The 57,671-nt window shown below is 51.8% G+C and carries 45 protein-coding genes and 1 riboswitch (1 of these 46 cut by a window edge); of the genes, 24 read left to right on the top strand and 21 right to left on the bottom strand.

The genetic code is table 11. The annotated features are described in order from the left end of the window. The 5 genes from hslU to priA form a co-directional block, all read right to left on the bottom strand. A protein-coding gene (gene hslU, locus WES_RS01000) for an HslU--HslV peptidase ATPase subunit (protein ID WP_001293348.1) crosses the window boundary here: on the bottom strand, nucleotides 1-758 show its 5' portion. Its footprint begins 574 nt before the window's first position; the window shows 758 of its 1,332 coding nt (coding positions 1-758); its start codon is at nucleotides 756-758; the stop codon falls past the left edge of the window. 9 nt (nucleotides 759-767) lie between these two features. Beyond that, nucleotides 768-1,298: an ATP-dependent protease subunit HslV gene (gene hslV, locus WES_RS01005; RefSeq protein WP_000208242.1), complete on the bottom strand. Its 531-nt coding sequence runs from the start codon at nucleotides 1,296-1,298 to the stop codon at nucleotides 768-770. Between the two features lie 92 nt (nucleotides 1,299-1,390). Beyond that, the gene (ftsN, locus tag WES_RS01010; RefSeq protein WP_000068842.1) at nucleotides 1,391-2,350 is read right to left on the bottom strand and encodes a cell division protein FtsN; all 960 of its coding nucleotides are present in this window, start codon (nucleotides 2,348-2,350) and stop codon (nucleotides 1,391-1,393) included. A 91-nt stretch (nucleotides 2,351-2,441) separates the two neighbouring features. Then, nucleotides 2,442-3,467 carry a DNA-binding transcriptional regulator CytR gene (gene cytR, locus WES_RS01015; RefSeq protein ID WP_000644887.1) on the bottom strand — a complete coding sequence of 342 codons (1,026 nt, stop codon included), beginning with the start codon at nucleotides 3,465-3,467 and terminating at the stop codon, nucleotides 2,442-2,444. 155 nt (nucleotides 3,468-3,622) lie between these two features. Continuing rightward, entirely contained in the window at nucleotides 3,623-5,821 is a 2,199-nt protein-coding gene (priA, locus tag WES_RS01020; protein ID WP_016158824.1) for a primosomal protein N', read from the bottom strand. A 203-nt stretch (nucleotides 5,822-6,024) separates the two neighbouring features. Between priA and rpmE the strand changes: the two genes are divergently transcribed. Then, nucleotides 6,025-6,237 (top strand): 50S ribosomal protein L31, encoded by a 213-nt coding sequence (gene rpmE, locus WES_RS01025; protein ID WP_000710770.1) that lies wholly within the window; start codon nucleotides 6,025-6,027, stop codon nucleotides 6,235-6,237. Nucleotides 6,238-6,307: 70 nt separating this feature from the next. Here the strand turns inward: rpmE and pgtA are convergent, their stop codons facing one another. The 4 genes from pgtA to WES_RS01045 all read right to left on the bottom strand — a co-directional run bounded on the left by pgtA (nucleotide 6,308) and on the right by WES_RS01045 (nucleotide 11,197). Continuing rightward, nucleotides 6,308-7,588, bottom strand: a complete 1,281-nt coding sequence (gene pgtA, locus WES_RS01030) for a two-component system response regulator PgtA (protein ID WP_000132857.1) — start codon at nucleotides 7,586-7,588, stop codon at nucleotides 6,308-6,310. A gap of 2 nt (nucleotides 7,589-7,590) precedes the next feature. Then, entirely contained in the window at nucleotides 7,591-9,558 is a 1,968-nt protein-coding gene (locus WES_RS01035) for an ATP-binding protein (protein WP_016158823.1), read from the bottom strand. Beyond that, nucleotides 9,555-10,787, bottom strand: coding sequence for an ABC transporter substrate-binding protein (locus WES_RS01040; protein ID WP_016158822.1), 1,233 nt, complete (start codon nucleotides 10,785-10,787; stop codon nucleotides 9,555-9,557). Before WES_RS01040 ends, WES_RS01035 begins: the two co-directional genes overlap by 4 nt. Nucleotides 10,788-10,942: 155 nt before the next feature. After that, nucleotides 10,943-11,197: a hypothetical protein gene (locus WES_RS01045; protein ID WP_235613310.1), complete on the bottom strand. Its 255-nt coding sequence runs from the start codon at nucleotides 11,195-11,197 to the stop codon at nucleotides 10,943-10,945. A gap of 373 nt (nucleotides 11,198-11,570) precedes the next feature. Here WES_RS01045 and pgtP point away from each other — a divergent pair, with 373 nt between their 5' ends. Then, on the top strand, nucleotides 11,571-12,956 hold the full coding sequence (gene pgtP, locus WES_RS01050) for a phosphoglycerate transporter PgtP (protein WP_000949934.1): 1,386 nt from the start codon (nucleotides 11,571-11,573) through the stop codon (nucleotides 12,954-12,956). Between the two features lie 35 nt (nucleotides 12,957-12,991). Here the strand turns inward: pgtP and WES_RS01055 are convergent, their stop codons facing one another. Together WES_RS01055 and metJ are read right to left on the bottom strand one after the other, a co-directional pair. Next, nucleotides 12,992-13,600 (bottom strand): YiiX family permuted papain-like enzyme, encoded by a 609-nt coding sequence (locus WES_RS01055; protein ID WP_000797357.1) that lies wholly within the window; start codon nucleotides 13,598-13,600, stop codon nucleotides 12,992-12,994. Between the two features lie 196 nt (nucleotides 13,601-13,796). Then, nucleotides 13,797-14,114, bottom strand: coding sequence for a met regulon transcriptional regulator MetJ (metJ, locus tag WES_RS01060; protein ID WP_000852812.1), 318 nt, complete (start codon nucleotides 14,112-14,114; stop codon nucleotides 13,797-13,799). 276 nt (nucleotides 14,115-14,390) lie between these two features. Between metJ and metB the strand changes: the two genes are divergently transcribed. The 5 genes from metB to yijE all read left to right on the top strand — a co-directional run bounded on the left by metB (nucleotide 14,391) and on the right by yijE (nucleotide 22,695). Beyond that, on the top strand, nucleotides 14,391-15,551 hold the full coding sequence (gene metB, locus WES_RS01065; protein WP_001295694.1) for a cystathionine gamma-synthase: 1,161 nt from the start codon (nucleotides 14,391-14,393) through the stop codon (nucleotides 15,549-15,551). 2 nt (nucleotides 15,552-15,553) lie between these two features. Continuing rightward, nucleotides 15,554-17,986: a bifunctional aspartate kinase/homoserine dehydrogenase II gene (metL, locus tag WES_RS01070; protein WP_000110772.1), complete on the top strand. Its 2,433-nt coding sequence runs from the start codon at nucleotides 15,554-15,556 to the stop codon at nucleotides 17,984-17,986. 307 nt (nucleotides 17,987-18,293) lie between these two features. Beyond that, nucleotides 18,294-19,184: a methylenetetrahydrofolate reductase gene (metF, locus tag WES_RS01075; protein WP_000007526.1), complete on the top strand. Its 891-nt coding sequence runs from the start codon at nucleotides 18,294-18,296 to the stop codon at nucleotides 19,182-19,184. 328 nt (nucleotides 19,185-19,512) lie between these two features. After that, on the top strand, nucleotides 19,513-21,693 hold the full coding sequence (katG, locus tag WES_RS01080) for a catalase/peroxidase HPI (RefSeq protein WP_001296626.1): 2,181 nt from the start codon (nucleotides 19,513-19,515) through the stop codon (nucleotides 21,691-21,693). 96 nt (nucleotides 21,694-21,789) lie between these two features. Further along, a complete protein-coding gene (gene yijE, locus WES_RS01085; RefSeq protein WP_001143321.1) occupies nucleotides 21,790-22,695 on the top strand; it encodes a cystine transporter YijE in 906 nt (301 codons plus the stop codon). Between the two features lie 26 nt (nucleotides 22,696-22,721). Here the strand turns inward: yijE and WES_RS01090 are convergent, their stop codons facing one another. From WES_RS01090 to ptsP, 4 genes are all read right to left on the bottom strand, one after another. Beyond that, nucleotides 22,722-23,339, bottom strand: a complete 618-nt coding sequence (locus tag WES_RS01090) for a DUF1287 domain-containing protein (protein WP_000647903.1) — start codon at nucleotides 23,337-23,339, stop codon at nucleotides 22,722-22,724. A 274-nt stretch (nucleotides 23,340-23,613) separates the two neighbouring features. Then, nucleotides 23,614-24,717, bottom strand: coding sequence for a bifunctional L-1,2-propanediol dehydrogenase/glycerol dehydrogenase (gldA, locus tag WES_RS01095; protein ID WP_000373988.1), 1,104 nt, complete (start codon nucleotides 24,715-24,717; stop codon nucleotides 23,614-23,616). Nucleotides 24,718-24,727: 10 nt separating this feature from the next. Beyond that, nucleotides 24,728-25,390, bottom strand: a complete 663-nt coding sequence (gene fsa, locus WES_RS01100; protein WP_000424833.1) for a fructose-6-phosphate aldolase — start codon at nucleotides 25,388-25,390, stop codon at nucleotides 24,728-24,730. Nucleotides 25,391-25,401: 11 nt separating this feature from the next. Beyond that, nucleotides 25,402-27,903 carry a phosphoenolpyruvate--protein phosphotransferase gene (ptsP, locus tag WES_RS01105; RefSeq protein WP_016158819.1) on the bottom strand — a complete coding sequence of 834 codons (2,502 nt, stop codon included), beginning with the start codon at nucleotides 27,901-27,903 and terminating at the stop codon, nucleotides 25,402-25,404. Nucleotides 27,904-28,211: 308 nt separating this feature from the next. On the opposite strand from ptsP, the gene WES_RS01110 reads away from it, so the two are divergent. The 5 genes from WES_RS01110 to WES_RS01130 are packed head-to-tail and all read left to right on the top strand — an operon-like array spanning nucleotide 28,212 to nucleotide 33,161. Further along, nucleotides 28,212-29,291: a PTS fructose transporter subunit EIIC gene (locus WES_RS01110; protein WP_016158818.1), complete on the top strand. Its 1,080-nt coding sequence runs from the start codon at nucleotides 28,212-28,214 to the stop codon at nucleotides 29,289-29,291. A 14-nt stretch (nucleotides 29,292-29,305) separates the two neighbouring features. After that, a complete protein-coding gene (locus tag WES_RS01115; protein ID WP_000161265.1) occupies nucleotides 29,306-29,626 on the top strand; it encodes a PTS fructose-like transporter subunit IIB in 321 nt (106 codons plus the stop codon). A 50-nt stretch (nucleotides 29,627-29,676) separates the two neighbouring features. Then, nucleotides 29,677-31,974, top strand: a complete 2,298-nt coding sequence (locus WES_RS01120) for a formate C-acetyltransferase (RefSeq protein WP_016158817.1) — start codon at nucleotides 29,677-29,679, stop codon at nucleotides 31,972-31,974. Continuing rightward, nucleotides 31,940-32,818, top strand: a complete 879-nt coding sequence (locus WES_RS01125) for a [formate-C-acetyltransferase]-activating enzyme (protein ID WP_000204106.1) — start codon at nucleotides 31,940-31,942, stop codon at nucleotides 32,816-32,818. Before WES_RS01120 ends, WES_RS01125 begins: the two co-directional genes overlap by 35 nt. Nucleotide 32,819: 1 nt before the next feature. Then, nucleotides 32,820-33,161, top strand: a complete 342-nt coding sequence (locus WES_RS01130; RefSeq protein WP_000323855.1) for a PTS fructose-like transporter subunit IIB — start codon at nucleotides 32,820-32,822, stop codon at nucleotides 33,159-33,161. Here WES_RS01130 and WES_RS01135 read toward each other — a convergent pair. The 4 genes from WES_RS01135 to argE form a co-directional block, all read right to left on the bottom strand. After that, on the bottom strand, nucleotides 33,148-33,999 hold the full coding sequence (locus WES_RS01135) for an AraC family transcriptional regulator (protein ID WP_000274606.1): 852 nt from the start codon (nucleotides 33,997-33,999) through the stop codon (nucleotides 33,148-33,150). The genes WES_RS01130 and WES_RS01135 overlap by 14 nt on opposite strands. Before the next feature lie 214 nt (nucleotides 34,000-34,213). After that, entirely contained in the window at nucleotides 34,214-35,947 is a 1,734-nt protein-coding gene (locus WES_RS01140; protein ID WP_016158816.1) for a phosphoethanolamine transferase CptA, read from the bottom strand. Nucleotides 35,948-36,127: 180 nt separating this feature from the next. After that, nucleotides 36,128-38,779, bottom strand: coding sequence for a phosphoenolpyruvate carboxylase (ppc, locus tag WES_RS01145; RefSeq protein WP_016158815.1), 2,652 nt, complete (start codon nucleotides 38,777-38,779; stop codon nucleotides 36,128-36,130). A gap of 350 nt (nucleotides 38,780-39,129) precedes the next feature. Next, entirely contained in the window at nucleotides 39,130-40,281 is a 1,152-nt protein-coding gene (argE, locus tag WES_RS01150) for an acetylornithine deacetylase (protein ID WP_010353983.1), read from the bottom strand. 153 nt (nucleotides 40,282-40,434) lie between these two features. Here argE and argC point away from each other — a divergent pair, with 153 nt between their 5' ends. The 6 genes from argC (at nucleotide 40,435) to oxyR (ending at nucleotide 47,874) form a co-directional block, all read left to right on the top strand. Further along, the gene (argC, locus tag WES_RS01155; RefSeq protein ID WP_016158814.1) at nucleotides 40,435-41,439 is read left to right on the top strand and encodes an N-acetyl-gamma-glutamyl-phosphate reductase; all 1,005 of its coding nucleotides are present in this window, start codon (nucleotides 40,435-40,437) and stop codon (nucleotides 41,437-41,439) included. Between the two features lie 7 nt (nucleotides 41,440-41,446). Continuing rightward, nucleotides 41,447-42,223: an acetylglutamate kinase gene (gene argB, locus WES_RS01160; protein WP_001362445.1), complete on the top strand. Its 777-nt coding sequence runs from the start codon at nucleotides 41,447-41,449 to the stop codon at nucleotides 42,221-42,223. 60 nt (nucleotides 42,224-42,283) lie between these two features. After that, complete coding sequence (gene argH, locus WES_RS01165; RefSeq protein WP_001230104.1) at nucleotides 42,284-43,657, top strand: argininosuccinate lyase; 1,374 nt, start codon at nucleotides 42,284-42,286, stop codon at nucleotides 43,655-43,657. 483 nt (nucleotides 43,658-44,140) lie between these two features. Next, nucleotides 44,141-45,355, top strand: coding sequence for a D-mannonate dehydratase ManD (gene manD, locus WES_RS01170; protein ID WP_016158812.1), 1,215 nt, complete (start codon nucleotides 44,141-44,143; stop codon nucleotides 45,353-45,355). Nucleotides 45,356-45,421: 66 nt separating this feature from the next. Next, nucleotides 45,422-46,705, top strand: a complete 1,284-nt coding sequence (locus WES_RS01175) for an MFS transporter (RefSeq protein WP_000382176.1) — start codon at nucleotides 45,422-45,424, stop codon at nucleotides 46,703-46,705. A 251-nt stretch (nucleotides 46,706-46,956) separates the two neighbouring features. Further along, complete coding sequence (gene oxyR / locus WES_RS01180; RefSeq protein WP_001025945.1) at nucleotides 46,957-47,874, top strand: DNA-binding transcriptional regulator OxyR; 918 nt, start codon at nucleotides 46,957-46,959, stop codon at nucleotides 47,872-47,874. Here oxyR and sthA read toward each other — a convergent pair. Next, nucleotides 47,857-49,257, bottom strand: coding sequence for a Si-specific NAD(P)(+) transhydrogenase (gene sthA, locus WES_RS01185; RefSeq protein WP_001120822.1), 1,401 nt, complete (start codon nucleotides 49,255-49,257; stop codon nucleotides 47,857-47,859). The two genes, oxyR and sthA, sit on opposite strands and share 18 nt — an antisense overlap. A gap of 329 nt (nucleotides 49,258-49,586) precedes the next feature. On the opposite strand from sthA, the gene WES_RS01190 reads away from it, so the two are divergent. The 4 genes from WES_RS01190 (at nucleotide 49,587) to WES_RS01205 (ending at nucleotide 53,225) form a co-directional block, all read left to right on the top strand. Next, the gene (locus tag WES_RS01190) at nucleotides 49,587-50,753 is read left to right on the top strand and encodes a M20 aminoacylase family protein (protein WP_016158811.1); all 1,167 of its coding nucleotides are present in this window, start codon (nucleotides 49,587-49,589) and stop codon (nucleotides 50,751-50,753) included. Nucleotides 50,754-50,795: 42 nt separating this feature from the next. Beyond that, nucleotides 50,796-52,112, top strand: coding sequence for a citrate-proton symporter (locus tag WES_RS01195; protein WP_016158810.1), 1,317 nt, complete (start codon nucleotides 50,796-50,798; stop codon nucleotides 52,110-52,112). A gap of 103 nt (nucleotides 52,113-52,215) precedes the next feature. Then, complete coding sequence (fabR, locus tag WES_RS01200; RefSeq protein WP_001309117.1) at nucleotides 52,216-52,866, top strand: HTH-type transcriptional repressor FabR; 651 nt, start codon at nucleotides 52,216-52,218, stop codon at nucleotides 52,864-52,866. Next, nucleotides 52,866-53,225: a YijD family membrane protein gene (locus WES_RS01205; protein ID WP_000806411.1), complete on the top strand. Its 360-nt coding sequence runs from the start codon at nucleotides 52,866-52,868 to the stop codon at nucleotides 53,223-53,225. The genes fabR and WES_RS01205 overlap by 1 nt, the downstream gene beginning before the upstream one ends. A 39-nt stretch (nucleotides 53,226-53,264) precedes the next feature. Here WES_RS01205 and trmA read toward each other — a convergent pair whose 3' ends face one another. Then, the gene (gene trmA / locus WES_RS01210) at nucleotides 53,265-54,365 is read right to left on the bottom strand and encodes a tRNA (uridine(54)-C5)-methyltransferase TrmA (protein ID WP_000186993.1); all 1,101 of its coding nucleotides are present in this window, start codon (nucleotides 54,363-54,365) and stop codon (nucleotides 53,265-53,267) included. A gap of 113 nt (nucleotides 54,366-54,478) precedes the next feature. After that, nucleotides 54,479-54,670: riboswitch (cobalamin riboswitch) on the top strand. Nucleotides 54,671-54,734: 64 nt separating this feature from the next. Between trmA and btuB the strand changes: the two genes are divergently transcribed. Continuing rightward, nucleotides 54,735-56,579 (top strand): TonB-dependent vitamin B12 receptor BtuB, encoded by a 1,845-nt coding sequence (gene btuB / locus WES_RS01215; RefSeq protein ID WP_010356873.1) that lies wholly within the window; start codon nucleotides 54,735-54,737, stop codon nucleotides 56,577-56,579. Continuing rightward, nucleotides 56,524-57,381 carry a glutamate racemase gene (gene murI, locus WES_RS01220; RefSeq protein ID WP_016158809.1) on the top strand — a complete coding sequence of 286 codons (858 nt, stop codon included), beginning with the start codon at nucleotides 56,524-56,526 and terminating at the stop codon, nucleotides 57,379-57,381. The genes btuB and murI overlap by 56 nt, the downstream gene beginning before the upstream one ends. The last annotated feature ends 290 nt before the right edge of the window (nucleotides 57,382-57,671 follow it).

Genomic DNA, 57,671 nt, shown 5'->3' with positions numbered 1-57,671 from the left:
ACGATCCCGTGCTGTTCAACGGCGTCGATAGCGTCTTGCTTCAGTTCTTCCGGGTTAACCAGTTTCGCCGCTTCTTCTTCAATCAGCAGCTTCATGGCGTCTTTGATTTTCAGCTTACGTGCTTTTTGCTTCTGACCGCCCAGGTTCTGGAACATGGACTGCAACTGGCTGGTCATCTCTTCCATTCCCGGAGGCGCCATAATTTCAACGCCCATCGGTGCTGCGGCAAGATCGATCTCGATTTCTTTGTCATCGAGCTGGCCTTCACGCAGTTTTTTGCGGAATGCCTGACGGGCAGCGGACGGTTCCTGCTGCTGTTCGGTCTGTCCCCAGTTGTTTTTAGCTGGTGGGATCAGCACGTCGAGAATGCGCTCTTCTGCCAGTTCTTCAGCGCGATAGCGGTTTTTCTCGATAGCTTGTACACGCACCATTTTCACGGCGGCATCGGTCAGATCGCGGATGATAGAATCGACTTCTTTACCCACATAACCGACTTCGGTGAATTTGGTCGCTTCAACTTTGATGAACGGCGCGTTTGCCAGTTTTGCCAGGCGACGGGCGATTTCAGTTTTACCGACGCCAGTCGGGCCGATCATCAGGATATTTTTCGGGGTCACTTCATGGCGCAGCTCTTCGTTGAGCTGCATACGACGCCAGCGGTTACGCAGTGCAATCGCCACGGAACGCTTGGCGTTATCCTGGCCAATGATGTGCTTATCAAGTTCGCTGACGATTTCGCGTGGGGTCATTTCAGACATGGGAGATCCTTACGCTTTGTAGCTTAATTCTTCGATGGTATGGAAATGGTTGGTATAGATGCAAATGTCGCCTGCAATATCCAACGCCTTTTCAGCAATTTCACGAGCACTCAGTTCAGTGTTTTCTAACAGTGCGCGCGCCGCCGCCTGGGCATAAGGCCCGCCGGAGCCGATAGCAATAAGATCGTTTTCTGGCTGCACTACGTCACCATTACCGGTGATGATCAGCGAAGCGGTTTCATCTGCGACTGCCAGCAGTGCTTCAAGTTTGCGCAACATGCGATCGGTACGCCAGTCTTTTGCCAGTTCAACGGCGGCTTTAACCAGATGGCCCTGATGCATTTCCAGTTTACGTTCAAACAGTTCGAACAGCGTAAAAGCATCCGCAGTACCGCCCGCAAAGCCCGCGATGACTTTGTCGTTGTACAGACGGCGGACCTTTTTCACGTTGCCTTTCATTACGGTATTGCCCAACGTGGCCTGACCATCACCAGCGATGACCACATGGCCGTTACGGCGTACGCTTACTATAGTTGTCACGAGCTGACCCCTTGGTTACGAATACAGAGTACAAACCCCGTACAAAAGTACGGGGCATAATGCAATTATAGATGGGGGGGATTTTGAGGGTTTCAACCCCCGGCGGCGAGCCGAATGCAGTTTGTATGACCCGCCATCTTCAGGCGATTGAGGGTGCTGTCTGCGTTCTCTTTGCCTTTCACCGGGCCAATGACCACACGATTCCAGCCATTGTTGGTGGTAATTTTCGAGTCAAAACCTTCGAACGCCAGCTGAGCACGTACCGTCTCTGCCTGTTCTGCGCCTCTGAACGAACCGCACTGTACCATCCAGCGGCGTTCATCTTTTTTCTCTGCCGTCGGTTTTGGCGCGTCAGCTGCACGAGCAACTGGCGCAGCTTGCTGCGGCTTCGACTGCGCGGTAGTGTGCGCAGGGGTTTGCAGCAGATCCTGGTACGGCTGCTGAGTAGAAGCCGGTTTTGACTGGCGCGGCTGCGACTGAACCGGCGCGGCTTGCGACGTACGCGTCTGTTGTTGCCAGCTTTGTTCGGTTGTTCGCGACTGCTGAGCCAGGCGTTGCTGTTCCGCTAACTGCTGCGCCTGACGCTGGCGTTGTAGCGTTTGCTGGCGCTGTTCTGGCGTTTGCTCATTCCACGGAACTTCAACTAACTGCGTTGGCTGCTGGCGCATATCGGCCTGCATTTGTTCAAGAAGCTGGCGCTGTTCTGGTGTCAGTTGCTCCGGCGTTTTTACTTCACCACCGGCAGAAGGTTCTGTTGGCGCACGCACACCCGGCTGGCGACTTTCCAGCTCTTTAATGTAGCGCCAGCGTTCTTCCGGTTTCGGAGGTAGTCCGTTTCCGGTCACTTTCTGGCTTTGCAGCGTCTCGGACTCTTCTTTCTTGTGATGCGTAATGAAGTACAGACCACCGATAAAGGTCACAAGAACGGCGGCAGCAATAGCGACCATTGCGGGAGAAACCGCAGGCAGATTTCGTTGCTTTTTCCGTGAGGTACTCTTTTTTCGCCGCGAAGGTGCCGGTTGGCTGCGGCGTACATAATCTCGTTGTGCCACTATCGTTTCGCTGTATTTATTCGTTCGTCAGCCCGCCATGTTACTTAAGCGGCGGGCCTTTGACCAGTCACGGAAGCCTTAAAGGTTTACTTTAAGTCAATGTGCGTGTCGATCCCCGGATAATAAGCTCGCAGTCCATTAAACGTGAGCCGCTGCCGACCGTTTGCCCCTGCATTTGGTCAAGCAATAACAACATTGCCTCCCGACCAATTTCATAGCGCGGCTGTGCGATGGTTGTCAGTGGCGGATCACAAAATTGCGTCAGGTCTATGTTATCAAAACCGATTATGGAAAGGTCATCAGGAACTTTCAGCCCCTGACGTTTCGCCTGCGAAAGTGCGCCAAGTGCCATCACATCGCTATGACAGAAAACAGCAGTTGGCGGTTGCGGAAGGTCAAGCAACTGCTGCATGGCTTTACTTCCGGCGTCGAAGGTGAAGTCGCCACGGGCGATATATTGTGGATCAACCATAATTCCGCAGCGACGCAGAGCCTGAACGTAACCTTGCAGGCGATAGTGACACAGCGGCATTTCTTCCGGACCAGCAATACAGCCGATCAATTTATGCCCCTGTTCATACAGGTAATTTACCGCATCAAATGCAGCAGTCAGGTTGTCGATATGAACTGTAGGCAGTTCCAGCTCCGGAGCAAATTCGTTCGCCATCACCATCGGCGGCAGATTACGCTGTTCCTCAATGCTGGCATCAAACGGCAGCCTTGAACCAAGCAGCAACATGCCATCAATTTGCTTAGTGATTATCAAATCGATAAAGGTTTTTTCCTGCTGGTTTTGATGTGCACAGTCGCCAATCAGTACCAGATATCCATGACTTGCTGCCGTAATTTCGATACCGCGAATAATTTCGCTAAAGAAGGGATCGCAGATATCCGGGACAATCACCAGAATGGTGCGGGATTCATTACGCTTGACGTTACGCCCCATCGGCTGCGGTAAATAACCCACTTCCCGGGCGGCTTTTTCAACCCGGTTACGAGTCGCCAGGGAGACCTTATCTGGATTCATTAACGCTCGGGAGACGGTCGCCGTAGAAACTTTTGCTTTCAGGGCGACGTCTTTCATGGTTGCGGCAGTTTCCTGCTTCTTCGCTTTCACACTCACTCCTCGCCTGGCACGTCAGGCGTACTACATCCGTGTTTACTTCACATCGGCAACATTTTTAGCAGATAGCGCGTGAAAACGGTTACAGAATTTTCATGAAAAGTGTGATGAATATTTAATTTTTCGATCCGCCTCGCATCGTTAGCGGTTTAACCCTCAATAGGATCGACATCCAGCACCCATTTCACTTTCCGTGAATCCGGTATTGTATTAATAAGCGCCAGTGTACCGTTAATGATGTGCTGTAAGCGCACGCGGGAAGGATGTTGCAGCAGGATTTGCCAGCGCCAGCGACCGCCGCGTTTAGGTGCCAGTGCCGGAACCGGACCGAGAACCCACAGTTTGTCATCCGCCAGCGGACTGGAGAGGATGAGATTTCGCAACTGTTGCAGGAACAGCGGCGCGTGCTGATTGTTATGATCCTCCGCGCGCACAATCACGTGGCTGGTCCACGGTGGTAGTTGCATCATTCGTCGTTCGGCCAGCGCCTGTTCCGCAAAGGCGTCGTAGCCTTTATAGAGCAACGTTTGCAAGAGAGGATGTTCCGGATGATGCGTTTGCAGCACCACTTCGCCCTGTTTACCCGCGCGCCCCGCACGACCGGCGACCTGGGTGTAAAGCTGGGCGAAACGTTCTGCGGAACGAAAATCGGCAGAAAACAGCGCGCCGTCCACGTCCAGTAACGCCACAAGTGTGACATCCGGAAAGTGGTGGCCTTTCGCCAGCATTTGTGTGCCAATCAAAATCCGCGCGCCGCCGCGATGCACTTCCGCCAATTGTTGCTCCAGCGCCCCTTTGCGGCTGGTGGTATCGCGGTCGATACGTGAAATGGCTACACCAGGGAACATTGGCGCGAGCGTCTGTTCAAGCTGTTCGGTGCCCAGCCCCACGGGCACCAGGTGTGTGGAACCGCAGGAAGGGCACTGGCGCGGCACCGGACGCTGACTGTCACAGTGGTGGCAGCGCAGATGGTGCTGCGCCTGATGCAGCGTGTAGTAGTGATCGCAACGTGGGCATTCGGCTATCCAGCCACAGTCGTGGCACAGTAGCGCAGGCGCAAAGCCACGGCGGTTAAGAAAGAGAATGACCTGGTTATTGGCCTGTAAATGCTGGCGCATACGGGTGATTAACGCCGGAGCCAGCCCCGCCTGCACCTTCTGACCTTTTAAATCCAGCACATGTTGAATTGCCGGACGCGCATTCCCCGCCCGGCGCGTCAGGCGCAGCAGGCGGTATTTTTTCTGCTGGACGTTGCACAACGTTTCCAGCGCGGGCGTTGCGGAGCCAAGAATAATCGGGATTTGCTCGCTGTGCGCACGATACACCGCCAGGTCGCGGGCATGATAGCGCCAGCCTTCCTGCTGCTTGTAGGAGCTGTCATGTTCTTCGTCGATGACAATCACGCCGAGATTTTTAAACGGCGTAAACAGCGCGGAGCGGGTGCCGATGACAATCGCCGCCTCGCCATTTTTCGCTTTCAGCCACGCAGAAAGACGTTCGCTGTCGTTCAGACCGGAATGCAGAACTTCCACGGGCGCATTAAAGCGTTCACGAAAACGGGCGATAGTTTGTGGTGTCAGGCCGATTTCCGGCACCATTACCAGCGCCTGTTTGCCCTGAGCGAGCACGTTTTCCAGCACGCTGAGATAAACTTCTGTTTTACCGGAGCCGGTGACGCCCGCCAGCAGCCAGGCGGAAAAGGTATCTGCCGCGCTATGGATGGCACCAACGGCGGTGGCTTGTTCAGTATTTAGTCGCAACCGCTCGCCAGAAACGGCATAGTTCGTTCGCCAGTCAATAAATTCCGGTGTTTCGCTTGCCAGTTCGCACAAACCTTTTTTGCGCAGCGCCTGCAACGCGGCATCATTAAATTCGAGCGTGGCGACCTGGTCGCGCCAGATTTTCCCTTGCCGCAATGCCGCCAGTGCCTGTTGTTGCTTTGGCGAACGTTTCAGGCTGTTAATATCTACCGCCTGACCTTGCTCGGTGGCAAACCAGTACCACATGGGCGCGTTCGCCGCAGGTCGTCCCTGGCGCAGTAAAATCGGCAAGGCATGAAACAACACATCGCCAATTGGATGATGATAGTAATCCGCCGCCCATAGCAGTAATCGCCAGACGGAGTGAGTAAACACCGGCTCAACGTCCAGCACTTCAACTACCGCTTTTAGCTCGTTGAGCGGCAGCTCGCTGACATCGCTAACTGACACCACAATCCCGATGCGTTCTTGCTGTTTACCAAACGGCACGCGCACGCGACACCCGGCTTTAACCGTCATGCCTTCAGGCAGCAGATAGTCAAAGGTTCGGGGAAGCGGAACGGGCAAGGCAACGTGAGCAACGGGCATAGCATCATCCTGACTTGAAATTCGGTGGAACAGTATACACATTGCCGTAGAGGAGTGCGGATCAGTTTGCATACGCTGGTTAATTTCTGTATGATTCGGCGCCTTTGATACGAAATGATCGTATTGAAACTATACTTTAAACATCGCGTGGTGTCTGGCGTTAGGGCTGGAAGAGCGACGCGGCCTTAAACCGAGGTTTTCCCATGAAAAAAGATATTCACCCGAAATACGAAGAAATTACTGCTAGCTGCTCTTGCGGTAACGTAATGAAAATCCGCTCCACCGTTGGTCATGACCTGAACCTCGACGTGTGCAGCAAGTGCCACCCGTTCTTCACTGGCAAACAGCGTGATGTTGCTACCGGTGGCCGTGTTGACCGCTTCAACAAGCGTTTCAGCATCCCGGGCAGCAAATAAGACCGGATTTCCGAAAAAAGCGCCGCACGGCGCTTTTTTTGTGCCTGAAAACCTACATTAGCAACATAACTCATTGAGTTTGTGTCTTTTTATCTTTCTTCTCATAGCGAAAATCCATTTTATCAATACCGTATTTTTTCATGCGCAAATACAGCTTTTTTCTGGGTATCTGAAAGTAATCGGCAACGTCGTTGATACGCCCCTGATGGAAGTTGAGTGCATCAATAATTATTTGTCTTTCATAAGATTCTACGAGTTCATCCAGCGGTGCTGGATCCGTCTCCATCATCTGCAAACTGACCGAATCGTCCAGCATTAAAACGCCGACTGCCACCAGTTCTGCCGCATTCACCAATTCAATAATATTACCAGGCCAGGTACGCGCCATCAGTCGCTTATAAAAAGCTTTTCCCAACAGCGGCTGCTGGCGATTTAATCGTTTACAGGTGAGGGTCAGATAATGGTGAAAAATAGGTTCAATATCCCCCGGTCGCTGGCTGAGTGGTGGGCATTCAATGTGGGTGAGTGAAAAAAGAAAATACAATGCAGGAATAATTTTTTGTGCGGCAGCCAGTTCAGCCAGAGGGCTTTGATTAACAACAATCAGACGAAATGACCGATCCTGGGGTCTTTCCTGGTATTGGATCAAGGCGCGCTGATTTTCTGGCGTTAAATGCTCAAGTTCTTTTAATAACAGCGTGCCACCTTTTGCTTCTTTCACCCATTCTTCCAGGGGCTGCGGGCTATTGGCGCTGAGTGTGCGTTCAATTAAAGGCCTTTCCTTGCGAGAACTAAATTGATGAAGATAGTGGGCGGCTAATGTTCTTCCTGTGCCAGGTTCGCCGTAAAAGCAGACGGGAAGATCGGTTTCTGCCAGCGTTTCAAGCTGTTGACGTGTCTGGCGAATCCAACCACTGTTACCGATTAAGTGCCGATTAAACTGAGCGTGTCGCCATTTTTTTTGTTCCAGATAAGCCTCACGTTCAGCCAGTGCTTTTTCGATAAGTGAGAGAAATTGTTCCGGATTGATCGGCTTTTGCAGGAAATCCCACGCTCCCTTTTTTACTGCTTCAACTGCCATGGGAACATCGCCATGCCCGGTGATCATCAGAATGGGAAGATTAGGGTCAATCAGCATTATTTTTTCCAGTAGCGTAATGCCTGAAATATCCGGCATACAAACGTCGCACACCACGATGCCTTCCCACGTGTTTTGCAGTAATTGTAGAGCCTCAGAAGGGTTGCTACAGGTACATACGACATAACCCTCTTGTTGTAAGAGAGTGCTGTAGGCTTGCAGAACATCATTGTCGTCATCAATTAACAGAATTGTTGGGGTGGTGTCTGTCATGCTTAAAGTTTCCTGAAACGTAGAATAACCAGCGCATGGCGGTCGAGAGTTGACGCGATATATAACTCTCCCTGGCACTGGCGCATAATAGAATGACTAATCGAAAGGCCAATACCCAAGCCTACAGCTTTGTCCGTGGTAAAAGGCGTTAATAGTCGATCAGCCAGATGCACTGGCCAGCCTTTTCCATTATCTGCAATATATAGCGTTACAGTGGAGGCTTCTTCTTCAAAGCTGATGGTTATTGTGGGTGATTGCTCCAGAGTGGCTTCCAGGGCATTCGTAAACAAATTAACTAAAACTTGTTGAATCAAAACATCATCGCCATAAACGGCAGGGAAATTATCAGGGTAGTGAAGAGAGGCCTTCAGTGGTCGATGTTTCAACGCCAGAAGTTCCCAGGATGAATAAATTACCTGCTGTAAATTGATTGCACCGCCAGCCAGTTCACTATCTCGACGGCGGGCAAAGTTGCGCAATCTTTTAACGATGTTATCCATGCGCTCGACCAACGATCGCATTGTGACAATATAATTTTTCACCAAACCAACGTCTTGTTGTTCCAGCGCGCGGTTGGCGCTGAAAAGATACATAGATAATGCATTAAGTGGTTGATTAATTTCATGTGCCAGTGTTGTCATTGTCTGCCCAACCACGGCCAGTTTTGCAGTTTGGATCAATTCACTTTGTGTTGTACGAAGGTTTTTTTCTGTCGCAATACGCTCGCATATTTCCTGTCCCAGTTGACGTTGCTGTTGATTAATTTTCTCAATAGTCTGGCGGAGCAGGTTGGCAATTCTCCCAAGTTCATCGTTGCCGGAGACCGGGATATCAGCATCGAGTTCACCATTGCTTAACTTGACAACGGCATCATTCAGTAACTGAAATCGGCGGATCATTCTGGGACGAATGTAGAGGTAATTTACCAGAATGACGAACAGTAAGGCGGTAACCATAGCCGCCAAAATCAATAGCCCGCTGATTTGCATTATTTTTTCCAATCGGAGATTGAATGTTTGCAATTGTTGATGGCTATTACCTAATTGCGTTTCTAATTGAGCGCGTATTTGCGTAAATACACGCTCTTTATCCCCGATAGTACTCATGAGTGTTTGTTGAGCTTGTTGCCAGGCGGCCAGGGTTCCGGGTAGATAATTTTGCTGTGTACCCAACTCCCACAAGGAATAAACTGTCTGGTGTAATGTGATGGTACTGGAATAAGAAGATAACGACCGCACATTTTCGTCAATGCTGTGTTTCAAAAAATTCAAATACTGAATATGTTGTTTTAACGCGTCTATATCTCCGCTATGCGTGTTAAGCATCTCCTTTAGCGTACTGACGATTTGGGTTTCTATATGTGAAAGTTCGAAAACGAGCTGCAATTCTTTTTGAATGGTTTGCTGAGCATTTTGCAAACTCTGTTTTTCGGGTAGATCTTTTCGTTGGCTGAGTTGATTTAGCAACGACGATTGTTGCCAACTTAAATCCTGAGTAAGTGAGTTGAGTTCATTATTAAAGTCATCATGCAGCCAGTTAACTCTTGAGGATATAACGTCGAGTTTCCCTTTTTCCTGATTGTTGTTGTTCAATGCGTTATCGAGCTTGTTAAGCAGTCTGGCACTACTGGCGACCTGTTGGTTAAGCGCACGTTGATGTACTGAATCAAGATGAGGGTTAATAGCCTTAATTTTTTGTAGCCGTTGTTCAATCTGCTCCCTTACCTGAAGACGACTAGCGGTATTGGTTGTCTGTTGTAGCTCATTAAATTCGTTTACCAATGCGGTGAGGTTTTCTTCAAAAAGAAATGAAGCCTGAATCCTCGGGAAATAATCATCAAGCGCGTAGCGAACCTGAGAATTTTGTTCATACCAGGAATAGAGGCTGACTACGCTAACGAATAGCGTAAGAACGGCGCTAAAAACAAAGGCGAGCCGTAAGCTCGTCCCTATAGTATGTAGTTGTTTCACTTTAACGACTCAAGTTGTGTGTTCACCAATTGCTGCTGATGCAGGAAAAACTGCTGCCATGCCATGAGCTGAGCTTCACGAAAGCCTGATTGCAGTTCGAATTGCTGCAGGTACATGGAATTAACGGACTGCTCCGGGGTAACAGGAACCGCTGTTAATAATGCGCGCACATCTGGCAATTTACGTTTAAGCCGATGTTCTGCGGCATATAATGATTTCCAACTGTTTTGAAGCTCGGTAAGGCGAAAAGTAATCGCATTATCAAATAACAGTTGCACAAGCTTTTGACGCTGCATAATCAACGGATAATCAAGGGAAGGGGAGGCAAATAATCGCAGTTGTTGATCCGCGAGTGGAGTACCGGAGGGTAGCGGATATACCGGATACTTTCCTGAATCAGAATCGCTTAATGCCTGTTGTCCTTCCTGGCTCAACAAAAAATTAATAAAACGCCCCGCCTCCTGTGGATGTTTACTACCGTTTGCGATGGCAATAAACATTGGTGCTGCGCGAGAGTTGGGGAAATAACTGAAACGTAAAGTTGAATTATTAAGCAGTACGTTAGCGTAATTGTCGATGACTGGACCAGCGTCTCCCAGCCCTGTACTGATCTTATTTGCTACGCCAAAGCTGCGTGATGAAATGGTAGCGAGATTGCCGCCTATTTTCAGTAGAGTACCCCAACCATTACTCCATCCTTGTTGTTGCAGGAGATCTTCAATCATCAGATGTGTGGTATCTGAACGTGAAGGGCTGCTCATTAATAGTGTTCCTTGATAACGTGACCTGCTCAATTCCTTCCATGAAGTCGGTACTGGTTCATTTTTATCTTCCAGATGCGCCACATTGATCAGGATGCCATAGCCCGATACTGCAACCGCAACGGTGGTTGAACGAATAGATTCGGGTACTAACTTTCTGCTTGTTTCTATTTGATTATTAAATGGCTGGAGCAGATTTTTACTTTGCAACCGCTGTAGCAACATGGGAGATGAACTCAGTACCAGATCAATATTTTCACCCAATGGATTTTCTAGCAGGCGCTCAATGGATGCACTGGTTCGGTTAAGCGTTCGGATTTTGGTTGCCAGTGGTTGTTTTTGCCATTGACTGATAATGTGCTCCGTCGCTTCCGAAGAAAGCGTTGTAGCAATCACCAGCTCTTGCGCTGAGGTGACATTGACGCATAAAACCCAACAGATTAATGCTCGCTGTATAATACGAATCATGTCAAAAATCCCATTAACGAGAGAAAAACTCTTACGCTGTAATTCATATCATTATCCGTTAGCTAATATACACAATGACTGTAAGACGCTGATGTCAGTATCGGAAATTTCATTAATTCAGATGTAACTAGCGTCACTATATCTGGAAGCGGTTATCAAAAAAAGATCAATATTGCACCTCTGAACATGTGTATCTTACGGAAATAGCGATTGTTACGGCTATTCCCGGTAATTAATTTCGACATTTGTGCTATCGGATTCAGGCCCTGACCGGATTCTATTGTTTCTTTGCGCCAGCCTTCAGAAGTCGGAAGAATGGCTTTAATTCGAGCGCAAATGTACTTGTCACGAGGGTTAACATGAAAATGTTTAAGCCCTGCCTGTTGTTGAACGGTGATGGAAATTTTCATGTTGTGTAGCATGATCCTCCAACAGGGTAAAATCGAGCCTCTTCAATGATCACGTATATGGATACAAAATATGTGACTGACCTCAAAAACTGAAAAAATTAATAAAAGTAATTATTTTTTTATTGGGGCTGTTGTAACCCGTTAATGCCGGAATAATGGCTTCGTTCTATTTTGAGATATAAAAATGGGAAAGAAATGGAACATGACATCTGTATTTTTGAGTCAGTTTTGACTCATATGCCCTGTATTGTAACTTAAACTCACTTGCTTCACTATCTTCAAAACCAATGAAGCAAGGGCTTTTGCAATACTCATCAGAGAGTAGCAACTGGTATTGCTGTTTTAAATAACTCTATGAACTGGAAGGTGATATATGCTTTCTCTATTGAAACCTAAAGTGGCAACACATAAGGTTCCTGAAAGTGAAATAAAGAATACCTATAATCGTTATCGTATGCAGGCGCTATTTAGCGTGTTTATCGGTTATCTTTCGTATTATATTGTCAGGAATAACTTTGTTCTCTCCACACCTTATTTAAAGCAAGATCTTAATCTGTCTGCGACTCAAATAGGTCTACTTAGCAGTTGTATGCTGATCGCCTATGGTATTAGTAAAGGGGTAATGAGTAGTCTGGCAGATAAAGCGAACCCTAAAGTTTATATGGCTGTGGGGTTGGTTCTTTGTGCTCTCGTTAACGTGGCGCTTGGTTTTAGTTTTGCTTTCTGGATGTTTGCGGGACTTGTTATTTTAAATGGTCTCTTTCAAGGGATGGGGGTTGGTCCTTCGTTTATTACAATAGCCAACTGGTTCCCTCGTAAAGAACGGGGCATCGTCGGTGCGGTCTGGAATATTTCGCACAATGTTGGGGGCGGTATTGTTGCTCCGATTGTTGGTGGTGCATTTGCTGTGCTGGGTACTGAACACTGGAAAATAGCAACATATGTTGTTCCAGCGATTGTCTCTGTTGTTATTGCTATTGTGGTACTCATGTCAGGTAAAGGTTCGCCCGTAAGTGAAGGTTTGCCGCCATTAAGCGAAATCGTCCCGGACGACGTCAGCATTAAAGCAAAAGATGAGCGTGCGCCGGAAGATATGACTGCCTGGCAAATTTTTTGTACCTATGTGCTAAAAAACAAGAATGCATGGTTCGTCTCTTTCGTTGATGTTTTTGTCTATATGGTGCGTTTCGGAATTATCAGTTGGTTGCCTATTTACCTGTTAAGTGTGAAACATTTTACGAAGACTGAAATGAGCACGGCATTTTTAATCTTCGAATGGGCGGCGATTCCAACTACGTTATTTGCTGGCTGGTTGAGTGATAAATTATTTCATGGTCGCCGTATGCCACCCGCTATTATCAGTATGGTATTGATTTTCTTCTGCCTGCTGGGCTACTGGAAAAGTGACTCTCTGCTCTCTATTACCATTTTTGCTGCCTGCGTAGGCTGCCTTATTTATGTTCCGCAGTTCCTGGCTTCTGTTCAGACAATGGAAATTGTCCCCAGTTTTGCCGTGGGTTCTGCAGTCGGTTTGCGTGGTTTTATGAGCTATATTCTTGGCGCAACGCTTGGAACAAGTCTGTTTGGTGTTATGGTCGATCAGGTTGGTTGGGATGGCGGTTTTTATCTTCTGCTTGCTGGTGTTATCTGCTGCATTATTTTCTGTACGTTAACGCACTTTGGCGCGATCGCCATGGAACGACAGCGTCAAAATGACGTTGCTGAATTATCGCAAGAGCTTCAGACCAGCAAAAGTTAGGTTTTAGGGGGGCCAGTTATGATGTGATTGGCCCATTACCATGAAAACAGCGACCATTCTTTAGCAACGGTAGTGAGTTGCGGCGCATCGAAAACGGCTTGCGGTGAGACTACTGTTTCTTCAAGCGGGATATTTTTGCCGTAGCGTTCTTTGAGCTTTGCCTGAACCAGCGGGTTACTAAGATCGAACTCTTTTAGTTTTTGCTGCTCGCCCACGCGTATTCCCAGCGCGTTCTGATAAACCTTCCACACCACTTCTGAACAGTACTGGCGATCGTCGCTCCACGAAAAACTGAAGTCATACGGTTTACCCAGATAACGTTTTGCCGTTTGCGCCAGTTTTTGCTGTTGTTCGGTTGTTAACCCACCTTCAACGCGGCGAACAATATATTTGCTATCTTCACCGTGGGCGATCCACTGCTTGAGCGGGGTGTATTTCACCGGGCCGACCGCTTCAAAGACGTAGGGTTTTTTATTGCGTATAACCAGCATACCGGTGTGGCTGTAATCGGAATGGGTCGCCAGTTGGATTGCTTTACTTTGCGATGAGTGAGAAATTTGAAAGATGATGTCGCCGGTTTGCGGTTGCCAGGCAAGGGCAGGCACAGAAACCAGCAGGCCGGGGAGCAGTAGCCTGTTTTTCATAGTTAAACGTCCATGTATAAAAAGCGGTGGGTTAGAGCAGAGCCGCTGACAACGTGCTCGTTGTTTATGCCGGATGCGGCGTGAACGCCTTATCCGGCCTACAAGTTCGTGCAAATTCAATAAATTGCAATATGACGTAGGCCTGATAAGCGTAGCGCATCAGGCGATTCCACTCTCCGCGCCGCTCTTTTCCGCTTTAGTATTCCCACGTCTCCGGGTTAATCCCCATCTCACGCATGATCTCTTTTGCCGCTTCCGGGATTTCGTCGCTGCGCTCTTTACGCAGATCGGCATCATCCGGCAGAGGTTGCCCGGTAAAGGCATGCAGAAACGCTTCGCACAGCAGCTCGCTGTTAGTAGCGTGACGCAGGTTGTTCACCTGACGACGCGTGCGTTCATCGGTGAGGATTTTTAACACCTTAAGAGGAATGGAAACCGTAATCTTTTTGACTTGTTCACTCTTCTTACCGTGCTCAGCGTATGGGCTGATATATTCGCCGCTCCATTCAGCCATGAGATACTTAATCCTCTTCGTCAATAAATTGAGACCAGACCACACAGTTTATAAGGGCACTGGTCATAAACCCGCATAGTTTACCGCACAGGCGCTACCGTGACATCGTGTAATGCGCCTGCCAGTGTGATAATGCATATAATTTTAACGGCAATTTCGGATTTGCTCAATCTATACGCAAAGAAGTTTAGATGTCCAGATGTATTGACGTCCATTAACACAATGTTTACTCTGGTGCCTGACATTTCACCAACAAAGCCCAGGAAACTTCATCACATGACGCGTAAACAGGCCACCATCGCAGTGCGTAGCGGGTTAAATGACGACGAACAGTATGGTTGCGTTGTCCCGCCTATCCATCTTTCCAGCACCTATAACTTTACCGGATTTAACGAACCACGCGCGCATGATTACTCGCGTCGCGGCAACCCAACGCGCGATGTGGTCCAGCGTGCGCTGGCAGAACTGGAAGGCGGTGCAGGTGCGGTGCTAACCAATACCGGCATGTCAGCTATTCACCTGGTCACGACCGTCTTTTTGAAACCCGGCGATCTGCTGGTTGCGCCGCACGACTGCTACGGTGGCAGCTATCGCCTGTTCGATAGCCTGGCAAAACGCGGTTGCTATCGCGTGTTGTTTGTTGATCAGGGTGATGAGCAGGCATTACGGGCGGCACTGGCAGAAAAACCTAAACTGGTGCTGGTAGAAAGCCCAAGTAATCCATTGTTACGCGTCGTGGATATTGCGAAAATCTGCCATCTGGCAAGGGAAGTCGGGGCGGTGAGCGTGGTGGATAACACCTTCTTAAGCCCGGCATTACAAAATCCACTGGCATTAGGTGCCGATCTGGTGTTGCATTCATGTACGAAATATCTGAACGGTCACTCTGACGTGGTGGCGGGCGTGGTGATTGCTAAAGATCCAGACGTGGTTACCGAACTGGCCTGGTGGGCAAACAATATTGGCGTAACGGGCGGCGCGTTTGACAGCTATCTGCTGCTGCGCGGTCTGCGTACTCTGGTGCCGCGTATGGAGCTGGCTCAGCGCAACGCGCAGGCGATTGTGAAATATCTGCAAACCCAGCCGTTGGTGAAAAAACTTTATCACCCATCGCTGCCGGAAAATCAGGGGCATGAAATTGCCGCGCGCCAGCAAAAAGGCTTTGGCGCAATGTTGAGTTTTGAACTGGATGGCGATGAGCAGACGCTGCGTCGTTTCCTGGGCGGGCTGTCGTTGTTTACGCTGGCGGAATCATTAGGGGGAGTGGAAAGTTTAATCTCTCACGCCGCAACCATGACACATGCAGGCATGGCGCCAGAAGCGCGTGCCGCCGCCGGGATCTCCGAGACGCTGCTGCGTATCTCCACCGGTATTGAAGATGGCGAAGATTTAATTGCCGACCTGGAAAATGGCTTCCGGGCTGCAAACAAGGGGTAAAAATGAGTGTGATTGCGCAGGCAGGGGCGAAAGGTCGTCAGCTGCATAAATTTGGTGGCAGTAGTCTGGCTGATGTGAAGTGTTATTTGCGTGTCGCGGGCATTATGGCGGAGTACTCTCAGCCTGACGATATGATGGTGGTTTCCGCCGCCGGTAGCACCACTAACCAGTTGATTAACTGGTTGAAACTAAGCCAGACCGATCGTCTCTCTGCGCATCAGGTTCAACAAACGCTACGTCGTTATCAATGCGATCTGATTAGCGGCCTGTTACCTGCCGAAGAAGCCGATAGCCTCATTAGCGCCTTTGTCAGCGATCTTGAACGCCTGGCGGCGCTGCTCGACAGCGGTATTAACGACGCGGTGTATGCGGAAGTGGTGGGTCACGGCGAAGTGTGGTCGGCGCGCCTGATGTCTGCGGTGCTTAACCAACAAGGACTGCCTGCTGCCTGGCTTGATGCCCGCGAGTTTTTACGTGCTGAACGCGCTGCGCAACCGCAGGTTGATGAAGGCCTTTCGTACCCGTTGCTGCAACAACTGCTGGTGCAGCATCCAGGCAAACGTCTGGTAGTGACCGGGTTTATCAGCCGTAACAACGCCGGTGAAACGGTGCTGCTGGGGCGTAACGGTTCCGACTATTCCGCCACCCAAATCGGTGCGCTGGCAGGCGTTTCCCGCGTAACTATCTGGAGCGACGTTGCCGGGGTATACAGCGCCGATCCGCGTAAAGTGAAAGATGCCTGCCTGCTGCCGTTGCTGCGTCTTGATGAGGCCAGCGAGCTGGCTCGTCTGGCGGCACCTGTCCTCCACGCCCGTACTTTACAGCCTGTATCCGGTAGTGAAATCGACCTGCAACTGCGCTGTAGCTACACGCCGGATCAAGGCTCTACACGCATTGAACGCGTGCTGGCTTCCGGTACAGGAGCGCGTATTGTCACCAGTCACGATGATGTCTGTTTGATTGAGTTTCAGGTGCCCGCCAGCCAGGACTTCAAACTGGCGCATAAAGAAATCGACCAGATCCTGAAACGCGCGCAGGTGCGTCCACTGGCGGTTGGCGTGCATAACGATCGCCAGTTGCTGCAATTTTGCTACACCTCGGAAGTGGCGGACAGTGCCCTGAAAATTCTCGACGAAGCGGGATTACCTGGCGAGCTGCGCTTGCGTCAGGGGCTGGCGCTGGTGGCGATGGTCGGGGCGGGCGTCACCCGTAACCCGCTGCATTGCCACCGCTTCTGGCAGCAACTGAAAGGCCAGCCGGTCGAATTTACCTGGCAGTCCGATGACGGTATCAGCCTGGTGGCAGTATTGCGCACTGGCCCGACCGAAAGCCTGATCCAGGGGCTGCATCAGTCCGTCTTCCGCGCGGAAAAACGCATTGGCCTGGTCCTGTTCGGCAAGGGCAATATCGGTTCCCGCTGGCTGGAACTGTTCGCTCGTGAGCAGAGTACGCTTTCGGCGCGTACCGGATTTGAATTTGTGCTGGCAGGCGTGGTGGACAGCCGCCGCAGCCTGTTGAGTTATGACGGGCTGGACGCCAGCCGCGCGTTAGCCTTCTTCAACGATGAAGCGGTCGAGCAGGATGAAGAGTCGCTGTTCCTGTGGATGCGCGCCCATCCGTATGATGATTTAGTGGTGCTGGACGTGACCGCTAGCCAGCAGCTTGCCGATCAATATCTCGATTTCGCCAGCCACGGTTTCCACGTTATCAGCGCCAACAAACTGGCGGGAGCGAGCGACAGCAATAAATATCGCCAGATCCACGACGCGTTCGAAAAAACCGGGCGTCACTGGCTGTATAACGCCACCGTCGGCGCAGGCTTGCCGATCAACCATACCGTGCGCGATCTGATCGACAGCGGCGATACCATTTTATCGATCAGCGGGATCTTCTCCGGCACGCTCTCCTGGCTGTTCCTGCAATTCGACGGTAGCGTGCCGTTTACCGAGCTGGTGGATCAGGCGTGGCAGCAGGGCTTAACCGAGCCTGACCCGCGTGATGACCTTTCCGGCAAAGACGTGATGCGCAAACTGGTGATTCTGGCGCGTGAAGCGGGTTACAACATCGAACCGGATCAAGTGCGTGTGGAATCGCTGGTGCCTGCCCATTGCGAAGGCGGCAGCATCGACCATTTCTTTGAAAATGGCGATGAGCTGAACGAGCAGATGGTACAACGGCTGGAAGCTGCCCGCGAAATGGGGCTGGTGCTGCGCTACGTGGCGCGTTTCGATGCCAACGGCAAAGCGCGTGTGGGCGTGGAAGCGGTGCGTGAAGATCATCCGCTGGCATCACTGCTACCGTGCGATAACGTCTTTGCCATCGAAAGCCGCTGGTATCGCGATAACCCGCTGGTGATCCGTGGGCCAGGCGCAGGGCGCGATGTCACCGCTGGGGCGATTCAGTCGGATATTAATCGGCTGGCGCAGTTGTTGTAATTTCAGGAGCCCAATAAGGCATAATGCACATGCTTATTGGGCTTAACATAATTTACCTAATTATCCTTGCGTTGTAAGCCGGATAAGGCGTTCACGCTGCATCCGGCAAGAAACAATAAATCCGTCTGCCAGGTTTCTTGTAATTCCCATCCTGAATCTTTTTCATCTTCCCTGATTTTTCCTCACCATCATTGGTCATTTTTCGGTTGACGCCCTTCGGCTTTTCCTTCATCTTTACATCTGGACGTCTAAATGGATAGATGTTCACAACACAACATATAACGATAAGCGATTGATGAGGTAAGGTATGAGCTTTTTTCACGCCAGCCAGCGGGATGCCCTGAATCAGAGCCTGGCAGAAGTCCAGGGACAGATTAACGTTTCGTTCGAGTTTTTCCCGCCGCGTACCAGTGAAATGGAGCAGACCCTGTGGAACTCCATTGATCGCCTTAGCAGCCTGAAACCGAAGTTTGTATCGGTGACCTATGGCGCGAACTCTGGCGAGCGCGACCGTACACACAGCATTATTAAAGGCATTAAAGATCGCACTGGTCTCGAAGCTGCGCCGCATCTCACCTGCATTGATGCGACTCCCGATGAGCTGCGCACCATCGCTCGTGACTACTGGAATAACGGCATTCGCCATATTGTGGCGCTGCGTGGCGACCTGCCGCCGGGAAGCGGTAAGCCGGAAATGTATGCCTCTGACCTGGTGACGCTGTTAAAAGAAGTCGCTGATTTCGATATCTCCGTGGCGGCGTATCCGGAAGTTCACCCGGAAGCGAAAAGTGCCCAGGCAGATTTGCTTAACCTGAGACGTAAAGTCGATGCCGGTGCCAACCGTGCGATTACTCAGTTCTTCTTCGATGTCGAAAGCTACCTGCGTTTTCGCGATCGCTGCGTCTCGGCGGGTATCGATGTGGAAATTATTCCGGGCATTTTGCCGGTCTCTAACTTTAAACAGGCGAAGAAATTTGCCGACATGACTAACGTGCGTATTCCGGCGTGGATGGCGCAAATGTTTGACGGTCTGGATGACGATGCCGAAACCCGCAAGCTGGTGGGTGCGAATATTGCCATGGACATGGTGAAGATTTTAAGCCGGGAAGGGGTTAAAGATTTCCACTTCTATACGCTTAACCGCGCTGAAATGAGTTACGCGATTTGTCATACGCTGGGTGTTCGACCTGGTTTATAAATATTGTGGCTTTTGTGAAAATCACACAGTGATCACAAATTTTAAACAGAGCACAAAATGCTGCCTCGAAATGAGAGAGGGAAAATAAGGTAGTCAGCCTTGTTTTCTCCCTCCTCCCTTGAAGTATGCGAAGCTAAAACCCTTTTTTATAAAGTATTTGTCCTAAATCGGACATAATCAAAAAGGCTTAATTACGATCAATTTGATCTACATCTCTTTAACCAACAATATGTAAGATCTCAACTATCGCATCCGTGGATTAATTCAATTATAACTTCTCTCTAACGCTGTGTATCGTAACGGTAACACTGTAGAGGGGAGCACATTGATGAGCACGTCAGACGATATCCATAACACGACAGCCACCGGCAAATGCCCGTTCCATCAGGGCGGTCATGACCAGAGCGCAGGTGGGGGCACAACCACTCGCGACTGGTGGCCAAATCAACTCCGTGTTGACCTGTTAAACCAACATTCTAATCGTTCTAACCCACTGGGTGAGGACTTTGACTACCGCAAAGAATTCAGCAAATTAGATTACTACGGCCTGAAAAAAGATCTGAAAGCCCTGCTGACAGAATCTCAGCCGTGGTGGCCTGCCGACTGGGGCAGCTATGCGGGCTTATTTATTCGTATGGCCTGGCACGGCGCGGGGACTTACCGTTCCATCGACGGACGCGGCGGCGCAGGTCGTGGTCAGCAACGTTTTGCACCGCTGAACTCCTGGCCGGATAACGTTAGCCTCGATAAAGCGCGTCGCCTGTTGTGGCCAATCAAACAGAAATATGGTCAGAAAATCTCCTGGGCAGACCTGTTTATCCTCGCGGGTAACGTGGCGCTGGAAAATTCCGGCTTCCGTACCTTCGGTTTTGGTGCCGGTCGTGAAGACGTCTGGGAACCGGATCTCGACGTTAACTGGGGTGATGAAAAAGCCTGGCTGACCCACCGTCATCCGGAAGCACTGGCGAAAGCACCGCTGGGCGCAACCGAGATGGGGCTGATTTACGTTAACCCGGAAGGCCCGGATCACAGCGGCGAACCGCTTTCGGCGGCGGCGGCTATCCGCGCGACCTTTGGCAACATGGGGATGAACGACGAAGAAACCGTGGCGCTGATCGCGGGTGGACACACGCTGGGTAAAACCCACGGTGCCGGTCCGACATCTAACGTTGGCCCTGACCCGGAAGCTGCACCGATTGAAGAACAAGGTTTAGGTTGGGCGAGCACTTACGGCAGCGGCGTTGGCGCAGATGCCATTACCTCTGGTCTGGAAGTAGTCTGGACCCAGACGCCGACCCAGTGGAGCAACTATTTCTTCGAGAACCTGTTCAAGTATGAGTGGGTACAGACCCGCAGCCCGGCTGGCGCAATCCAGTTCGAAGCGGTAGACGCACCGGAAATTATCCCGGATCCGTTTGATCCGTCGAAGAAACGTAAACCGACGATGCTGGTGACCGACCTGACGCTGCGTTTTGATCCTGAGTTCGAGAAGATCTCTCGTCGTTTCCTCAACGATCCGCAGGCGTTCAACGAAGCCTTTGCCCGTGCCTGGTTCAAACTGACGCACAGGGATATGGGGCCGAAATCTCGCTACATCGGACCGGAAGTGCCGAAAGAAGATCTGATCTGGCAAGATCCGCTGCCGCAGCCGATCTACAACCCGACCGAGCAGGACATTATCGATCTGAAATTCGCGATTGCGGATTCTGGTCTGTCTGTCAGCGAGCTGGTATCGGTGGCCTGGGCGTCTGCTTCTACCTTCCGTGGTGGCGACAAACGTGGTGGTGCCAACGGTGCACGTCTGGCATTAATGCCGCAGCGCGACTGGGATGTGAACGCAGCAGCCGTTCGTGCTCTGCCAGTTCTGGAGAAAATTCAGAAAGAGTCTGGCAAAGCTTCGCTGGCGGATATCATCGTGCTGGCTGGTGTGGTTGGCGTAGAGAAAGCCGCAAGCGCCGCAGGTTTGAGCATTCATGTACCGTTTGCGCCGGGGCGCGTTGATGCGCGTCAGGATCAGACTGACATTGAGATGTTTGAGCTGCTGGAGCCAATTGCTGACGGTTTCCGTAACTATCGCGCTCGTCTGGACGTTTCCACCACCGAGTCACTGCTGATTGATAAAGCACAGCAACTGACGCTGACCGCGCCGGAAATGACTGCGCTGGTGGGTGGGATGCGCGTACTGGGTGCCAACTTTGATGGTAGCAAAAACGGCGTCTTTACTGACCGCGTGGGCGTATTGAGCAATGACTTCTTTGTGAACTTGCTGGATATGCGTTACGAGTGGAAAGCGACCGACGAATCGAAAGAACTTTTCGAAGGCCGTGACCGTGAAACCGGCGAAGTGAAATACACTGCCAGCCGTGCGGATCTGGTATTTGGTTCTAACTCTGTCCTGCGCGCGGTGGCAGAAGTTTACGCCAGCAGCGATGCCCACGAGAAGTTTGTTAAAGACTTCGTGGCGGCATGGGTGAAAGTAATGAACCTCGACCGTTTCGACCTGCTGTAATCTGACCTCCTTCAGCGACTGCCTTTCAGGCAGTCGCTGAAGTTTCTTTACCGGCGTATAGTGTCGCTAACAAAACTACTACACGCTGGATCTCTCATGCCTACTACGGGAAAGAGCAACCCACTGGCAATCAGTGGCCTGGTTGTGCTCACACTTATCTGGAGTTATAGCTGGATTTTCATGAAGCAAGTTACCAGCTACATCGGTGCCTTCGACTTTACCGCCTTACGCTGCATTTTCGGCGCTCTCGTTCTGTTCATCGTCCTTTTATTACGTGGTCGTGGGATGCGCCCGACGCCGTTTAAATACACTTTAGCCATTGCCCTGTTACAAACCTGCGGGATGGTAGGGCTGGCGCAATGGGCACTGGTCAGCGGCGGTGCGGGAAAAGTGGCTATCCTGAGTTATACCATGCCGTTCTGGGTGGTGATTCTCGCGGCGTTGTTTCTCGGTGAACGACTGCGACGCGGGCAATATTTCGCGATTCTGATTGCTGCCGTTGGTTTATTGCTGGTGTTGCAGCCGTGGCAACTCGATTTCTCGTCGATGAAAAGCGCCATCCTGGCAATCCTCTCCGGCGTCAGTTGGGGGGCGAGCGCGATTGTTGCTAAACGCCTTTATGCCCGCCATCCGCGCGTGGATTTATTGTCATTAACGTCCTGGCAGATGCTTTATGCGGCGCTGGTGATGAGTGTGGTCGCTTTACTGGTGCCGCAACGTGAAATTGACTGGCAACCCACCGTGTTCTGGGCGCTGGTATACAGTGCGATTCTGGCGACGGCGCTGGCCTGGAGCTTATGGTTGTTCGTGCTGAAAAACTTACCCGCCAGTATCGCCAGCTTAAGCACACTGGCGGTTCCCGTTTGCGGGGTACTCTTTTCCTGGTGGCTGCTCGGTGAGAATCCCGGCGCGGTTGAAGGTAGCGGTATTGTGCTGATTGTGCTGGCACTGGCGCTGGTGAGCCGTAAGAAAAAAGAAGCCGTCAGCGTAAATAGGGTCTGAATTTTTTCTTCACGTGGGGCGATCGCTTATTGAACAAAATAACGATAGTGCCCCACCATCCGCCAGCTAAACAGCACGTCTTCTTCCTGCGCACCTGCGCCGATGTTATGAATCACCAGCGGCGTACCGTCGCGGGCAAAACCATCTGAAACCACACCGATATGTGCCAGCCCGTTATCTAATCGCCAGGAGACAATATCGCCCGCTTGATAGTCACTGGCGTTTTTGCTGGTGGGGCGTGTTTTATCATGGCGGGTAAACCAGGTTTCCAGGTTCGGCACCCGACGGTGATCGATGTTGCTGTCAGGGCGTTTTAACTGCCACTTTTGTGGATAATCGGCAAAATTCTTCGCCATATCTTCGTGCACCAGCTTCTGCAAATCGACCTTCTGGCTGCGCAGGGCACGGATCACTACATCGGAGCATACGCCGCGCTCCTGCGGGACATCGCCGCCAGGATAGGTAAGCTGCACATATGCCGGATCGTAAAACAGCGTACTGCCAATTTGCTGTCGGGCGCCATCCGCGATGGCAAGGTTGGTGTTGGCCTGAATTTGTACCACGGTTGGTGGAACAGCGGGAGATTTTAAGGAGTGGCTGGTAAAGGCTGTCAGAAGGCTGACCAGCGCCAGTGAAGCTTTCATCTGGTTCGTCCGTGAAAATAAGAGTCACAGATTCGACCTTCTGGGCTAATGATTGTTCTGTGGAGAAAGTGTCCAGAAGCGGATAAAAAACTCCCGAACAACGTGGGAGTTTCAGATTACTGGCACAGAGTGTCGGATGCGGCGTGAACGCCTTACCCGGCCTGCAAAAGCACGCAAATTCAATATATTGCAGAGATTGCGTAGGCCTGATAAGCGTAGCGCATCAGGCAATTTTGCGTTCAAACTCCCGGACAAGCCGGGAGTTTGGTATAGGTTATTCCCACTCTTGCAGGAAACGCTGACCGTACTGGTCGGCTACCAGCAGTGCGGCGTAAACCTGATCTGGCGTTGCGCCGCCTGGCATGTTGTGAATAGTTTCACCTTCTGCACAAGATGCTTCTGCGACAATCCGCATTTTCGCCGGAATATCTTCTTTAATATCCAGTTGCGCCAGGGTAATTGGCAGACCAACGGCATGACACAGCGCCGCGACGGTTTCGATTTCCTCAACCGGCGCGTTTTCCAGCACCAGCTGTGTCAGCGTACCAAACGCCACTTTTTCACCGTGATAATAGTGATGCGCGTCCGGGATAGCGGTCAGGCCGTTATGCACAGCGTGTGCCGCAGCCAGACCACCGCTTTCAAAGCCCACGCCGCTCAAATAGGTGTTCGCTTCAATCACGCGCTCCAGCGCCGGAGTTACCACATGCTGTTCGGCGGCGAGCATCGCTTTTTCGCCTTCTTCCAGCAGGGTGTTGTAGCACAGTTCAGCCAGCGCCAGCGCCGCCTGGGTGCACTTGCCGCCCGCCATGGTGGTCGCGCCACTGCGAGAGCAGGCACGTGCTTCAAACCAGGTTGCCAGCGCATCACCGATACCCGCCGCTAACAGGCGTGCAGGTGCGCCAGCAACGATTTTGGTGTCGACAATGACGCGTTCCGGGTTGTTCGGCAGCAGCAGATAGCGGTCAAACTCACCATCATCAGTGTAGATAACAGACAGTGCGCTACACGGTGCGTCGGTAGAGGCTATGGTCGGCGCGATTGCTACCGGAACACCCATAAAGTGCGCCAGTGCTTTGGCGGTATCGAGGGTTTTGCCGCCGCCGATACCGAGAATTGCGCCACACTGAGCGGTTTCCGCAATGCCGCGCAGACGGTCGATCTCATTTTGCGAACATTCACCGCCAAACGGCGCAATTTCTACTACCAGTCCAGCATCTTTAAAGCTTTTCTCGACAGTGGATTGAGCAAAACCTAAAACAAATTTGTCACCCACCACTAACCAGCGTTCTGCCAGCGGCTTCAGGTATTCGCCCAGACGATTAATGACATCTGCGCCCTGGATGTATTTACCCGGTGATTGAATAATGCGGTCCATAATTGCTCCTTTAGAGATGAGTAGTGCCAAATGCGGCATTCCAGTCGTGTTCGAACTTCTCTATAGCTGACTCTACCGCAGGCGTGTTGAGCATTTGTTGCGCTACATCTAAGGGCAGGGTGATGGATTCACATCCTGCCAGCAAACAATCCAGCGCCTGACGCGGTGTTTTAAAGCTGGCAGCCAGCACCATGCTTTCTGGCGCGTGCATTTCCAGCAATGCTTGCAACTCCTGAACCGTGCGAATACCGTCACCGCCCTGGGCGTCTACGCGGTTAACATACGGAGCAACGTATTTGGCGCCTGCCAGCGCGGCTAATAACCCTTGTGCGGCGCTATATACAGCGGTGCCAAGCGTAGTAATACCTTCTTTTTTCAGTATTTTAATTGCTGCCAGACCTTCGGCGGTCACCGGGATTTTCACCACAATGCCCGGAATGGCGTCGCGCAGACGCTTCGCTTCTTCCACCATACCCTGCGCGTCACGGCTCATGGTCTGAGCAAACAGAATGCCCTCATCACCAATCGCTTTTTGCAGACGCGGCAGCACTTCCCAGATGGACTCCTTGCTGGCAGCGATAATGCTCGGGTTAGTTGTCACCCCGGCAATCGGGAATATGCGTGCCAGACGTTCAACTTCTGCGACGTTAGCGGTGTCCAGATACAGTTCCATGATGTTTCCTTTTAAAGTTCCAGTTCATGTTGCAGCAGGCTGGCGATAGCGTCGGCAGAGGCGGCGTTAACCAGCGCGTTACGGAATTCTTCGTGCATGATGCGGCGAGCGAGGCGCGAGAAAATGCGCATATGCTGATCTCCCGCAGCGTGTTTGTTCAGGGTTAACATAATGATGAATTGCGCTTCATCATCACCCCAGCGTACCGGTGCTGCCAGACGCGCCACGCTGATGGTGGACTGCTCAATATGTTCCGATTTGCTGTGCGGAATAGCGAAACTAAAGCCCAGACCGGTAGAGAAAACGGCCTCGCGCGCCCACAAGTCGGCTTCCAGTTTACGCGGATAGCGGCAGCGGCCTGCCAGCAGCAGGTTATCGGTCATGCCTTTCAGCACTTCTTCTTTGCTGCGCCAGTCGCTTTCCAGCGTGATGCACTCGGCGGTGACCAGTGGTGCGTCCTGTTGTGTCATGCGGAATTGTGCCAGCAGGTGTTCCACTTCCAGCGAAGTACGGCAGGCCATCGCCTGGTTGAGTAACTGGCGGCATTCGCGGCTATCAAGTTGCGCCATGCGCGCTTTTGCTGCCGGAATTGACGGCGCGCTCATGCTGAGTTCATCCAGCCCTAAACCGACCAGCAGCGGCAGCACGGAACCTTTCGCCCCCAGTTCACCGCACAGACCAATCCATTTGCCCTGGCGATGCACCGCCTGCACGGCGTAATCGAGCGCCCGCAAGAATGCCGGATTCAGGCTGTTGTAGTGACGGGTGACTTTGGCGTTATCGCGATCGACTGCCAGCAGATATTGCGTCAGGTCATTACTACCGATACTAAAGAAATCAATCTCTTCGCAGCACTGATCGATGATGAACATCACCGACGGTACTTCCAGCATGATGCCGAGCTGGATCTTCTCATCAAACGGAATGTGTTCGTTACGCAGTTGCTGTTTAGCTTCTGCCAGTTTTTCTTTCACCCATAAGATCTCTTCCATTGAGGAGATCATCGGGATCATGATTTTCAGGCTGCCGTGAGCAGAGGCGCGCAGGATCGACCGTAGCTGCGTGGTAAACAGCGAGGCGTACTCTTCATAAATACGCACGGCGCGATAACCGAGGAACGGGTTAGCTTCTGCGGGAATGTTCAGATAATCAACGGGTTTGTCGCCGCCAATGTCCATGGTACGCACAATAATGCTGCGTCCGTTGGCGGACTCCAGCGCCTGACAAAAAATGTTGTACAGCTCGCTTTCGCCCGGTGCGCTGGTGCGGTCCATATAGAGCATTTCAGTGCGGAACAGGCCAACACCTTCCGCGCCATTGCCAAATGCGGCCTGCGCTTCCACGGAGTGGGCGATGTTAGCGGCAATTTCAATGCGGATACCGTCAGCGGTGCGGGCTTGCTGGGTCAGCCAGACACGTTGCTGCTCACGCAGGGCGTCCTGTACGCGGGCTTCTTGCTGATAATAACGAGCTACGGCTTCCCCTGGCTCAACCACAATCGCCCCGGCGTTGCCGTCGATATAAATCGTTTGATGCTGCCACGGAGTAAGCGTGTCGATGTCCACGCCAACTAGCGTCGGAATGTTGAACGAACGGGCAAGAATTACTGTATGTGACGTGGTGCCGCCGCTTTTGAGTAACAAGCCTTTGAGGTGATTTTTATCCAGTTCGAGGAACTGGCTGGGGGTCAGTTCATCCGCCATACAAATGGCGGGCTGCGTCAGCTTGCCCGGTGCCGGGAAGCGTTGTTCACCGTAAATTTGCTGGAGTAACTGGAAGCAGACGTCGCGCACATCCAGGGCTCGCTCTTGCAGGTAGCTGCTGCTGGAACGCGCGAACTCTTCGCAAAAGTGATTCGCACTGGCAACAATCGCTTCGGCGCAGCTTAATCCCTCGCTGACGCCCGCCAGTAGGTGTTGACGCAGCGAAGTGTCACCTGCCAGTGAGCGGTGTGCCTCCAGAATCGCGCTGGTGGCGCCGTCGCTATCAAGCAGACGAAACTCAATGTTTTTCATCACCAGCGTCAGGCCGTTTTCCAGCGCGGATTGCTCGGCGTCAACGTCTTTGGCTGCGGGAAGATTACCCAGTGCGTTAAGATCTAAAGAAGAGATTGGCGTCAGAATGCCGCCTGCGCTACCGCTGCATACGGTGCGGGCGCGGATAATTCGCGGATTCAGGTTGGTCAGTGAAACCGGCAGCGGCTCCAGTTCGTCAGATTTAACTTCCGCCAGTGGCGCGTCACAGTGGGGAAATTCATCGCGCAGCCATTGGCTTAAACGCTGGTGCGCTTCCTGTTCGTCTGCTCCGGAAATCAGTAACTGGCAGTTATCGCCCACCAGCGTATCGGTGCCAATTAGCGCCAGGGCGCTTTTGGCGTTGCCTTTGCGATCGGTGCGCAGGTTATGCCACTCAATTTGTGATGAAAAAGTATTACACAGCGTTTCAACGTGGCTTGCCGGACGTGCATGTACGCCGTTAGGTAGCTCACAAATAAATTCTACAATCAGGGCCATTGCCTTTCTCCCGGTACGGTTTTCTGTTTACAGGATAAGAGCGCATGGCAACGGCCTGCCATGTGACAAATCTGCCAAAAGCTGGACAAATGTAATGTAACCGCTAATTTGCGACGCGTCTCACAAGACGCGCCACTCCGGCATGATTCCGAGTTAACGCAAGTTATGAGGCGGATCGCATTTTTGTACAGACATTACAAAAATCCAGTAAATGGCCTTTTTATCCACTGTTTGCCCTGCCTGCGATTGCCTATTGTTTCTGCCATCAAAAATATGGACATGGGCTTTACTAAGCCTGGGAGCGACTTATGAATGAGTTGGTGCAGATCCTGAAAAATACCCGTCAGCACTTAATGACGGGCGTTTCACACATGATTCCCTTCGTGGTATCGGGCGGTATTTTGCTGGCGGTTTCCGTCATGTTGTATGGCAAAGGCGCAGTGCCGGATGCCGTAGCCGATCCGAATCTGAAAAAACTGTTTGATATCGGCGTCGCGGGTTTGACGCTGATGGTGCCTTTCCTCGCGGCGTACATCGGTTACTCCATTGCTGAACGCTCTGCGCTGGCTCCGTGTGCTATCGGTGCCTGGGTCGGCAACAGTTTTGGCGCGGGCTTCTTTGGTGCGCTGATCGCCGGGATTATCGGCGGCATCGTGGTGCATTACCTGAAGAAAATTCCGGTGCATAAAGTTCTGCGTTCCGTCATGCCAATCTTCATCATCCCGATCGTCGGCACACTGATTACCGCTGGCGTCATGATGTGGGGGCTGGGCGAGCCAGTGGGTGCATTGACCAATAGTCTGACCCAGTGGCTTCAGGGGATGCAGCAGGGCAGCATTGTTATGCTGGCGGTGATCATGGGACTGATGCTGGCGTTCGATATGGGCGATCCGGTTAACAAAGTGGCCTATGCGTTCATGCTGATTTGCGTTGCTCAGGGGGTTTATACCGTGGTGGCCATTGCCGCTGTGGGTATTTGTATCCCGCCGCTGGGTATGGGGCTGGCGACGTTGATTGGTCGTAAAAATTTCTCCGCTGAAGAGCGCGAAACCGGCAAAGCGGCGCTGGTGATGGGGTGCGTTGGCGTCACCGAAGGGGCAATTCCTTTCGCCGCTGCCGATCCGTTACGCGTGATCCCTTCCATCATGGTCGGTTCAGTTTGTGGCACGGTGACCGCAGCAATGGTCGGCGCGCAGTGCTATGCAGGCTGGGGTGGTCTGATTGTGCTGCCGGTGGTTGAAGGTAAGTTGGGTTATATCGCGGCAGTGGCTGTCGGGGCGGTTGTGACGGCAGTCTGCGTGAACGTACTGAAAAGTCTGGCGCGTAAAAATGGGTCTTCGACTGATGAGAAGGAAGACGACCTGGATCTGGATTTTGAAATTAATTAATTGAGGAACGAGCCATGACGAAAATTATTGCAGTAACCGCATGTCCTTCAGGTGTTGCCCATACCTATATGGCTGCAGAGGCGCTGGAAAGTGCCGCGAAAGCGAAAGGCTGGGAAGTGAAAGTAGAAACCCAGGGCTCAATCGGTCTGGAAAATGAACTGACTGCTGAAGACGTGGCGAGCGCCGATATGGTGATTCTGACCAAAGATATCGGCATCAAGTTTGAAGAGCGTTTTGCTGGCAAGACCATCGTGCGCGTCAACATCAGCGATGCAGTAAAACGCGCTGATGCCATCATGAGCAAAATTGAAGCTCACCTGGCGCAAACCGCTTAAGTTCTTATCCCGCCCGCAAGGGCGGGTTCGCTTTCCTACAGGAGTTCCTCATGACGAATCGTATCTCTCGCCTTAAAACTGCACTGTTTGCCAATACCCGTGAAATCTCGCTGGAGCGTGCGCTGCTTTATACCGCCAGCCATAAGCAAACCGAAGGCGAACCGGTGATTATTCGTCGGGCAAAAGCCACAGCGTATATCCTGGAACACGTTGAAATTTCGATTCGTAATGAAGAACTGATTGCCGGTAACCGCACCGTAAAACCTCGCGCCGGGATTATGTCGCCGGAAATGGACCCTTACTGGCTGCTGAAAGAGCTGGACCAGTTCCCGACGCGACCGCAGGATCGCTTCGCCATCAGCGAAGAAGATAAACGTATCTACCGCGAAGAGTTGTTCCCGTACTGGGAAAAACGTTCGATGAAAGATTTCATCAACGGGCAGATGACGGATGAAGTAAAAGTCGCAACCAGCACGCAGATTTTCAGCATCAACCAGACGGATAAAGGCCAGGGGCACATCATTATTGATTACCCGCGCCTGCTGAATCACGGGCTGGGTGAACTGGTGGCGCAGATGCAGCAACATTGCCAGCAACAGCCGGATAATCACTTTTATCAGGCCGCGCTGTTACTGCTGGAAGCTTCACAAAAACACATTTTGCGTTATGCCGAACTGGCGGAAACGATGGCGGCAAACTGCACCGATGCTCAGCGTCGTGAAGAACTGCTGACTATTGCAGAGATCTCCCGTCATAACGCGCAACATAAGCCGCAGACGTTCTGGCAGGCGTGCCAGTTGTTCTGGTACATGAACATCATTCTGCAATACGAATCCAACGCCAGTTCGCTGTCGTTAGGGCGCTTTGACCAGTATATGTTGCCGTTCTATCAGGCATCATTAACCCTGGGCGAAGATCCGGCGTTCCTGAAAGAATTGCTCGAATCTTTATGGGTGAAGTGCAACGACATCGTGCTGTTACGCTCCACCAGCAGCGCGCGCTATTTCGCAGGTTTCCCGACCGGCTATACCGCACTGCTCGGCGGTTTAACCGAGAACGGACGTAGCGCGGTGAACGTGCTTTCGTTCCTCTGCCTCGATGCTTATCAAAGCGTACAATTACCGCAACCGAACCTTGGTGTGCGCACTAACGCCTTGATCGACACACCGTTCCTGATGAAAACCGCAGAAACCATCCGCCTCGGCACTGGTATTCCACAAATCTTCAATGATGAAGTGGTGGTGCCAGCGTTCCTCAACCGAGGCGTTTCGCTGGAAGATGCGCGCGACTATTCCGTAGTGGGCTGCGTAGAGTTGTCTATTCCTGGCAGAACCTACGGCTTGCATGACATCGCAATGTTTAACCTGCTGAAAGTGATGGAAATCTGCCTGCATGAAAATGAAGGCAATGCCGCGCTGAGCTATGAAGGTTTGCTGGAACAGATCCGCGCCAAGATCAGCCACTACATCACTCTGATGGTTGAAGGCAGCAATATTTGCGATATCGGCCATCGTGACTGGGCGCCTGTACCGCTGCTCTCGTCGTTTATCAGCGATTGTCTGGAAAAAGGTCGCGATATTACCGATGGCGGCGCGCGTTATAACTTCTCCGGCGTACAGGGGATAGGTATCGCTAACCTGAGCGATTCTCTCCATGCGTTGAAAGGGATGATTTTTGATCAACAGCGTTTAAGTTTTGACGAATTGTTGTCGGTATTAAAAGCCAACTTCGCAACACCCGAAGGCGAAAAAATCCGCGCTCGCTTAATTAACCGCTTTGAGAAATACGGCAACGATATTGACGAGGTGGATAACATCAGCGCCGAACTGTTACGCCACTACTGCAAAGAAGTGGAAAAATACCAGAACCCGCGCGGCGGCTACTTCACGCCGGGGTCGTATACCGTTTCTGCTCATGTCCCGTTGGGATCGGTGGTTGGCGCGACGCCAGACGGTCGTTTTGCCGGAGAGCAACTGGCAGACGGTGGCTTGTCGCCAATGCTGGGCCAGGACGCACAAGGGCCAACGGCGGTACTGAAGTCAGTCAGTAAGCTCGATAACACGCTGCTTTCTAACGGTACATTGCTGAACGTGAAATTCACTCCAGCGACCCTGGAAGGTGAAGCGGGATTACGCAAACTGGCCGACTTCTTACGGGCATTTACCCAGCTTAAGTTGCAGCATATTCAGTTTAACGTGGTGAATGCCGACACGTTGCGGGAAGCGCAACAACGCCCACAGGACTATGCCGGGCTGGTGGTGCGCGTTGCCGGATACAGCGCCTTCTTTGTCGAACTGTCGAAGGAGATCCAGGATGACATCATCCGCCGGACAGCGCATCAGCTGTAACGTTGTGGAAACGCGCCGCGATGACGTGGCGCGCATTTTCAACATTCAGCGTTATTCGCTGAATGACGGTGAAGGCATTCGCACGGTGGTCTTTTTTAAAGGCTGCCCGCATCTTTGCCCGTGGTGTGCTAATCCAGAGTCGATCTCCGGCAAAATCCAGACGGTACGCAGAGAGGCGAAATGTCTGCACTGCGCGAAATGTTTACGTGATGCGGATGAATGTCCGTCCGGGGCATTTGAACGGATTGGTCGCGATATCAGCCTCGATGCGCTGGAGCGGGAAGTGATGAAAGATGACATTTTCTTTCGCACGTCTGGCGGTGGTGTCACGCTTTCTGGCGGCGAAGTGTTAATGCAGGCGGAATTTGCGACCCGTTTTTTACAGCGACTGCGGCTGTGGGGCGTCTCATGCGCTATCGAAACTGCCGGAGATGCGCCAGCCAGCAAGCTGCTACCGCTGGCGAAATTGTGCGATGAAGTGTTGTTCGATTTAAAAATTATGGACGCGACTCAGGCGCGGGATGTGGTGAAGATGAATCTGCCACGTGTGCTGGAGAACCTGCGTTTGCTGGTAAGCGAAGGTGTCAACGTGATCCCGCGTTTACCGCTGATCCCAGGTTTCACGCTCAGCCGGGAGAATATGCAGCAGGCGCTGGACGTGCTGATCCCGCTGAATATCAGGCAAATCCACCTGTTGCCGTTTCATCAGTACGGTGAACCGAAATACCGCCTGCTGGGGAAAACATGGTCGATGAAAGAGGTTTCTGCGCCCTCGTCAGCCGATGTGGCAACGATGCGCGAAATGGCAGAACGAGCCGGATTTGAGGTTACCGTGGGGGGGTAAAATGGCATACCTGGTGGCAGTAACCGCCTGCGTCAGCGGCGTGGCGCATACTTATATGGCGGCAGAACGGCTGGAAAAATTATGCCAGCAAGAGAAGTGGGGCGTCAGCATTGAAACCCAGGGGGCGCTGGGAACGGAGAATCGTTTAGCGGACGAGGATATCCGTCGGGCAGATGTCGCGCTGTTGATTACGGATATCGAGCTTGCCGGTGCCGAGCGATTTGAGCATTGTCGCTATGTTCAGTGCGGTATCTACGCGTTCCTGCGAGAGCCGCAGCGGGTAATGAGCGCGGTACGAAAAGTGCTCTCTGCGCCGCAGCAAACCCATCTTATTCTGGAGTAGTCGGTTTTTCTGTCAGTTGACTGTGATACTGCCGACGATACTCCGACGGCGAGCGTTCGGTGTTTTTACGAAACAGACGGCAGAAGTAGTTGCTGTCGACGAAGCCGCAGGCGTGCGCCACTTCTTTTACCTTCAGGTCATAGCCTTTCAACAACGTTTTTGCATGTTCCAGCCGTGTATGATTCAGGTATTCGTTAAAGCCCGTCGCACCCGTTTTTTGAAACAGGTGGGAGAGGTAATTGGGCGAAATATAGAATGCCTGCGCGACAGATTCACGGGTTAGCGCGGAGGCATAGCGTTCGTCGATATAATCACGAATCGCTTCAAATAGTGCCTGGCTGCGTGAGGCGGTCTGGATTTGGCTGCCAAGCAAATCGCGGCAGTGACTAAGCAGACTCGCGACGATAAGCCTTGCCGTTTGCTGCTCCTGTGGCTGCATTTGCATTTCATTGAGCGTTTGCAACAAGAATGAACCAATGCGCGGGCCGCGTCGGGCGACGTGCTGCTTTGCCAGATTTTGGTATTGCTTTCCATCCCATTGCACGACGCTGAATCCGAGCTGCTGTTTGCCAAACAGCACGCTAAAGGTGGTGGCGGGTGTTTGCCATTGCGGGAAGTTCCAGCCGCCAGCGGGAACGTATAGTACATCGCCGGGAACTAACGTTGCGCCAGCACCGGTATCAACAAACTCACCTTCCAGCACAATTTCCAGCCGTGGAAAATCGACCCGATATGCGAGATCGGGAGCCGGACCGTTGGTGCAGGCAAAGTAAATCTGGCGCAGCGACAGCGGGCCGTTTATCAGGCGGGAGAGCAGATAGCTGACGTCGTGATACATGTTATTCCCTTAGGTATGTAGACGGGAAAACAGTAACTGGCATTATGAAAAAAGGCCACCTGAAAAGTGTGGCCTGATGAGAGTTCGATGTAAACATTGCGGCAGTTGTATTGCCGGATGCGGCGTAAACGCCTTATCTGACCTACCGCCGCAATCTGTAGGCCGGATAAGACGCGTCAAGCGTCGCATCCGGCAAATAGCACCTGACTGATAATTACTGATTACCCACCTGATCGCCATACGGCAGAGTGTCGTAATCGATCAGCGCGTTTTTCTTGTACGGGTTGCCAATCCAGCGAGTGGTTTCTTTGAACTGCGGGTTCACCACCGAACGGGTTGGATCGTAACCGTCGTAAGATAAGCCCGCCAAATCCGACCAGGTGTGGATCAGTTCTGCCAGGCTGTATTTACGATTGACATCCTGCGAGAAATCACGCGGATGAGTCGCCTGCCATTTTTCCGACGTCCACAGCAGGAACGGAATGGTGTACATGTGGCGCGTCGGGTTATCTTCGTTACGCCCCTGGGTTTTGTGTGGCGGCGTGTCGTAAACCTCTTCACCGTGGTCAGAGAAATAAACCAGGAAACCGTTCGGATCGGTCGCTTTAAAGTCTTTAATCAGGCTTGCCACCACGTGATCGTTATACAGGTTAGCGTTGTCGTAATCGTTATACGACTCCAGCTCTTCTGCGCTTAATCCTGGTGGGACATGATCGGTATTGCCATCAAACTTGCCCTGATCTTCCGGGTAACGGTACTTGTATTTGATATGTGTACCCAGCAGATGAACGATGATCAGTTTCTTCGGCGCAGGGTTCTTCAGCACTTCCTGGAACGGCTTCAGCACGTTAGTGTCGTATTCACGCGCACTCTGCGTACGTTGCTGGTTCATGTAGTACTGCTTGTCGGTCTGGCGCGAAAATACCGTCAGCATGGTATTGCGGGCGGTCATTGTCTGCTGGTTGGTGATCCAGAAGGTTTTATAACCCGCCTGTTTCATCATGTTCATCAGCGACGGCTGCGTCAGATACAGATCCGGGTTCTTTTCGTTGGCGAAAGTCAGCGCCTGTTGCAGGATTTCAATGGTATACGGACGAGACGTAACCACGTTATTAAACACGGTCAGATTCGGATCGGTTTTATGCAGCGCATCCAGCTCCGGCGTGGTCTCGCGCGGATAACCGTACAGACTCATGCGTCCACGCTGGGTTGACTCGCCAATCACCAGTACCAGGGTGCGCGGTTCGTTACCCGATTCATCTTTGAAATTAGCCAGTGGCGGTAATGCATTATTTTCATTCAGCAGCTTCGTCAGCGAGTTAAGTTGCTGGCGATACTGATAATAACCGGTCAGAAATTGCCACGGGGCGGCAGGTTCCATGCGCGATGCCAGGTTATCCAACGTTTTCTCAAACGGTTTGTTTTTGATAAACGTATTCATGGCGATCGGATGCAGAATCAAACCGTAAAGCAGGGCAAAAGAGACGATATAACGCCACGGCTTCGGAATATAGACCGGGCGCAGGCGTGTCCACAGCAGAACAGCCACCGCCGTATAGGCCAGCGCGATAAGCACAATCTTCAGGCTGAAATACTGGCTTAAATACTCGCTGGCTTCGTTGGTGTTGGTTTCAAACATCACAAACAGAACGCTCTGCGAGAACTCCTGACCGTAGATGACGTAGTAGCACAGCGCCGCCAGAGAGGCCGCCCACAGCACCACGCCGATCACTGCGGCAATAATTTTAATCCGCTTCGGAAAGAGGAATACCGGGATCAACCACAGCGAACTGAACAGCAGTGAGTCGCGAATGCCGTTGGTGCCGCTGTAGCCGCTGATGTAAATAATGGCCTGTAACAGGGTAGAGAAAAACCAAAAGTAGAGCAGTGCCCAACCCAGGGCTTTCCAGCTAAAAAGGGGGTTAGTCTGGACTTCAGTGGAATGCATAGTAAGAACCCGTTTTGGATAATAGCGCCGAATGTAAGGACAAAACCTTAAGGATATCTGAAGGGATATCCAGAATCTGGGTGAAATGCAGACAGAAATATATTGAAAACGAAGGTGTTAGAACAGAAGTATTTCAGAAAACCCTCGCGCTATTGCACGAGGGTTGAGAGAGGATGGGGGTTAGCCAGTATTACGCATACCTGCTGCAATTCCGGCAATAGTGACCATCAACGCTTGTTCGACGCGGGGATCCGGCTCCTGGCCTTCTTTTTCTGCCTGGCGGGAGCGGTGCAGCAACTCTGCCTGCAGTACGTTCAGCGGGTCAGTGTATATATTTCGTAGCTGAATAGACTCGGCAATCCACGGTAGATCGGCCATCAGATGGGAATCGTTGGCAATTGCCAGCACCACTTTGATGTCTTCTTCTTGCAGATTGCGTAACTCTTTACCTAACGGCCACAGCTCTTTGTCGACCAGGCGTTGGTCATAGTATTCCGCCAGCCACAGGTCTGCTTTGGCGAAGACCATTTCCAGCATTCCCAGACGCGTTGAGAAGAACGGCCAGTCGCGGCACATGGCTTCCAGTTCGCTCTGTTTGCCGTCTTCGACCACTTTTTGCAGCGCAGTACCCGCACCCAGCCAGGCTGGGAGCATCAGGCGGTTTTGCGTCCAGGCGAAGATCCACGGAATTGCGCGCAGTGATTCGACGCCACCGGTCGGGCGACGTTTCGCCGGGCGTGAACCTAACGGCAGTTTGCCCAGTTCCTGTTCCGGCGTGGCGGAGCGGAAGTATGGAACAAAGTCTTTGTTTTCACGCACATAACCACGGTAGAGATCGCAGGAGATGACCGATAGTTCATCCATAATGTGACGCCAGCTCTCTTTCGGCTCCGGCGGTGGCAGCAGGTTGGCTTCCAGAATCGCCCCGGTGTACAGCGACAGGCTGCTGACAGTGATTTCCGGCAGACCGTATTTAAAGCGAATCATCTCGCCCTGTTCGGTCACGCGCAGGCCGCCTTTCAGGCTTCCTGGCGGTTGCGATAGCAGCGCCGCATGAGCCGGTGCGCCGCCGCGACCAATAGAACCACCGCGACCGTGGAACAGCGTCAGTTCAATACCTGCTTTTTCGCAGGTTTTGATTAACGCATCCTGTGCCTGATATTGCGCCCAGGAAGCCGCCATCACGCCCGCATCTTTTGCCGAGTCGGAATAGCCAATCATCACCATCTGTTTGCCCTGAATCAGGCCGCGATACCAGTCGATATTCAGCAACTGGGTCATGACATCGTTAGCGTTGTTCAGGTCATCGAGAGTTTCAAACAATGGAGCCACCGGCATTGCAAACCCGATACCCGCTTCTTTCAACAGCAGGTGGACAGCCAGTATGTCAGACGGCGTTTTCGCCATTGAGATCACGTAGGCGGCAATTGAACCTTGCGGTGCTTCGGCAATCACCTGACAGGTATCAAGCACTTCGCGCGTTTCGGCGCTCGGTTGCCAGTTGCGTGGCAGAAGCGGACGTTTGGAGTTCAGTTCGCGGATCAGGAACGCCTGTTTGTCGGCCTCTGACCAGCTTTCGTAGTCGCCGATGCCGAGGTAGCGGGTCAATTCACCCAGTGCTTCAGTATGACGGGTGCTCTCCTGACGGATATCAATACGCACCAGCGGTACACCGAAACATTTCACGCGGCGCAGAGTATCGAGCAGATCGCCGTTGGCGATAATGCCCATACCACACGCTTGCAGGGACTGGTAGCAAGCGTAGAGCGGCTCCCACAGTTCTTCGTTCTGCGTCAGCAGACCTTCCGGCTTCGGCAGTTCTTCACCTTTCAGGCGCGCTTCCAGCCATGCCTGGGTTGCCATCAGGCGGGAACGCAGGTTTTTCATCAGATAGCGATACGGTTCTGCGGCACCTTCTTCGCCGACCAGCGCCAGCAGTTCAGGGGTTGCTTCAACCATCGACAGTTCAGAAACCAGCACCTGAATATCTTTCAGGAACAGGTCTGTTGCTTTCCAGCGGCTGAGCAGAAGTACGTGACGGGTAATGTCTGCGGTGACGTTCGGGTTGCCGTCGCGGTCGCCGCCCATCCACGAGGTAAAACGCACCGGAACAAATTCGACGGGCAGTTTGTAGCCGAGATTCTCTTCCAGTTGTTCGTTTAGTTCGCGCAGGTAATTCGGTACGCCTTGCCACAGGCTGTTTTCTACTACGGCAAAGCCCCATTTGGCTTCATCTATCGGGCTTGGGCGCAGCTTACGGATTTCATCGGTATGCCATGACTGGGCGATCAACTGGCGCAGGCGGCGCATCAGTTGGTTGTGTTCGTAGTCGGCGATATCTTTGTTGTCGAGCTGTTTTAAGCAGGCGTTCACTTCCACCATTTTGTGGATCAGTGTACGGCGGGTAATTTCGGTTGGGTGCGCAGTGAGAACCAGTTCCAGCGACAGTGATTCCACCGCTTTTTTGATGGTGTCTTCGCTCAGTTCCGGCTGGTTTTTCAGTTTACGCAGGGTGCGGGCGATCACTTCCGGGTTGCTGGCTGCCTCGCCTTTCGGTGAAATGCTGTGGTATTGCTCGGCGGTGTTGGCCAGGTTCAGGAACTGACTAAACGCACGCGCAACGGGCAGCAGCTCGTCGTTCGACAAATTTTGTAAGGTGGTGAGCAACTCCTGGCGGTTAGCATCATTGCCAGCGCGTGAAGATTTGGACAACTTACGGATAGTTTCTACGCGTTCAAGAATGTGTTCTCCCAACGCATCCTTGATGGTTTCTCCCAGCACTTTGCCGAGCATACTGACATTACTACGCAATGCGGAATATTGTTCGTTCATATAACCCCAGACACCCCATCTTATTGTTTGAAGCCCGGTATCCTTCACGTCGCATTGGCGCGAATATGCTCGGGCTTTGCTTTTCGTCGTCTTTTATAAAGCCACGTAAAAGCGGTGACGTCAAATGCTGCGAAATCGCTTCAGCAAACGAATAACTAGCAGGAATTTACGCCATTAAATTCACGATGATTTAAATAAGCGTAACTTATGGGAATGTTAAAAAATCACCATACATAACACCAAAGGTGTAGGTCGGATAAGATGCGCAAGCATCGCATCCAACATTATTGTGGCACCAGAGTTTGGTAACAGTGCCGGATGCGGCGCGAGCGCCTTATCCGGACTACGTTTTAATGCCAGCAGAAATGGTGAATGACCTGGGTGATCAGTTCGCGAGTGGGCTTGATAAACCGTGTCTCCAGATATTCATCAGGCTGATGGGCTTGATTGATGGAACCCGGCCCCAGTACCAGCGTCGGGCATAACGTCTGAATAAACGGTGCTTCGGTGCAGTAGTTCACCACTTCGGTCTTTGCACCGAGTAATTTCTCAACCACTTCAACCAGTTGATGATTCGGCGGGCACTCGTAACCAGGGATCGGCGGATGCAGCTCTTCGACCGTCAGACGACCCGGCCAGCGTTCGCTCACCGGAGCCAGCGCGTCGTTGAGTAAGCCATTAAGTTCATTGAGCGTCATGCCAGGCAACGGACGAATATCCATATGCAACTCGCAGCAAGCGCAAATACGGTTAGAGGCGTCGCCGCCGTGAATATGCCCAAGGTTGAGCGTGGGATATGGCACGGTAAACGCTTCGTAGTGATAACGCTCTTTCAGGTTATCGCGCAATTGCAAAATATGACCGATGGCGTCGTGCATCAGTTCGATAGCGTTAACTCCGCGCGACGGATCGCTGGAATGCCCCGACTGACCCAGAATGCGAATGGCGTTAGAGATGTGGCCTTTATGCGCGCGTACCGGTTGTAGCGACGTCGGTTCGCCAATGATGGCGCAATCCGGGCGCAGGGCGGTGGTTTCGGCAAAATAACGCGCTCCTGCCATACTGGTTTCTTCATCGGCAGTCGCCAGAATGTAGAGCGGTTTTGCCAGCTTCGTGACGTCGACATCGCGTAGCGCATCGAGGATAAACGCAAAAAAGCCTTTCATGTCGGCGGTGCCTAAGCCGTAAAGCTTGCCGTCATGCTCCGTCAGTGTAAACGGATCGCGCGTCCAGCGACCATCATCAAATGGCACCGTATCGGTATGCCCCGCCAGCAACAAGCCGCCAGCCCCCTGTCCGCAACTGGCCAGCATATTAAATTTGTTGCGAGTTCCTGGCACAGGCTGCACTTCCACATTGAAGCCTAAATCTTTAAACCAGTCCGCCAGCAGAGTGATTAAATCTGCATTGCTTTGATCGAGAGCCTCTTCCGTGGCGCTTATTGAAGGTGTGGCAATCAGAGCACGGTAAATCTCGATAAATGGCGGTAATTTGTTTTTCATTGTTGACACACCTCTGGTCATGATAGTATCAATATTCATGCAGTAATTGTGAATAAAAATACACTAACGTTGAGCGTAATAAAACCCACCAGCCGTAAGGTGAATGTTTTACGTTTAACCTGGCAACCAGACATAAGAAGGTGAATAGCCCCGATGTTGAATACGCTGATTGTGGGTGCCAGCGGCTACGCTGGCGCAGAGCTAGTGACCTATGTAAATCGCCATCCGCATATGAACATAACCGCTTTGACTGTTTCAGCGCAAAGCAATGATGCGGGAAAGTTAATCTCCGATTTGCATCCGCAGCTAAAAGGCATCGTTGATCTGCCGTTGCAGCCGATGTCGGATATCAGCGAGTTTAGCCCAGGGGTGGACGTGGTGTTTCTCGCCACCGCCCATGAAGTCAGCCACGATTTAGCACCGCAATTTCTTGAAGCGGGCTGCGTGGTGTTCGACCTTTCCGGCGCGTTTCGTGTTAACGACGCTGCCTTCTATGAAAAATATTACGGCTTTACCCATCAATACCCGGAACTGCTGGAACAGGCCGCTTATGGTCTGGCGGAGTGGTGTGGCAATAAATTAAAAGAAGCGAACTTGATTGCGGTGCCGGGCTGTTATCCGACGGCGGCACAACTGGCGCTGAAACCGTTGATTGATGCCGATCTTCTCGACCTCAGTCAGTGGCCGGTGATTAACGCCACCAGCGGTGTGAGCGGAGCGGGACGTAAGGCAGCGATTTCAAACAGCTTTTGTGAAGTTAGCCTGCAACCGTATGGTGTCTTTACCCATCGCCACCAGCCGGAGATCGCCACGCATCTCGGTGCTGACGTTATCTTCACCCCGCATCTGGGCAATTTCCCGCGCGGCATTCTCGAAACCATTACTTGCCGCCTGAAGCCTGGCGTGCACCAGGCGCAAGTGGCGCAAGCGTTACAGCGGGCGTATGCCCATCAACCGCTGGTGCGTCTGTATGACAAAGGCGTTCCGGCGCTAAAAAACGTCGTCGGGCTGCCGTTCTGCGATATCGGGTTTGCCGTTCAGGGCGAGCATCTGATTATTGTGGCGACCGAAGACAATTTATTGAAAGGTGCGGCGGCACAAGCGGTACAGTGCGCCAATATTCGTTTTGGCTATGCCCAAACGCAGTCTCTTATTTAAGGGTGCAATCATGAATCCATTAATTATAAAACTGGGCGGCGTATTGCTGGATAGTGAAGAGGCGCTGGAACGTCTGTTTAGCGCACTGGTGAATTATCGTGAGTCACATCAGCGTCCGCTGGTGATTGTCCACGGCGGCGGCTGCGTGGTGGATGAGCTGATGAAAGGGCTGAATCTACCGGTGAAAAAGAAAAACGGCCTGCGGGTGACGCCTGCGGATCAGATAGACATTATCACCGGGGCGCTGGCGGGAACGGCAAATAAAACCCTGCTGGCGTGGGCGAAGAAACATCAGATTGCTGCCGTAGGTTTGTTTCTTGGTGACGGCGACAGCGTCAAAGTGACCCAGCTTGATGAAGAGTTAGGTCATGTTGGACTGGCGCAGCCAGGTTCGCCTAAGCTTATCAATACGTTGCTGGAAAACGGCTATCTCCCGGTGGTTAGCTCCATTGGCGTAACGGACGAAGGGCAACTGATGAACGTCAATGCTGACCAGGCCGCGACGGCGCTGGCAGCAACGCTGGGCGCGGATCTGATTTTGCTTTCCGACGTCAGCGGCATTCTCGACGGCAAAGGGCAACGTATTGCTGAGATGACCGCCGCGAAAGCAGAACAACTGATTGAGCAGGGCATTATTACTGACGGCATGATTGTGAAAGTGAATGCGGCGCTGGATGCTGCACGCACGCTGGGGCGCCCGGTGGATATCGCCTCCTGGCGTCATGCGGAACAGCTTCCGGCACTGTTTAACGGTATGCCGATGGGTACGCGGATTTTAGCTTAAGTTTTGTTGGCCGGAGGCGCAGCTTTCCGGCATTGAATTTCAAAATAAGGAAACAGAGTTATGGCACTTTGGGGCGGGCGTTTTACCCAGGCAGCAGATCAACGGTTCAAACAATTCAACGACTCACTGCGCTTTGATTACCGTCTGGCGGAGCAGGATATTGTTGGCTCTGTGGCCTGGTCCAAAGCCCTGGTAACGGTAGGCGTGTTGACCGCAGAAGAGCAGGCGCAACTGGAAGAGGCGCTGAACGTGCTGCTGGAAGAGGTTCGCGCCAGGCCACAACAAATCCTTGAAAGCGACGCCGAAGATATCCATAGCTGGGTGGAAGGTAAACTGATCGACAAAGTGGGTCAGTTAGGCAAAAAACTGCATACCGGGCGTAGCCGTAATGATCAGGTAGCAACCGATCTGAAGTTGTGGTGCAAAGATACCGTTGGCGAGTTGCTGACGGCTAACCGGCAGCTGCAATCGGCGCTGGTGGAAACCGCGCAAAACAATCAGGATGCGGTAATGCCGGGTTACACGCACCTGCAACGCGCCCAGCCGGTAACTTTCGCGCACTGGTGCCTGGCCTATGTTGAGATGCTGGCGCGTGATGAAAGTCGTTTGCAGGATGCGCTTAAGCGTCTGGATGTCAGCCCGTTAGGCTGTGGCGCACTGGCGGGAACGGCCTATGAAATCGATCGTGAACAGTTAGCAGGCTGGCTGGGCTTTGCCTCGGCGACACGTAACAGTCTGGACAGCGTTTCTGACCGTGATCATGTGCTGGAGCTGCTTTCTGCTGCCGCCATCGGCATGGTGCATCTGTCGCGTTTTGCCGAAGATCTGATTTTCTTTAACACCGGCGAAGCGGGATTTGTGGAGCTTTCTGACCGCGTTACTTCCGGTTCATCATTAATGCCGCAGAAGAAAAATCCGGATGCGCTGGAGCTGATTCGCGGTAAATGCGGTCGGGTGCAGGGCGCGTTAACCGGCATGATGATGACGCTGAAAGGTTTGCCGCTGGCTTACAACAAAGATATGCAGGAAGACAAAGAAGGTCTGTTCGACGCGCTCGACACCTGGCTGGACTGCCTGCATATGGCGGCGCTGGTGCTGGACGGTATTCAGGTGAAACGCCCGCGTTGCCAGGAAGCGGCGCAGCAGGGTTACGCGAACGCCACTGAACTGGCGGATTACCTGGTGGCGAAAGGCGTGCCGTTCCGCGAGGCGCACCATATCGTGGGTGAGGCGGTGGTGGAAGCCATTCGTCAGGGCAAACCGCTGGAAGATCTGCCGCTCGCCGAGTTGCAGAAATTCAGCCAGGTGATTGGCGAAGATGTCTATCCGATTCTGTCGCTGCAATCGTGCCTCGACAAGCGCGCGGCAAAAGGCGGTGTTTCACCGCAGCAGGTGGCACAGGCGATTGCTTTTGCAAAGGCTCGGTTAGGGTAACGCTCCCCTGAGAATGGAGCGTTTGCCTGATGCGCTTTGTTTATCATGTCTACGTAGTGTTGCACTTTGTAGGCATGATAAGACGCGACAGCGTCGCATCAGGCAGTATTCTGTTGACCTTAAATTTAACGCCCAACCAGAACCATTATTTGTTACATGCCTTTTTATTCTTGCTTTACTCTCTCTATAAAAATCATATTTTAAATATACCAGGCGATACACAGTTTAATTAATTGAATATAATTAATTTCTATTGTTGTGTTTGTTTTTAAGATTGATGGTATTTATTATGTGATTATTTAACACGTTGTTTTAACGATGATGATTAATAGTGTAGGTCAAATTTGAGGATGTTTTTGCTCCTCGGCGGAAATTTTTATTTTTAATGTGATCACGGTTGAATAATCACCCTTTCTCTCTTGTATGGTAGTAGGCGCAAAATTAAGTTTGAAGCGTCTATTTACAACACAGGAGATTGCAATAATGAAAATTATTGCTGCGGACGTTTTTGTTACTTGCCCCGGGCGTAATTTCGTTACGCTTAAAATAACCACTGAAAGCGGACTTTGTGGGCTGGGAGATGCCACGTTAAATGGTCGCGAATTGTCGGTCGCTTCTTATCTGAAAGATCATCTTTGCCTACAATTAATTGGCCGCGATGCCAGCCGTATCGAAGATATCTGGCAATTCTTTTATAAAGGCGCTTACTGGCGACGTGGCCCCGTCACGATGTCGGCCATTTCTGCCATTGATATGGCGTTGTGGGATATCAAAGCGAAAGCAGCCAATATGCCGCTGTATCAATTGCTTGGCGGTGCTTCTCGTGAGGGCGTGATGGTTTATTGCCATACCACCGGGCGCACGATTGATGAAGTCCTTGAAGACTATGCGAAGCATCAGCAGATGGGCTTTAAGGCGATTCGTGTGCAGTGCGGTGTGCCTGGGATGCAAACCACCTATGGCCTGGCGAAGGGCAAAGGGCTGGCGTACGAACCGGCAACCAAAGGTCAGTGGCCGGAAGAGCAGTTGTGGTCGACGGAAAAATATCTCGATTTCACGCCGAAGTTATTCGAGGCGGTGCGCAATAAGTTCGGTTTTAACGAACATCTGTTGCATGACATGCACCATCGCCTTACCCCCATCGAAGCGGCGCGTTTTGGAAAGAGCATTGAGGATTACCGCCTGTTCTGGATGGAAGATCCAACGCCTGCCGAGAATCAGGAATGTTTCCGTTTGATTCGCCAGCATACCGTGACGCCGATTGCGGTCGGTGAAGTGTTTAACAGTATCTGGGACTGCAAGCAGTTAATCGAAGAGCAGTTAATTGACTATATTCGCACGACGATTACCCATGCAGGCGGCATTACCGGAATGCGGCGGATTGCTGATTTCGCATCGCTTTATCAGGTACGTACCGGTTCGCACGGTCCTTCTGATTTATCGCCCATTTGCCATGCGGCGGCGCTGCATTTTGACCTCTGGGTGCCAAACTTCGGCGTTCAGGAGTACATGGGCTATTCCGAACAAATGCTTGAAGTCTTCCCGCATAGCTGGCGCTTCGAGGAGGGGTATATGCACCCGGGCGACGCGCCTGGGCTGGGTATTTCTTTCGATGAGAAACTGGCGGCGAAATATCCGTATGACCCGGCGTATCTCCCCATCGCACGACTGGAAGATGGCACATTGTGGAACTGGTAATAACGGTTCGCTTAATTATTTTCTGAATAATCATCAAATCGATTAATTCCGCTCAAGGAGCTAAAAATGGACGTTGATGTGTCAACCAGTGTTGCGGGTAATAAACCGCAACGGATTCGTCGTATTCAGACAGTGACGTTGGTTTTATTATTTATGGCGGGGATCGTTAATTTTCTCGACCGTTCGTCGTTGAGTGTGGCAGGAGAAGCAATTCGTGGCGAGTTAGGATTATCGGCGACAGAATTTGGCGTTTTGCTTTCTGCATTTTCTCTGTCTTATGGTTTTTCACAACTTCCTTCCGGTATTTTGCTAGACCGCTTTGGTCCACGAATAGTCTTGGGCGCAGGTTTAATATTCTGGTCATTAATGCAGGCATTAACAGGAATGGTTAATTCTTTTAGCCACTTTATTTTAATGCGTATTGGATTGGGTATTGGCGAAGCGCCGTTTATGCCTGCGGGAGTGAAATCTATTACCGACTGGTATGCGCAAAAAGAACGCGGCACGGCGCTGGGGATTTTTAACTCATCTACCGTTATCGGCCAGGCCATCGCGCCTCCTGCTCTTGTATTGATGCAACTGGCATGGGGCTGGCGGGCGATGTTCGTTATCATCGGCGTAGCGGGGATTCTGGTTGGGATCTGCTGGTACGCGTGGTATCGCAACCGGGCGCAGTTTGTCCTGACCGACGAAGAACGGACGTATCTCTCCGCGCCGGTTAAACCGCGTCCACAGCTGCAATTTAGCGAGTGGCTGGCGCTGTTTAAGCACCGGACAACCTGGGGGATGATTTTAGGTTTCTCTGGCGTTAACTATACCGGTTGGCTCTACATCGCGTGGTTACCCGGCTATTTGCAGGCTGAGCAAGGTTTCAGTCTGGCGAAAACGGGCTGGGTGGCGGCGATTCCTTTCCTCGCGGCGGCGGTCGGGATGTGGGTTAACGGTATTGTTGTCGATCGACTGGCGAAAAAAGGCTACGACCTGGCGAAGACGCGTAAAACGGCTATTGTTTGCGGTTTGATGATGTCGGCATTAGGAACGTTGCTGGTCGTGCAATCTTCCTCGCCTGCGCAAGCGGTGGCGTTTATCTCAATGGCGCTGTTCTGTGTGCATTTTGCGGGAACATCTGCATGGGGACTGGTTCAGGTGATGGTGTCAGAAACAAAAGTGGCTTCCATCGCCGGGATTCAAAACTTTGGTAGTTTTGTCTTTGCTTCCTTTGCCCCGATAGTGACCGGCTGGGTGGTGGATACCACGCACTCATTTAATCTGGCGCTGGTTATCGCAGCCTGTGTGACCTTCACTGGCGCACTGTGTTACTTCTTTATCGTCAAAGATCGCATTGAGTAAGTCTGGCAGCCTGGCCCTCCGCTGGAGGGTCGGAATAAATAAAAAAAAGCGGATCCTGGAGATCCGCAAAAGTTCACGTTGGCTTTAGTTATTCGAGTTGAGAAACTCTCGAAACGGGCAGTGACTTCAAGGGTTAAAGAGGTGCCGCTCCGTTTCTGTGAGCAATTATCAGTCAGAATGCTTGATAGGGATAATCGTTCGTTGCTATGCTACCTATCGCCATGAACTATCGTGGCGATGGAGGATGGATAATGAATATTCGTGATCTTGAGTACCTGGTGGCACTGGCCGAACACCGCCATTTTCGGCGAGCGGCAGATTCCTGCCACGTTAGCCAACCGACGCTTAGCGGGCAAATTCGTAAGCTGGAAGATGAGCTGGGTGTGATGTTGCTGGAGCGGACCAGCCGTAAAGTGTTATTCACCCAGGCGGGAATGCTGCTGGTGGATCAGGCGCGTACCGTGCTGCGCGAGGTGAAAGTCCTTAAAGAGATGGCAAGCCAGCAGGGCGAGACCATGTCCGGGCCGCTGCACATTGGTTTGATTCCTACGGTCGGGCCTTACCTGCTACCGCATATTATCCCGATGCTGCACCAGACTTTCCCGAAGCTGGAAATGTATCTGCATGAAGCGCAGACCCACCAGTTACTGACGCAGCTGGACAGTGGCAAACTCGACTGCGTGATCCTCGCGCTGGTAAAAGAGAGCGAAGCATTCATTGAAGTGCCGTTGTTTGATGAGCCAATGCTGCTGGCAATCTACGAAGATCATCCGTGGGCCAACCGCGAATGTGTACCAATGGCCGATCTGGCAGGGGAAAAACTGCTGATGCTGGAAGATGGTCACTGTCTGCGCGATCAGGCGATGGGCTTCTGCTTTGAAGCGGGGGCGGATGAAGATACACATTTCCGTGCGACCAGCCTGGAAACGCTGCGTAATATGGTGGCGGCAGGTAGCGGCATCACCTTGCTGCCTGCGCTGGCAGTGCCGCCGGAGCGTAAACGCGACGGCATTGTCTATCTGCCGTGCATTAAACCTGAACCGCGTCGCACTATTGGTCTGGTTTATCGTCCTGGCTCACCGCTGCGTAGTCGTTATGAACAGCTGGCAGAGGCCATCCGCGCAAAAATGGATGGCCATTTCGATAAAGCGTTAAAACAGGCGGTTTAAGCCGTTTAGTGCCGCTACCCGATAGGCTTCCGCCATCGTCGGGTAGTTAAAGGTGGTGTTAACGAAGTACTCAATGGTGTTGCCGCCACCTTTCTGTTCCATAATCGCCTGACCGATATGAATAATTTCGGCAGCGCGCTCGCCAAAGCAATGGATCCCCAGAATCTCTTTTGTTTCCCGATGGAACAAGATTTTTAGCGTACCCACGTTCATGCCAACGATTTGCGCTCGCGCCAGATGTTTGAACTGGGCGCGACCCACTTCATACGGCACTTTCATCGCGGTCAGCTGCTGTTCGGTTTTACCGACTGAGCTGATTTCCGGGATGGTGTAGATGCCGGTAGGGATATCTTCAATCAGATGCGCGGTGGCTTCACCTTTTACCAGCGCCTGCGCGGCAATGCGCCCCTGGTCGTAGGCCGCCGAAGCCAGGCTTGGATAACCAATCACGTCGCCCACTGCGTAAACGTGCGGCTGTGCGGTCTGATACATGCTGTTGACCTTAAGCTGTCCGCGACTGTCAGTTTCCAGCCCAATGTTCTGTAACGCCAGTGAATCGGTATTACCGGTGCGACCGTTGGCATAGAGCAGACAGTCTGCTTTCAGTTTCTTGCCTGACTTCAGGTGCATGATTACGCCGTCGTCGCAACCTTCAATCTTCTCGTACTCTTCGTTGTGACGAATTACCACACCGCTGTTCCAGAAGTGGTAGGAGAGAGAATCTGACATCTCTTGATCAAGAAAAGCCAACAAACGATCGCGGGTGTTGATCAGATCCACTTTCACATCCATTCCACGGAAGATCGATGCGTATTCACAGCCGATCACTCCAGCACCGTAAATAAGCACGTGGCGCGGTTCGTGATGCATGCTAAGAATTGAGTCGCTGTCGTAAATGCGCGGATGGGTAAAATCAACGTCTGCTGGATGATATGGGCGAGAACCGCAGGCAATAACAAATTTTTCTGCGGTCAGCGTTTCGACCGTGCCGTCCGGGCAATCCAGCGCCAGCGTGTGTTCGTCAACAAAGCGGGCGTTTCCCTGCAATATTTCACAGTGATTACGTTCGTAAAATCCCTGACGCATACGTGTTTGTTGATTGATCACGTTATCGGCATGGTTAAGGATATCGGCAAAAGAAGAGCGGAGCAGTCGCGAATGGTCGCTGTAAAGTGGGTTTTGATTAAATTCTATAATGCGGCTGACGGCGTGACGGAGAGCTTTCGACGGAATGGTGCCCCAATGGGTGCAACCGCCGCCAACATTTTGATAACGCTCGATAACTGCGACGCGCGCGCCTTGCTTAACCAGGCCCATTGCAGCGCCTTCGCCGCCGGGGCCGGAACCTATTACTATGGCATCGTAATCGTAGGAATGTGGCATGGTAGGGCTTACCTGTTCTTATACATAAAAGCAACAGAATGGTAACATTTTATCGCAGGTAAGCCAATTGATCCCCGTCATTTATCCGGCTATATCGTGAGCGGCCTTTGTGTTGTCTGCCCCTTTTTCATTTCATTAATTCACTATTAATCGCTTTTTCTTGTGACTGGCAGTTTTATCTTGCTGAAGTGTGCTTTTTTGTTATTGTCTTTGTGAAATATTCTTATAAAACAAATATATAAATATTTTATATTGATGGCGCATTTGTATTTATACCATCAATAAAATCCGTCAATTAGCCTGTTTATCTATAAATAAGGGAATAGCAGATGATCGAACACTATATTCGTGGGTTTGAGGAAGAACTGCGCGAGATTCGCCATCGGATCCATGAAAACCCGGAGCTGGGGTTACAGGAGTTTCAAACCAGCGCGTTGGTAGCAGAAAAGCTGCGACAGTGGGGCTATGAGGTAGAGCAAGGGCTGGCGACGACCGGCGTGGTTGCCACCTTAAAAGTGGGCGACGGAGAGAAAAGTATTGGTTTGCGGGCGGATATGGATGCGTTACCGATTTATGAAAATAGCGGCAAACCCTGGTCCAGCAAACAACCTGGTTTGATGCATGCCTGCGGGCATGACGGACATACCACAATATTGCTGGGTGCCGCGCGCTATCTTGCCGAAACCCGCCGCTTTAACGGCACGTTGCGTCTCATCTTTCAGCCAGCCGAAGAGATGATCAACGGCGGTGAGATTATGGTTAAAGAAGGTCTTTTTGACCGTTTCCCCTGCGATGTGATTTTCGGTATGCACAACATGCCGGGCCTGCCGGTTGGCAAGTTTTACTTCCAGCCTGGGGCGCTGATGGCGTCAATGGATCAGTTCCACATTACGGTTCGTGGTTGTGGTGGACACGGTGCGATCCCCCACAAAGCCATCGACCCGGTGCTGGTCGCGGCACATATCACCACCGCATTACAAAGCATTGTGTCGCGCAATGTCGATCCACTGGAAGCGGCGGTCATTACCGTCGGCAGCATTGTTGCGGGTGAGGCTGCTAACGTCATTCCGGATAGTGCTGAGATGAAAATCAGCGTCCGCTCTCTTAGCCGTGAAACCCGGCAACTTCTTCTGACCCGTATTCCTGCTCTGGCACAAGCCCAGGCAGTCAGCTTTGGCGCTACGGCTGATGTGACGCATGTTAACGGCTCTCCGGTATTAGTGAATGATGAGGCGATAGCGAGATTTGCCTGTCAGGTGGCCTGCGAAACGTTTGGTGAAGACAGGGCTGAGTTTGGCATCAAGCCGCTGATGGGCAGTGAAGATTTCTCTTTCATGCTGGAGGCCCAGCCAAAAGGCGCTTTCCTGTTGTTCGGTAATGGTGATGTCGGGGAAGGTTCCTGCATGGTGCATAACCCTGGATACGACTTCAACGATGCAAGTCTGGTGCCGGCAAGTAGCTACTGGGGCGCGCTGGTGGAAGCCTGGTTGCAATAAATAAAACAACACACAACAACACTTTCTGGCAAGGAATATGGAATGACGGCGATCGTAAATGAATCGGTGGGCGTAAAGAAAAAGCCCAGCGGTAAGCGGGTGATTTTTGCCTCGGCGTTTGGCAATGCGCTCGAATTTTTTGATTTTGGCGTTTACAACTTTTTTGTGGTCTATATCAGTACACTTTTCTTTCCTCCCAGTGCCGATCATAACGTCGCGCTGTTACTGGCATTTGCGACTTTTGGCGTGAGCTTTTTTATGCGCCCGCTCGGTGGGATTATTGTTGGCGCCTGGGCCGATCGCTTCGGGCGCAAACCGGCAATGGTGTTCACTATTGCCCTGATGAGCCTTGGTACGCTGATGATCGGCATCGCGCCGACCTATGCGACGGCGGGCTATTGGGGAACGGCAACGCTGGTGCTGGCGCGTCTGATTCAGGGCGTTGCGGCAGGTGGTGAAGTCGGCGCCTCAATGTCTTTGCTGGTTGAGTCTGCGCCGGCAAATCGTCGCGGCTTTTACAGTAGCTGGTCGCTGGCGACTCAGGGGCTGGCAACGACCTTTGGTGGTATCGTCGCTTTAGGTTTGAGTGCATGGTTGCCGTTGGCCACAGGTTCAGAGACCGTAATGGCGGAGTGGGGCTGGCGAGTGCCGTTTTTTATTGGTGTGCTGTTAGCACCCATCGGTTGCTGGCTGCGCCTGAGCCTGGAAAATGATGCGCCTGAACCTGTGCACAATAAAAAAGCCGCTGCCAGCGAAAGTGCGTTTACCCTGCTCCTGCAACATAAATCCACCATTATTAACGGCATCTTGCTTGCTATTGGCAGTACAGTCGCAACCTATATTTCCCTTTTTTACTACGGCACCTGGGCAGCGAAGTATCTGGCTATACCTCAACATTATTCTCATGCAGCGATGTTACTGGCGGGTGTTATTACCTTTGTGGGGGCGCTGCTGGTGGGGATGCTGTGTGATTCGGTCGGGCGTAAAAAGCTGATTTTAATCTCCCGTGTGATGGTGCTTCTCTGTAGCTGGCCTTCGTTCTGGCTGTTGGTGAATTACCCAAGCCCTGGCATGTTGCTGACGGTGGTTTTCGTGATGGTCAGCTTTACTACGCTTGGCGGTGTGCCGGTAATGTTGCTGATTTCCGAACTATTGCCGAAACGGATTCGGGCATTGGGCTTCGCGCTGGTTTATAGCATTGGTGTGGCAATTTTTGGTGGTTTTGCACAATATTTCGCCACGCAATCTATCGTGTTACTGGAGAGTCTGACGGCTCCGGCGTGGTATCTGGGCGGAGGCACGTTGCTGTCGATGCTGGCGTTGTTGTTTGTGAAAGAACCAGCCAAAGAGTTGCAGTAAATATGTTTTATTGCCTTACCGTTCATTCACAATACTGGAGCAATCCAGTATGTTCATTCTCTGGTATAGTGCCAGCAGTACTTTTGGCAAGGATTCAGACATTGTGATGGGCGTAAGAGCGCAACAAAAAGAAAAAACCCGCCGTTCGCTGGTGGAAGCCGCATTTAGCCAATTAAGTGCTGAACGCAGCTTCGCCAGCCTGAGTTTGCGTGAAGTGGCGCGTGAAGCGGGCATTGCTCCCACCTCTTTTTACCGGCATTTCCGCGACGTAGACGAACTGGGTCTGACCATGGTTGATGAGAGCGGTTTAATGCTACGCCAACTCATGCGCCAGGCGCGTCAGCGTATCGCCAAAGGCGGGAGTGTGATCCGCACCTCGGTCTCCACATTTATGGAGTTCATCGGTAATAATCCTAACGCCTTCCGGTTATTATTGCGGGAACGCTCCGGCACTTCCGCTGCGTTTCGTGCTGCCGTTGCGCGTGAAATTCAGCACTTCATTGCGGAACTTGCGGACTATCTGGAACTCGAAAACCATATGCCTCGTGCGTTTACTGAAGCGCAAGCCGAAGCAATGGTGACGATTGTCTTCAGTGCGGGTGCTGAGGCGTTGGACGTCGGCGTCGAACAACGTCGGCAATTAGAAGAGCGACTGGTACTGCAACTGCGAATGATTTCGAAAGGGGCTTATTACTGGTATCGCCGTGAACAAGAAAAAACCGCAATTATTCCGGGAAATGTGAAGGACGAGTAATGAAACAAGCAAATCAAGATAGAGGTACGCTGCTGCTGGCGCTGGTTGCAGGCTTATCGATCAATGGTACTTTTGCGGCGCTGTTTAGCTCCATTGTGCCATTTTCTGTATTCCCGATTATTTCCCTGGTGCTGACAGTTTACTGCCTGCATCAACGTTATCTTAATCGTACTATGCCAGTAGGCTTGCCGGGGCTGGCTGCCGCCTGTTTTATTCTCGGCGTTCTGCTGTACAGCACCGTGGTTCGTGCGGAATATCCGGATATCGGTTCTAACTTCTTCCCGGCTGTGTTGTCGGTCATTATGGTGTTCTGGATTGGCGCGAAGATGCGTAACCGTAAGCAGGAAGTTGCTGAGTAATCGGTAAGATGCCGGATGCTGGCGCATCCGGCATGGGTTTTACTTCGCCGTCAGTAACACGCCGCACTCCATATGGTGCGTGTAGGGGAACTGATCAAACAGAGCCAGACGTTCAACCTTGTGCGTCTGGCTTAATGTTTCCAGATTCTTACACAGTGTTTCCGGGTTGCAGGAGATGTACAAAATACGCGGATACGTCTGCACCATTTTCTCGGTTTCACTGTCCAGACCGCTGCGCGGCGGGTCGACAAAAATGGTTTCGCACTGATAACTCTTTAAATCGATACCCTGTAAACGGTTAAATTCGCGCACACCATTCATTGCCTGGGTAAATTCTTCCGCTGCCATACGAATAATTTGTACGTTATCAATATGGTTAGCGGCAATGTTGTATTGCGCAGCAGCGACCGACGGCTTAGCGATTTCGGTGGCTAATACTCGATCAAAATTGCGCGCCAGAGCTAATGAAAAATTACCGTTGCCGCAGTACAGTTCCAGTAAATCGCCTTTTGAGCCTTTGGTCACGTCCAGCGCCCATTCCAGCATCTGAATGTTCATCGCCGCGTTCGGCTGAGTGAAACTGTTCTCCACCTGACGGTAGATCATCTCTTTCCCTGCGACCGGCAGACGTTCGTCGATGTAATCTTGATCCAGCTCGATTTTGGTTTTCGTTGCCCGACCAATCAGATGCACATTCAGGTTCTGCGCTCGCAGTGCATCGCGCAGGGCTTCTGCCTGCTGGCGCCATTCGTCATCCAGCTTTTTATGGTACAGCAGGGAAACCACCGCCTGATTACTCATCGTGGTGAGATAATCAATCTGGAACAGCTTATGGCGTAGAACAGGATTATTGCGCACACCCGCAATCATCGCGCCCATCAACTGATTGATAAGTTCACTGGCGGCGGGGAAGCTATCCACGCGGATGCGGCTTTTGGTTTGCTGATCGAAAATGATGTGGTACAGGTCATCGCCATCGTGCCAGATGCGGAACTCTGCACGCATCCGGTAATGGCTGACCGGCGAGCGAAACACTTCCGGAACCAGGTCAGAAAACGGCGCCATCATACTTTGTAAACGTACCACTTTTTCGGCTAACTGCGCTTCATACTGTTCTGTTGGAAGGTGTTCGGGGGTCATGATGTATCCTGAAAATGAAATGTACGCGGCGATTGTAGGGATTGCTCATCAGATGTCCAGATCTTGATGTATTCCTATTTGTGAGCTACGTCTGGACAGCAACTTGTTACAACCTGTAGCATCCTCTCGCCGGTCCTGTGAGTTAATAGGGAATCCAGTGCGAATCTGGAGCTGACGCGCAGCGGTAAGGAAAGGTGCGATGATTGCGTAATGCGGACACTGCCATCCGGTGGGAAGTCATCATCTCTTTGTATCTTCAGATACCCCTCCAAGCCCGAAGACCTGCCGGCTAACGTCGCATCTGGTTCTCATCATCGCGTAATATTGATGAAACCTGCGGCATCCTTCTTCTATTGTGGATGCTTTACAATGATTAAAAAAGCTTCGCTGCTGACGGCGTGTTCTGTCACAGCCTTTTCCGCTTGGGCACAGGATACCAGCCCGGATACTCTCGTCGTTACTGCTAACCGTTTTGAACAGCCGCGCAGCACTGTGCTTGCTCCCACTACCGTTGTGACGCGTCAGGATATCGACCGCTGGCAATCGACCTCAGTCAATGATGTGCTGCGCCGTCTCCCGGGCGTGGATATCACCCAAAACGGCGGTTCAGGTCAGCTCTCATCTATTTTTATTCGCGGCACTAACGCCAGTCATGTGTTGGTGTTAATTGATGGTGTACGCCTGAATCTGGCAGGGGTGAGTGGTTCTGCTGACCTTAGCCAGTTCCCTATTGCGCTTGTCCAGCGTGTTGAATATATCCGTGGGCCGAGATCCGCCGTTTATGGTTCCGATGCAATAGGCGGGGTGGTGAATATCATCACGACACGCGATGAACCCGGAACGGAAATTTCAGCGGGATGGGGAAGCAATAGTTATCAGAACTACGATGTCTCTACGCAACAGCAGTTGGGGGATAAGACTCGGGTAACCTTGTTGGGCGATTACGCTTATACCCATGGTTATGATGTTGTCGCCTATGGCAATACCGGAACGCAAGCGCAGCCAGATAACGATGGTTTCTTAAGCAAAACGCTTTATGGTGCGCTGGAACATAATTTTACCGATGCCTGGAGCGGCTTTGTGCGCGGCTATGGCTATGATAATCGTACTAATTATGACGCGTATTATTCTCCAGGCTCGCCGCTGCTCGATACTCGCAAACTCTATAGCCAAAGCTGGGATGCCGGGCTGCGCTATAACGGCGAGCTGATTAAATCACAACTGATTACCAGCTACAGCCACAGCAAAGATTACAACTACGATCCGCATTATGGTCGTTATGATTCGTCCGCAACGCTTGATGAAATGAAGCAATATACCGTCCAGTGGGCAAATAACGTTACCGTTGGCCACGGTAATATTGGCGCGGGCGTTGACTGGCAGAAACAGACTACGACGCCGGGTACTGGTTATGTTGAGGATGGGTATGATCAACGTAACACCGGTCTCTATCTGACCGGATTGCAACAAGTCGGCGATTTTACCTTTGAAGGTGCTGCACGCAGCGACGATAACTCACAGTTTGGTCGTCATGGAACCTGGCAAACGAGTGCCGGTTGGGAATTCATCGAAGGCTATCGTTTTATCGCTTCTTATGGCACGTCGTACAAGGCACCTAATCTTGGGCAACTCTACGGCTTCTACGGTAATCCGGATCTGAACCCTGAGAAAAGCAAACAGTGGGAAGGGGCGTTTGAAGGCTTAACTGCTGGAGTGAACTGGCGTATTTCTGGATATCGTAACGATGTTAGTGACTTGATCGATTACGATGATCACACCCTGAAATACTACAACGAAGGGAAAGCGCGGATTAAGGGCGTCGAGGCGACCGCCAATTTTGATACCGGACCGCTGACGCATACGGTGAGTTATGATTATGTCGATGCGCGTAACGCGATTACCGACACGCCGTTGCTACGTCGCGCTAAACAGCAGGTGAAATATCAGCTCGACTGGCAACTGTATGACTTCGACTGGGGTATTACTTATCAGTATTTAGGCACTCGCTATGATAAGGATTACTCATCTTATCCTTATCAAACCGTTAAAATGGGCGGTGTGAGCTTGTGGGATCTTGCGGTTGCGTATCCGGTCACCTCTCATCTGACTGTTCGTGGTAAAATAGCCAACTTGTTCGACAAAGATTACGAGACAGTCTATGGCTACCAAACTGCAGGACGGGAATACACCTTGTCTGGCAGCTACACCTTCTGAACCACGTCCCACCGTGCTGGTGTTTGACTCCGGCGTCGGTGGGCTGTCGGTCTATGACGAGATCCGGCGTCTCTTACCGGATCTCCATTACATTTATGCTTTCGATAATGTCGCTTTCCCGTATGGCGAAAAAAGCGAAGAGTTTATTGTTGAGCGCGTAGTGGAAATTGTCACTGCCGTGCAAGAGCGTTATCCCCTTGCGCTGGCTGTGGTGGCCTGCAACACCGCCAGCACCGTTTCACTTCCTGCTTTGCGCGAAAAGTTCGCTTTCCCGGTTGTCGGCGTCGTGCCGGCGATTAAACCCGCAGCGCGTTTGACCGCTAATGGCATTGTTGGATTGCTGGCAACACGCGGTACGGTGAAACGTTCTTATACCCATGAGCTGATTGCGCGTTTCGCTAATGAATGCCAGATAGAGATGCTGGGCTCGGCAGAAATGGTTGAGCTGGCTGAAGCGAAGCTGCATGGCGAAGAAATTTCTCTGGATGCGCTAAAGCGTATCTTGCGCCCATGGTTAAGAATGAAAGAGCCACCAGATACCGTTGTTCTGGGTTGTACTCATTTCCCTCTATTACAAGATGAACTGTTACAGGTGCTGCCAGAGGGAACCCGACTGGTAGATTCTGGCGCAGCAATTGCGCGCCGAACGGCCTGGCTGCTGGAACATGAAGCTCCTGAGGCAAAATCTGCCGATGCGAACATTGCCTTTTGCATGGATATGACGCCAGAAGCAGAACAATTATTGCCCGTTTTACAGCGTTATGGCTTCAAAACGCTCGAAAAATTGGCAGTTTTAGGCTGATTTGGTTGAATGTTGCGCGGTCGGAAAATTATTTTAAATTTCCTCTTGTCAGGCCGGAATAACTCCCTATAATGCGCCACCACTGACACGGAACAACGGCAGACAAGCCGCCGGGTCAGCGGGATTCTCCTGAGAATTCCGGCAGAGAAAAGCAAAAAAATGCTTGACTCTGTAGCGGGAAAGCGTATTATGCACACCCCGCGCCGCTGAGAAAAAGCGAAGCGGCACTGCTCTTTAACAATTTATCAGACAATCTGTGTGGGCACTCGAAGATACGGATTCTTAACGTC

It is taken from the genome of Escherichia sp. KTE31, assembly GCF_000407925.1.
In the GTDB taxonomy this organism is placed as follows: Bacteria; Pseudomonadota; Gammaproteobacteria; order Enterobacterales; family Enterobacteriaceae; genus Escherichia; species Escherichia ruysiae.
The sequence above is the reverse complement of the archived record's forward strand: the minus strand, read 5'-3'. Positions and strand labels throughout refer to the sequence as shown.

Bases quoted from the DNA above. Each gene is read 5' to 3' on its own strand.
- priA (WP_016158824.1), bottom strand. From the start codon at position 5,821: ATGCCCGTTGCTCACGTTGCCTTGCCCGTTCCGCTTCCCCGAACCTTT.
- rpmE (WP_000710770.1), top strand. From the start codon at position 6,025: ATGAAAAAAGATATTCACCCGAAATACGAAGAAATTACTGCTAGCTGC.
- pgtA (WP_000132857.1), bottom strand. From the start codon at position 7,588: ATGACAGACACCACCCCAACAATTCTGTTAATTGATGACGACAATGAT.
- WES_RS01040 (WP_016158822.1), bottom strand. From the start codon at position 10,787: ATGATTCGTATTATACAGCGAGCATTAATCTGTTGGGTTTTATGCGTC.
- WES_RS01045 (WP_235613310.1), bottom strand. From the start codon at position 11,197: ATGAAAATTTCCATCACCGTTCAACAACAGGCAGGGCTTAAACATTTT.
- pgtP (WP_000949934.1), top strand. From the start codon at position 11,571: ATGCTTTCTCTATTGAAACCTAAAGTGGCAACACATAAGGTTCCTGAA.
- WES_RS01055 (WP_000797357.1), bottom strand. From the start codon at position 13,600: ATGAAAAACAGGCTACTGCTCCCCGGCCTGCTGGTTTCTGTGCCTGCC.
- metJ (WP_000852812.1), bottom strand. From the start codon at position 14,114: ATGGCTGAATGGAGCGGCGAATATATCAGCCCATACGCTGAGCACGGT.
- metB (WP_001295694.1), top strand. From the start codon at position 14,391: ATGACGCGTAAACAGGCCACCATCGCAGTGCGTAGCGGGTTAAATGAC.
- metL (WP_000110772.1), top strand. From the start codon at position 15,554: ATGAGTGTGATTGCGCAGGCAGGGGCGAAAGGTCGTCAGCTGCATAAA.
- metF (WP_000007526.1), top strand. From the start codon at position 18,294: ATGAGCTTTTTTCACGCCAGCCAGCGGGATGCCCTGAATCAGAGCCTG.
- katG (WP_001296626.1), top strand. From the start codon at position 19,513: ATGAGCACGTCAGACGATATCCATAACACGACAGCCACCGGCAAATGC.
- yijE (WP_001143321.1), top strand. From the start codon at position 21,790: ATGCCTACTACGGGAAAGAGCAACCCACTGGCAATCAGTGGCCTGGTT.
- WES_RS01090 (WP_000647903.1), bottom strand. From the start codon at position 23,339: ATGAAAGCTTCACTGGCGCTGGTCAGCCTTCTGACAGCCTTTACCAGC.
- gldA (WP_000373988.1), bottom strand. From the start codon at position 24,717: ATGGACCGCATTATTCAATCACCGGGTAAATACATCCAGGGCGCAGAT.
- fsa (WP_000424833.1), bottom strand. From the start codon at position 25,390: ATGGAACTGTATCTGGACACCGCTAACGTCGCAGAAGTTGAACGTCTG.
- ptsP (WP_016158819.1), bottom strand. From the start codon at position 27,903: ATGGCCCTGATTGTAGAATTTATTTGTGAGCTACCTAACGGCGTACAT.
- WES_RS01110 (WP_016158818.1), top strand. From the start codon at position 28,212: ATGAATGAGTTGGTGCAGATCCTGAAAAATACCCGTCAGCACTTAATG.
- WES_RS01115 (WP_000161265.1), top strand. From the start codon at position 29,306: ATGACGAAAATTATTGCAGTAACCGCATGTCCTTCAGGTGTTGCCCAT.
- WES_RS01120 (WP_016158817.1), top strand. From the start codon at position 29,677: ATGACGAATCGTATCTCTCGCCTTAAAACTGCACTGTTTGCCAATACC.
- WES_RS01125 (WP_000204106.1), top strand. From the start codon at position 31,940: ATGACATCATCCGCCGGACAGCGCATCAGCTGTAACGTTGTGGAAACG.
- WES_RS01130 (WP_000323855.1), top strand. From the start codon at position 32,820: ATGGCATACCTGGTGGCAGTAACCGCCTGCGTCAGCGGCGTGGCGCAT.
- WES_RS01135 (WP_000274606.1), bottom strand. From the start codon at position 33,999: ATGTATCACGACGTCAGCTATCTGCTCTCCCGCCTGATAAACGGCCCG.
- WES_RS01140 (WP_016158816.1), bottom strand. From the start codon at position 35,947: ATGCATTCCACTGAAGTCCAGACTAACCCCCTTTTTAGCTGGAAAGCC.
- ppc (WP_016158815.1), bottom strand. From the start codon at position 38,779: ATGAACGAACAATATTCCGCATTGCGTAGTAATGTCAGTATGCTCGGC.
- argE (WP_010353983.1), bottom strand. From the start codon at position 40,281: ATGAAAAACAAATTACCGCCATTTATCGAGATTTACCGTGCTCTGATT.
- argC (WP_016158814.1), top strand. From the start codon at position 40,435: ATGTTGAATACGCTGATTGTGGGTGCCAGCGGCTACGCTGGCGCAGAG.
- argH (WP_001230104.1), top strand. From the start codon at position 42,284: ATGGCACTTTGGGGCGGGCGTTTTACCCAGGCAGCAGATCAACGGTTC.
- manD (WP_016158812.1), top strand. From the start codon at position 44,141: ATGAAAATTATTGCTGCGGACGTTTTTGTTACTTGCCCCGGGCGTAAT.
- WES_RS01175 (WP_000382176.1), top strand. From the start codon at position 45,422: ATGGACGTTGATGTGTCAACCAGTGTTGCGGGTAATAAACCGCAACGG.
- oxyR (WP_001025945.1), top strand. From the start codon at position 46,957: ATGAATATTCGTGATCTTGAGTACCTGGTGGCACTGGCCGAACACCGC.
- sthA (WP_001120822.1), bottom strand. From the start codon at position 49,257: ATGCCACATTCCTACGATTACGATGCCATAGTAATAGGTTCCGGCCCC.
- WES_RS01190 (WP_016158811.1), top strand. From the start codon at position 49,587: ATGATCGAACACTATATTCGTGGGTTTGAGGAAGAACTGCGCGAGATT.
- WES_RS01195 (WP_016158810.1), top strand. From the start codon at position 50,796: ATGACGGCGATCGTAAATGAATCGGTGGGCGTAAAGAAAAAGCCCAGC.
- WES_RS01205 (WP_000806411.1), top strand. From the start codon at position 52,866: ATGAAACAAGCAAATCAAGATAGAGGTACGCTGCTGCTGGCGCTGGTT.
- trmA (WP_000186993.1), bottom strand. From the start codon at position 54,365: ATGACCCCCGAACACCTTCCAACAGAACAGTATGAAGCGCAGTTAGCC.
- btuB (WP_010356873.1), top strand. From the start codon at position 54,735: ATGATTAAAAAAGCTTCGCTGCTGACGGCGTGTTCTGTCACAGCCTTT.
- murI (WP_016158809.1), top strand. From the start codon at position 56,524: ATGGCTACCAAACTGCAGGACGGGAATACACCTTGTCTGGCAGCTACA.